Annotated in this window: 54 protein-coding genes and 1 tRNA gene; 24 read left to right on the top strand and 31 right to left on the bottom strand. The window is 67.4% G+C overall.

Annotation, left to right across the window (positions count from 1 at the left end):
• The 3 genes from JNL31_RS16505 to JNL31_RS16495 all read right to left on the bottom strand — a co-directional run.
• A partial coding sequence (locus tag JNL31_RS16505; protein ID WP_294975600.1) for a DNA topoisomerase IV subunit B occupies nucleotides 1–1,630 on the bottom strand: 1,630 nt, incomplete at its 3' end.
• A gap of 134 nt (nucleotides 1,631–1,764) precedes the next feature.
• Complete coding sequence (locus JNL31_RS16500; RefSeq protein ID WP_294975597.1) at nucleotides 1,765–2,784, bottom strand: LLM class flavin-dependent oxidoreductase; 1,020 nt, start codon at nucleotides 2,782–2,784, stop codon at nucleotides 1,765–1,767.
• 105 nt (nucleotides 2,785–2,889) lie between these two features.
• Nucleotides 2,890–3,549 (bottom strand): glutathione S-transferase family protein, encoded by a 660-nt coding sequence (locus JNL31_RS16495; protein WP_294975594.1) that lies wholly within the window; start codon nucleotides 3,547–3,549, stop codon nucleotides 2,890–2,892.
• A 145-nt stretch (nucleotides 3,550–3,694) separates the two neighbouring features.
• On the opposite strand from JNL31_RS16495, the gene ppk2 reads away from it, so the two are divergent.
• Nucleotides 3,695–4,618, top strand: coding sequence for a polyphosphate kinase 2 (ppk2, locus tag JNL31_RS16490; RefSeq protein ID WP_294975592.1), 924 nt, complete (start codon nucleotides 3,695–3,697; stop codon nucleotides 4,616–4,618).
• Nucleotides 4,619–4,682: 64 nt separating this feature from the next.
• Complete coding sequence (locus tag JNL31_RS16485) at nucleotides 4,683–6,029, top strand: MATE family efflux transporter (RefSeq protein WP_294975589.1); 1,347 nt, start codon at nucleotides 4,683–4,685, stop codon at nucleotides 6,027–6,029.
• Here JNL31_RS16485 and JNL31_RS16480 read toward each other — a convergent pair.
• From JNL31_RS16480 to JNL31_RS16470, 3 genes are all read right to left on the bottom strand, one after another.
• Nucleotides 6,026–8,047 carry a capsular polysaccharide biosynthesis protein gene (locus tag JNL31_RS16480; RefSeq protein ID WP_294975586.1) on the bottom strand — a complete coding sequence of 674 codons (2,022 nt, stop codon included), beginning with the start codon at nucleotides 8,045–8,047 and terminating at the stop codon, nucleotides 6,026–6,028. The two genes, JNL31_RS16485 and JNL31_RS16480, sit on opposite strands and share 4 nt — an antisense overlap.
• Nucleotides 8,048–8,054: 7 nt before the next feature.
• Nucleotides 8,055–9,197: a polysaccharide biosynthesis/export family protein gene (locus JNL31_RS16475; protein ID WP_294975583.1), complete on the bottom strand. Its 1,143-nt coding sequence runs from the start codon at nucleotides 9,195–9,197 to the stop codon at nucleotides 8,055–8,057.
• An 86-nt stretch (nucleotides 9,198–9,283) separates the two neighbouring features.
• Complete coding sequence (locus JNL31_RS16470; RefSeq protein ID WP_294975580.1) at nucleotides 9,284–10,564, bottom strand: capsular biosynthesis protein; 1,281 nt, start codon at nucleotides 10,562–10,564, stop codon at nucleotides 9,284–9,286.
• 128 nt (nucleotides 10,565–10,692) lie between these two features.
• Here JNL31_RS16470 and JNL31_RS16465 point away from each other — a divergent pair, with 128 nt between their 5' ends.
• From JNL31_RS16465 to JNL31_RS16450, 4 genes are all read left to right on the top strand, one after another.
• Nucleotides 10,693–11,283 (top strand): riboflavin synthase, encoded by a 591-nt coding sequence (locus tag JNL31_RS16465; protein WP_294975577.1) that lies wholly within the window; start codon nucleotides 10,693–10,695, stop codon nucleotides 11,281–11,283.
• Between the two features lie 105 nt (nucleotides 11,284–11,388).
• The gene (locus JNL31_RS16460; RefSeq protein WP_294975575.1) at nucleotides 11,389–11,937 is read left to right on the top strand and encodes a hypothetical protein; all 549 of its coding nucleotides are present in this window, start codon (nucleotides 11,389–11,391) and stop codon (nucleotides 11,935–11,937) included.
• Nucleotides 11,934–12,353: a GNAT family N-acetyltransferase gene (locus JNL31_RS16455; protein ID WP_294975573.1), complete on the top strand. Its 420-nt coding sequence runs from the start codon at nucleotides 11,934–11,936 to the stop codon at nucleotides 12,351–12,353. Before JNL31_RS16460 ends, JNL31_RS16455 begins: the two co-directional genes overlap by 4 nt.
• A 27-nt stretch (nucleotides 12,354–12,380) precedes the next feature.
• Nucleotides 12,381–12,644 (top strand): hypothetical protein, encoded by a 264-nt coding sequence (locus JNL31_RS16450; protein ID WP_294975570.1) that lies wholly within the window; start codon nucleotides 12,381–12,383, stop codon nucleotides 12,642–12,644.
• A gap of 54 nt (nucleotides 12,645–12,698) precedes the next feature.
• Here the strand turns inward: JNL31_RS16450 and JNL31_RS16445 are convergent, their stop codons facing one another.
• From JNL31_RS16445 to JNL31_RS16425, 5 genes are all read right to left on the bottom strand, one after another.
• Complete coding sequence (locus JNL31_RS16445; RefSeq protein ID WP_294975568.1) at nucleotides 12,699–13,208, bottom strand: CarD family transcriptional regulator; 510 nt, start codon at nucleotides 13,206–13,208, stop codon at nucleotides 12,699–12,701.
• Between the two features lie 291 nt (nucleotides 13,209–13,499).
• Nucleotides 13,500–13,838, bottom strand: a complete 339-nt coding sequence (gene fdxA, locus JNL31_RS16440) for a ferredoxin FdxA (protein ID WP_294975565.1) — start codon at nucleotides 13,836–13,838, stop codon at nucleotides 13,500–13,502.
• 52 nt (nucleotides 13,839–13,890) lie between these two features.
• Nucleotides 13,891–14,211 (bottom strand): RNA-binding S4 domain-containing protein, encoded by a 321-nt coding sequence (locus tag JNL31_RS16435; RefSeq protein WP_294975563.1) that lies wholly within the window; start codon nucleotides 14,209–14,211, stop codon nucleotides 13,891–13,893.
• A complete protein-coding gene (locus JNL31_RS16430) occupies nucleotides 14,212–17,058 on the bottom strand; it encodes a helicase-related protein (RefSeq protein ID WP_294975561.1) in 2,847 nt (948 codons plus the stop codon).
• 3 nt (nucleotides 17,059–17,061) lie between these two features.
• Complete coding sequence (locus JNL31_RS16425) at nucleotides 17,062–17,625, bottom strand: tetratricopeptide repeat protein (protein WP_294975558.1); 564 nt, start codon at nucleotides 17,623–17,625, stop codon at nucleotides 17,062–17,064.
• 67 nt (nucleotides 17,626–17,692) lie between these two features.
• On the opposite strand from JNL31_RS16425, the gene JNL31_RS16420 reads away from it, so the two are divergent.
• Nucleotides 17,693–17,980: an SCP2 sterol-binding domain-containing protein gene (locus JNL31_RS16420; RefSeq protein WP_294975555.1), complete on the top strand. Its 288-nt coding sequence runs from the start codon at nucleotides 17,693–17,695 to the stop codon at nucleotides 17,978–17,980.
• Nucleotides 17,977–18,921 (top strand): alpha/beta hydrolase, encoded by a 945-nt coding sequence (locus JNL31_RS16415; protein WP_294975553.1) that lies wholly within the window; start codon nucleotides 17,977–17,979, stop codon nucleotides 18,919–18,921. The genes JNL31_RS16420 and JNL31_RS16415 overlap by 4 nt, the downstream gene beginning before the upstream one ends.
• 91 nt (nucleotides 18,922–19,012) lie before the next feature.
• On the opposite strand, the gene JNL31_RS16410 is transcribed toward JNL31_RS16415, so the two are convergent.
• The 5 genes from JNL31_RS16410 to cobS all read right to left on the bottom strand — a co-directional run bounded on the left by JNL31_RS16410 (nucleotide 19,013) and on the right by cobS (nucleotide 22,538).
• The gene (locus JNL31_RS16410; RefSeq protein WP_294975550.1) at nucleotides 19,013–19,432 is read right to left on the bottom strand and encodes an META domain-containing protein; all 420 of its coding nucleotides are present in this window, start codon (nucleotides 19,430–19,432) and stop codon (nucleotides 19,013–19,015) included.
• 42 nt (nucleotides 19,433–19,474) lie between these two features.
• Entirely contained in the window at nucleotides 19,475–19,942 is a 468-nt protein-coding gene (gene nusB / locus JNL31_RS16405; protein ID WP_294975547.1) for a transcription antitermination factor NusB, read from the bottom strand.
• Entirely contained in the window at nucleotides 19,939–20,439 is a 501-nt protein-coding gene (locus tag JNL31_RS16400) for a 6,7-dimethyl-8-ribityllumazine synthase (RefSeq protein ID WP_294975544.1), read from the bottom strand. The genes nusB and JNL31_RS16400 overlap by 4 nt, the downstream gene beginning before the upstream one ends.
• Before the next feature lie 3 nt (nucleotides 20,440–20,442).
• Nucleotides 20,443–21,525, bottom strand: coding sequence for a 3,4-dihydroxy-2-butanone-4-phosphate synthase (gene ribB / locus JNL31_RS16395; protein ID WP_294975541.1), 1,083 nt, complete (start codon nucleotides 21,523–21,525; stop codon nucleotides 20,443–20,445).
• Between the two features lie 140 nt (nucleotides 21,526–21,665).
• Nucleotides 21,666–22,538: an adenosylcobinamide-GDP ribazoletransferase gene (gene cobS / locus JNL31_RS16390; protein WP_366928954.1), complete on the bottom strand. Its 873-nt coding sequence runs from the start codon at nucleotides 22,536–22,538 to the stop codon at nucleotides 21,666–21,668.
• Between cobS and cobT the strand changes: the two genes are divergently transcribed.
• Entirely contained in the window at nucleotides 22,504–23,508 is a 1,005-nt protein-coding gene (gene cobT / locus JNL31_RS16385) for a nicotinate-nucleotide--dimethylbenzimidazole phosphoribosyltransferase (protein WP_294975538.1), read from the top strand. The genes cobS and cobT overlap by 35 nt on opposite strands.
• Nucleotides 23,509–23,669: 161 nt before the next feature.
• Here the strand turns inward: cobT and JNL31_RS16380 are convergent, their stop codons facing one another.
• The gene (locus tag JNL31_RS16380) at nucleotides 23,670–26,561 is read right to left on the bottom strand and encodes a hypothetical protein (RefSeq protein WP_294975536.1); all 2,892 of its coding nucleotides are present in this window, start codon (nucleotides 26,559–26,561) and stop codon (nucleotides 23,670–23,672) included.
• 161 nt (nucleotides 26,562–26,722) lie between these two features.
• Between JNL31_RS16380 and JNL31_RS16375 the strand changes: the two genes are divergently transcribed.
• The 3 genes from JNL31_RS16375 (at nucleotide 26,723) to JNL31_RS16365 (ending at nucleotide 29,475) form a co-directional block, all read left to right on the top strand.
• A complete protein-coding gene (locus JNL31_RS16375; protein ID WP_294975534.1) occupies nucleotides 26,723–27,418 on the top strand; it encodes an SIMPL domain-containing protein in 696 nt (231 codons plus the stop codon).
• A gap of 120 nt (nucleotides 27,419–27,538) precedes the next feature.
• Entirely contained in the window at nucleotides 27,539–28,684 is a 1,146-nt protein-coding gene (locus JNL31_RS16370) for a hypothetical protein (RefSeq protein WP_294975531.1), read from the top strand.
• A complete protein-coding gene (locus tag JNL31_RS16365; protein ID WP_294975528.1) occupies nucleotides 28,684–29,475 on the top strand; it encodes a hypothetical protein in 792 nt (263 codons plus the stop codon). Before JNL31_RS16370 ends, JNL31_RS16365 begins: the two co-directional genes overlap by 1 nt.
• Nucleotides 29,476–29,491: 16 nt before the next feature.
• Here JNL31_RS16365 and JNL31_RS16360 read toward each other — a convergent pair whose 3' ends face one another.
• Nucleotides 29,492–30,781 carry an O-acetylhomoserine aminocarboxypropyltransferase/cysteine synthase family protein gene (locus JNL31_RS16360; protein ID WP_294975525.1) on the bottom strand — a complete coding sequence of 430 codons (1,290 nt, stop codon included), beginning with the start codon at nucleotides 30,779–30,781 and terminating at the stop codon, nucleotides 29,492–29,494.
• Nucleotides 30,782–31,005: 224 nt separating this feature from the next.
• Between JNL31_RS16360 and JNL31_RS16355 the strand changes: the two genes are divergently transcribed.
• Complete coding sequence (locus JNL31_RS16355) at nucleotides 31,006–31,419, top strand: VOC family protein (RefSeq protein WP_294975522.1); 414 nt, start codon at nucleotides 31,006–31,008, stop codon at nucleotides 31,417–31,419.
• 39 nt (nucleotides 31,420–31,458) lie between these two features.
• Here JNL31_RS16355 and JNL31_RS16350 read toward each other — a convergent pair whose 3' ends face one another.
• A complete protein-coding gene (locus JNL31_RS16350; protein WP_294975519.1) occupies nucleotides 31,459–32,400 on the bottom strand; it encodes a DMT family transporter in 942 nt (313 codons plus the stop codon).
• Between the two features lie 108 nt (nucleotides 32,401–32,508).
• On the opposite strand from JNL31_RS16350, the gene JNL31_RS16345 reads away from it, so the two are divergent.
• Together JNL31_RS16345 and JNL31_RS16340 are read left to right on the top strand one after the other, a co-directional pair.
• On the top strand, nucleotides 32,509–33,381 hold the full coding sequence (locus JNL31_RS16345) for a LysR substrate-binding domain-containing protein (RefSeq protein ID WP_294975517.1): 873 nt from the start codon (nucleotides 32,509–32,511) through the stop codon (nucleotides 33,379–33,381).
• A 124-nt stretch (nucleotides 33,382–33,505) separates the two neighbouring features.
• Entirely contained in the window at nucleotides 33,506–35,269 is a 1,764-nt protein-coding gene (locus JNL31_RS16340; RefSeq protein ID WP_294975515.1) for a monovalent cation:proton antiporter-2 (CPA2) family protein, read from the top strand.
• On the opposite strand, the gene JNL31_RS16335 is transcribed toward JNL31_RS16340, so the two are convergent.
• The 3 genes from JNL31_RS16335 to JNL31_RS16325 are packed head-to-tail and all read right to left on the bottom strand — an operon-like array spanning nucleotide 35,266 to nucleotide 37,262.
• The gene (locus tag JNL31_RS16335; protein WP_294975513.1) at nucleotides 35,266–36,279 is read right to left on the bottom strand and encodes a GlxA family transcriptional regulator; all 1,014 of its coding nucleotides are present in this window, start codon (nucleotides 36,277–36,279) and stop codon (nucleotides 35,266–35,268) included. The genes JNL31_RS16340 and JNL31_RS16335 overlap by 4 nt on opposite strands.
• The gene (locus tag JNL31_RS16330; RefSeq protein WP_294975511.1) at nucleotides 36,276–36,728 is read right to left on the bottom strand and encodes a thioesterase family protein; all 453 of its coding nucleotides are present in this window, start codon (nucleotides 36,726–36,728) and stop codon (nucleotides 36,276–36,278) included. Before JNL31_RS16330 ends, JNL31_RS16335 begins: the two co-directional genes overlap by 4 nt.
• A 54-nt stretch (nucleotides 36,729–36,782) precedes the next feature.
• Entirely contained in the window at nucleotides 36,783–37,262 is a 480-nt protein-coding gene (locus JNL31_RS16325) for an Lrp/AsnC family transcriptional regulator (RefSeq protein WP_294975508.1), read from the bottom strand.
• 93 nt (nucleotides 37,263–37,355) lie between these two features.
• On the opposite strand from JNL31_RS16325, the gene phhA reads away from it, so the two are divergent.
• Both phhA and JNL31_RS16315 read left to right on the top strand, forming a co-directional pair.
• A complete protein-coding gene (gene phhA, locus JNL31_RS16320) occupies nucleotides 37,356–38,177 on the top strand; it encodes a phenylalanine 4-monooxygenase (protein ID WP_294975506.1) in 822 nt (273 codons plus the stop codon).
• Entirely contained in the window at nucleotides 38,177–38,467 is a 291-nt protein-coding gene (locus JNL31_RS16315) for a 4a-hydroxytetrahydrobiopterin dehydratase (RefSeq protein ID WP_294975504.1), read from the top strand. The genes phhA and JNL31_RS16315 overlap by 1 nt, the downstream gene beginning before the upstream one ends.
• On the opposite strand, the gene JNL31_RS16310 is transcribed toward JNL31_RS16315, so the two are convergent.
• Complete coding sequence (locus JNL31_RS16310) at nucleotides 38,464–38,916, bottom strand: Lrp/AsnC family transcriptional regulator (protein ID WP_294975502.1); 453 nt, start codon at nucleotides 38,914–38,916, stop codon at nucleotides 38,464–38,466. The genes JNL31_RS16315 and JNL31_RS16310 overlap by 4 nt on opposite strands.
• 73 nt (nucleotides 38,917–38,989) lie before the next feature.
• On the opposite strand from JNL31_RS16310, the gene JNL31_RS16305 reads away from it, so the two are divergent.
• Nucleotides 38,990–39,589, top strand: coding sequence for a LysE family translocator (locus JNL31_RS16305; RefSeq protein ID WP_294975499.1), 600 nt, complete (start codon nucleotides 38,990–38,992; stop codon nucleotides 39,587–39,589).
• 84 nt (nucleotides 39,590–39,673) lie between these two features.
• Nucleotides 39,674–40,249 (top strand): tyrosine-protein phosphatase, encoded by a 576-nt coding sequence (locus JNL31_RS16300; protein ID WP_294975497.1) that lies wholly within the window; start codon nucleotides 39,674–39,676, stop codon nucleotides 40,247–40,249.
• A gap of 3 nt (nucleotides 40,250–40,252) precedes the next feature.
• On the opposite strand, the gene JNL31_RS16295 is transcribed toward JNL31_RS16300, so the two are convergent.
• The 4 genes from JNL31_RS16295 to JNL31_RS16280 form a co-directional block, all read right to left on the bottom strand.
• Nucleotides 40,253–41,227 (bottom strand): hypothetical protein, encoded by a 975-nt coding sequence (locus JNL31_RS16295; protein WP_294975494.1) that lies wholly within the window; start codon nucleotides 41,225–41,227, stop codon nucleotides 40,253–40,255.
• Nucleotides 41,224–42,015 (bottom strand): dimethylarginine dimethylaminohydrolase family protein, encoded by a 792-nt coding sequence (locus JNL31_RS16290; protein WP_294975491.1) that lies wholly within the window; start codon nucleotides 42,013–42,015, stop codon nucleotides 41,224–41,226. Before JNL31_RS16290 ends, JNL31_RS16295 begins: the two co-directional genes overlap by 4 nt.
• Nucleotides 42,016–42,078: 63 nt before the next feature.
• Nucleotides 42,079–42,417 (bottom strand): cupin domain-containing protein, encoded by a 339-nt coding sequence (locus JNL31_RS16285; protein ID WP_294975489.1) that lies wholly within the window; start codon nucleotides 42,415–42,417, stop codon nucleotides 42,079–42,081.
• Nucleotides 42,418–42,588: 171 nt separating this feature from the next.
• A tRNA-Tyr gene (locus tag JNL31_RS16280) sits at nucleotides 42,589–42,672 on the bottom strand.
• 120 nt (nucleotides 42,673–42,792) lie between these two features.
• On the opposite strand from JNL31_RS16280, the gene rlmB reads away from it, so the two are divergent.
• Nucleotides 42,793–43,590 (top strand): 23S rRNA (guanosine(2251)-2'-O)-methyltransferase RlmB, encoded by a 798-nt coding sequence (rlmB, locus tag JNL31_RS16275; protein WP_294975487.1) that lies wholly within the window; start codon nucleotides 42,793–42,795, stop codon nucleotides 43,588–43,590.
• A gap of 154 nt (nucleotides 43,591–43,744) precedes the next feature.
• Nucleotides 43,745–44,152 carry a CoA-binding protein gene (locus JNL31_RS16270; RefSeq protein ID WP_294975485.1) on the top strand — a complete coding sequence of 136 codons (408 nt, stop codon included), beginning with the start codon at nucleotides 43,745–43,747 and terminating at the stop codon, nucleotides 44,150–44,152.
• Nucleotides 44,153–44,222: 70 nt separating this feature from the next.
• On the opposite strand, the gene JNL31_RS16265 is transcribed toward JNL31_RS16270, so the two are convergent.
• From JNL31_RS16265 to JNL31_RS16255, 3 genes are all read right to left on the bottom strand, one after another.
• Nucleotides 44,223–44,528, bottom strand: coding sequence for a phosphoribosyl-ATP diphosphatase (locus JNL31_RS16265; RefSeq protein WP_294975482.1), 306 nt, complete (start codon nucleotides 44,526–44,528; stop codon nucleotides 44,223–44,225).
• Between the two features lie 7 nt (nucleotides 44,529–44,535).
• Entirely contained in the window at nucleotides 44,536–45,297 is a 762-nt protein-coding gene (gene hisF / locus JNL31_RS16260) for an imidazole glycerol phosphate synthase subunit HisF (RefSeq protein ID WP_294975479.1), read from the bottom strand.
• Nucleotides 45,298–45,419: 122 nt separating this feature from the next.
• On the bottom strand, nucleotides 45,420–45,869 hold the full coding sequence (locus JNL31_RS16255) for a DUF2867 domain-containing protein (RefSeq protein ID WP_294975476.1): 450 nt from the start codon (nucleotides 45,867–45,869) through the stop codon (nucleotides 45,420–45,422).
• Nucleotides 45,870–46,085: 216 nt separating this feature from the next.
• Here JNL31_RS16255 and JNL31_RS16250 point away from each other — a divergent pair, with 216 nt between their 5' ends.
• Nucleotides 46,086–46,976 (top strand): hypothetical protein, encoded by an 891-nt coding sequence (locus tag JNL31_RS16250; RefSeq protein WP_294975475.1) that lies wholly within the window; start codon nucleotides 46,086–46,088, stop codon nucleotides 46,974–46,976.
• Nucleotides 46,977–47,039: 63 nt separating this feature from the next.
• On the opposite strand, the gene hisA is transcribed toward JNL31_RS16250, so the two are convergent.
• Complete coding sequence (gene hisA, locus JNL31_RS16245) at nucleotides 47,040–47,759, bottom strand: 1-(5-phosphoribosyl)-5-[(5-phosphoribosylamino)methylideneamino]imidazole-4-carboxamide isomerase (protein ID WP_294975474.1); 720 nt, start codon at nucleotides 47,757–47,759, stop codon at nucleotides 47,040–47,042.
• Nucleotides 47,760–47,899: 140 nt separating this feature from the next.
• On the opposite strand from hisA, the gene JNL31_RS16240 reads away from it, so the two are divergent.
• The gene (locus JNL31_RS16240; RefSeq protein WP_294975472.1) at nucleotides 47,900–48,292 is read left to right on the top strand and encodes a DUF2147 domain-containing protein; all 393 of its coding nucleotides are present in this window, start codon (nucleotides 47,900–47,902) and stop codon (nucleotides 48,290–48,292) included.
• Nucleotides 48,293–48,357: 65 nt separating this feature from the next.
• A partial coding sequence (locus tag JNL31_RS16235; RefSeq protein WP_294975470.1) for an EamA family transporter occupies nucleotides 48,358–48,629 on the top strand: 272 nt, incomplete at its 3' end.

The following is a 48,629-nucleotide window of genomic DNA, read 5'->3' as shown; positions in this document are numbered from 1 at the left end:
AGGCGAGGTAGAGGTGGCCCTTGTCGATCAGCGGGCGCATCTGGGTGAAGAAGAAGGTCATCAGGAGGCTGGCGATATGCGCGCCGTCGACGTCGGCGTCGGTCATGATGATGATCTTCTCGTAGCGCAGGTCGTCGAGGCAGAAGCGGCTGCCCATGCCGGTGCCAAGCGCCTCACACAGGTCGCGGATTTCGGCGTTCTCGTTCAGCTTGGCCGAGGCCGCGCCGAGGACGTTCAGGATCTTGCCCTTGAGGGGGAGAAGGGCCTGCGTCTCGCGGCTGCGGGCGCCTTTGGCGGAGCCGCCAGCAGAGTCGCCTTCGACGATGAACAGTTCCGTCCCCTCGCGGTTCTTGGCGGAGCAGTCGGTGAGTTTGCCCGGCAGGCGCAGCTTCTTGGTGGCGGTCTTGCGGGCGGTTTCCTTTTCCTCGCGGCGTCTCAGGCGTTCCTCGGCGCGCAGGACCAGGAAATCGAGGATGGCGCCCGCGGACTTGGGATCGGCGGCAAGCCAGGTGTCGAAATGGTCGCGGACGGCGTTTTCGACCCAGCGCGCGGCTTCCTCGGTCGAGAGGCGGTCCTTGGTCTGGCCGACGAAGCTCGGCTCGCGGATGAAGATCGACAATAGCGCGCAGCCGCCGGTCAGAAGGTCGTCGCGGGTGATCTGGTCGGCCTTGCGGTTCTTCACGCGTTCCCCGTAGGCGCGGATGCCCTTGAGGATCGCGGCCCAGAAGCCTGCCTCATGCGTGCCGCCCTCGGGCGTGGGGACGGTGTTGCAGTAGCTGTGCAGGTAGCCGTCCTGCGCGGGCGTCCAGTTGATCGCCCATTCGACCGAGCCGGGGATCTGGTATTTTTCCTCGAAGCTGACGCGACCGGCGAAGGGGCGTTCGGCGTAGGTGGAGAGTTTCTTCAGCGAGTCGTTCAGGAAGTCGGCGAGGCCGCCGGGGAAGTGGAAGGTGGCCTCCTGCGGGGTTTCGCCATCGGCGACGGCGGATTTCCAGCGGATTTCCACGCCGGAGAAGAGATAGGCCTTGGACCGCGTCATCTTGAACAGGCGCGCGGGTTTCAGGGTCTGGTGGCCGAAGATCTCCGGGTCGGGGTGGAACGTCACCCAGGTGCCCCGGCGGTTCTGGATCGGGCCGAGTTTCTGGATCGGGCCAAGCGGGATGCCGCGCGAGAAGCTTTGTTCGTACAACTCCTTGTTGAGGGCGACCTGCACGGTCATCGCGTCGGAGAGCGCGTTGACCACCGAGGAGCCGACGCCGTTGAGGCCGCCGCTTGTCGAGTAGGCCTTGTTGGAGAATTTCCCCCCGGCGTGGAGGGTGCAGAGGATCACCTCCAGCGCGGATTTGCCGGGGAATTTCGGGTGCGGATCGACCGGGATGCCGCGGCCGTTGTCGCGCACGGTGACGGAGTTGTCGGCGTGGAGTTCGACCTCGATCCGGTTGGCGTGGCCCGCGACGGCCTCGTCCATCGCGTTGTCGAGGATTTCGGCGACCATGTGGTGCAGCGCGCGCTCATCCGTGCCGCCGATATACATGCCGGGGCGCTTGCGGACGGGCTCCAGACCTTCGAGCACCTCGATCGAGGAGGCGTCATAGGTGGAGGCGGCCGGGGAGAGGAGGTCGTTCGGCATGGTCTGCTGATCCTTTGGGGCGCAGGCATTAGACCACTCCCAAGGGGCGATGCGCAAGATGTGGGGTGCCGGGCGGCGGGGGGAAGGGCCTGTCCCGGCCCTTCATCTTTGCCGAAATATCCCCGCCGGAGGCATCACCGCCAGCCGAGGGCGGGGGCGACGTGCTTCAGGATGTTCTCGATCACATGGGCGTTGTAGTCGACGCCCAGCGTGTTCGGCACGGTCAGGAGAAGCGTGTCGGCCTCGGCGATAGCGGTGTCCTTGCGCAACTCCTCGATCAGCTGGTCGGGTTCACCGGCATAGCTGCGGCCAAAGACGGCGCGGGTGTTGTCGATGACGCCGATCTGGTCCTGTTCCGGGCGGCCCTGGCCGAAATACATCCGGTCGAGGTCATTGGTGATGGCGAAGATCGAGCGGCTGACCGAGGCGCGGGGGGTGCCCTGGTGTCCGGCGGCCTTCCAGGCCTCGCGGAACTTGCGGATTTGCGTCGCCTGCTGGATGTGCAGGGGTTCGCCCGATTCATCCCATTTCAGCGTGGAGCTTTGCAGGTGCATCCCGACCGTCCCCGCCCATTCGGCGGTCGCGTCAGAGGCCGCGCCCCACCAGATGCGGTCCCGGAGGCCCGGCGAATGCGGTTCCAGCCGGAGGAGGCCTGGCGGGTTGGGGAACATGGGCCGGGGGTTGGGCTTGGCGAAACCCTTGCCGTCGAGAAGCCGCAGGAAGGTCAGCGCGTGGTCGCGGGCCATGTCCTGATCGGTCTCGCCCTCTTTCGGCGCGTAGCCGAAATGCCGCCAGCCCTCGATCACCTGCTCAGGCGAGCCGCGCGAGATGCCGAGTTGCAGGCGACCGCCCGAGATCAGGTCGGCGGACCCGGCATCCTCGGCCATGTAGAACGGGTTTTCATAGCGCATGTCGATGACGCCGGTGCCGATCTCGATCCGCTTCGTGCGGGCACCGACAGCGGCCAGCAGCGGGAAGGGCGAGCCGAGCTGGCGGGCGAAGTGGTGGACGCGGAAATAGGCGCCGTCGGCGCCTAGCGCTTCGGCGGCTTCGGCGAGTTCGATGGATTGGGTCAGCACATCGGCGGCGGAGCGGACGGCTGAGCCGCGCTCGTCCGACCAGTGGCCGAAGGACAGGAAACCGATCTTCTTCATGGCGGGACACTCCCCGAAAGCATTGCGTTGACGCAAAGGTAGGTGCGGCACGCCCCGGCTGCGAGGGAGCGGGCGTCGGCTGCCCCGCACAATATCTGTGCCGATTTACGCCGGTTCGGCCATCCGCGCCGCCCACATCCGCTGGAATGCGGGGCGCGACTGGCAGGTTTCCAGCCATGTCTTCACCGCCGGGAATTCGGCCAGCAGCGAGGGATGCCCCTGGGCATAGCGCAGGCATTCGGCGAGGTTCAGGTCGGCCACGGTGAAGCGGTCGGCGACCAGATGGCTGTGACCGGCCAGATGCGCCTCCAGCCGCTTCAGCGGGCGGCGGAGCTTCTCGGCATTGATCGCGATGGCGCCTTGCCCCTCGGGGGTCTTGTCGCCCCCGGCGCCTTGCACGTTCAGGATCTCCAGTGCCGGGGTTTCCACCGCCGTCACCGCCAGCAGGGTCCACTGGTCGATCAGCGCCTGTTCGGCGGGGGTCTGCGCGGCAAGGTCGCCGCCGCGGGTGCGGGCGATGTGGTTGGTGATGGCCAGCGACTCGGTCAGGGTCAGGTCGCCCTCGACCCAGGCCGGGATCTGGCCCTGCGGGTTCACCTTCAGGAAATCCGCCGAGGTGGTGTTGAACGGCGCGTCCGGGGCGCTGGCCTGCGGCAGGCGGTAGGCCTGGATCACCGGGACATGGGTGAACTCTTCGCCCAGCTCGTAAAGCAGCCAGATCGGGCGCGAGGCGCGGGAGCGGAAGACGCCGTAGAGCGTGGCCATGGGAGACTCCTTCGAATGACGGCGCAGCCTAGTCCGGCCGCCGGGGAAGAAAAAGGCCCCGCGAACGGGAATTTCTTGACCCGGATCAAGGCGGAATTTGCCAATTCGTGCAGGGTTCCGCAGGTCAGTCACAGGAGGGGAATGCATGGAAGACAGTCAGGCAATCGTGAAGGCACCCGAGGGCGCGGATGAAATCTCGCGCGGGCCGAAGACCTTTCCGGCGGCAAGCCCGCTGCATCAGGCTTTCGAGTCCGGCCGCTACCCCTATGCGCGCCTGATGGGCCGCGCCACCTATGAGGCCGAGAAAGCCAAGTTGCAGGCCGAGCTTCTGAAGGTGCAGATCTGGGCGCAGGACACCGGGCAGAAGTTCGTGATCCTGATGGAGGGGCGCGATGCGGCCGGCAAGGGCGGCACGATCAAGCGCTTCATGGAGCATCTGAACCCGCGCTATGCCCGGGTCTGCGCGCTGACCAAGCCTTCGGATGTGGAAAAGGGCCAGTGGTTCTTCCAGCGCTACATCGCGCATCTGCCGACCGCCGGGGAAATGGTGTTCTATGACCGCAGCTGGTACAACCGGGCAGGGGTGGAGCGGGTGATGGGCTTCTGCTCGCCCACCGAATACCTGGAATTCATGCGCCAGGCGCCGGAGTTCGAGCGGATGCTCGCCCGGTCCGGCATAAGGCTCTACAAATACTGGTTCAGCGTCACCCGCGAAGAGCAGCGGGCGCGGTTCCTGGCGCGCGAAACCGATCCCCTGAAGATGTGGAAACTGTCGCCCATCGACAAGGCAAGTCTTGACCGCTGGGACGATTATACCGAGGCGAAGGAGGCGATGTTCTTCTACACCGACACCGCCGACGCGCCCTGGGTCATCGTCAAGTCGAACGACAAGAAGCGGGCGCGGCTGAACTGCATGAAGCATTTCCTGTCGACGCTGGACTATCCGAATAAGGACCATGCGGTCGTCGGCACGCCGGACCCGCTGATCGTGGGGCGGGCGCAGCAGGTGCTGGGCATGGCGCCCGACATCTATGACGCGGCGACGCATCCGGCGATGCAGCGGGGCTGAGGTCGCCGCGCTGCGGCGGAAAGCATGGCTTGTGAAGCGGCAGGCCCAAGCGTAAGCCTGCCGCATGACTATACAACTGTCCAATTCCACCCACGCGCGGGAAACCCTCGCGCTGGGCCTGCCCCTGATCGGGTCGTCGCTGGCGCAGATGGCGTTGCATGTGGCCGATACGGTCATGGTCGGCTGGTATGGCGTGGTGCCCCTGGCGGCGGTCGTGCTGGGCGCCTCGTCCTTCTTCATCATCTATGTAGTGGGCTCGGGCTTCGCCAAGGCGGTGATGCCGATGGTTGCCACCGCGATGGGGCAGGGGGATGAAGTCCAGGTCCGCCGCGACACGCGGATGGGGCTGTGGCTGTCCATCGCCTACGGGATCGCGGTGCTGCCGGTCTTCTGGTGGTCGGGGCCGATCCTTTTGGCGCTGGGCCAGAAGCCCGAGGTCGCGGCCATCGCGCAGGATTACCTGCGGATCGCGGGCTTCGGGCTGGTGCCCGCGCTCTGCGTTACCGTCCTGCAAAGCTACCTTGCCGCGCTGCACCGGACGCAGGTGGTCCTCTGGGTGACGCTGGTCGCGGTGGCGGTTAACGTCGCGATCAACTGGGCGCTGATCTTCGGCAACTGGGGTTTCCCCGAGATGGGCGCCCGTGGTTCGGCCGTCGCCACGCTGACGGTGCAGATCCTGTCGCTGCTGATCCTGTCGCTCTATGCCGGGCTTCTGCCTGACCTGCGCCGGTTCCGCCTGTTCCAGCGCTTCTGGCGGCCGGACTGGCATGCCATGCGCCAGGTCTGGCATCTGGGGGTGCCGATCGGGCTGACCGGGCTGGCGGAGGGCGGGCTCTTCCAGGCCTCGGCGCTGATGATGGGCTGGATCGGTACCGTGCAGCTTGCGGCGCATGGCATCGCGCTCGAAGTCGCGGCACTGACCTTCATGATGCATGTCGGCCTGTCCAGCAGCGCCACGATCCGCGTCGCGCGGTTTGACGGCGCCGGCGAGCGGCTGGCGCTGCGGCAGGCGGCGAAGATGGCGGTGCTGATGTCGCTGGCGGTCGCGGCCTTCTCGGTCGTCCTGTTCCTGACGCTGGGACGCCCCATCGTTTCGCTGTTCCTTGACATGCGGAAGCCGGAAAGTGCGGCGATCCTGGACTACGGGGTGGTCCTGCTGGGCCTGGCGGCGCTGTTCCAGCTGGCGGACGGGATGCAGGTGATGGCGCTGGGGCTTCTGCGCGGGGTGAAGGATACCCGCGTACCGATGGGGCTGGCGGCGGTGAGCTACTGGCTGATCGGCATCCCGTGCAGCTATGTGCTGGCTTTCCCCCTGGGCTTCGGCGGGGTCGGGCTGTGGTTGGGGCTGGTGGTGGGGCTGGCCTGCGCCTCTGCCAGCCTGATGTGGCGGTTCTGGCGGCTGGCGCACTAGCGCCAGAGATGCGCAAGGCTCGCGAAGCGGCCCTGCAACTTGGACAGCGCGCGGTTCAGGCCACCGGGATGGGGGATGTCGCCGCTGGCCAGCCGGTCAAGGGCGACCTCGACCGGGCAGGGGCGGCGGCTGACCGGGTCCCAGTAGCGCGGGTAGGCGATCAGGGCGGCATGGGCGAGTTGTGCCAGATCGGGCCGCGCAATGCGGCGGTCGGGAACCTGCCCGAGGTCTCGGGTCAGCCCCCAGCCCGCATAGAACGGCGCGCCGAGGCAGGTGACGGGGACGCCACGGACCAGTGCCTCGAAGCCGAGAGCCGAGGTCATGGTCCAGACCTCCTGCACATGATCCAGCAGCGCCGCCGGATCGGTGCCTGACAGCACCATGTCGGCGAGGCCGGTGGCATCGACGGCGCCGGGGCGCAGTCCCGCCTCCACATCCGGGTGCGGCTTGTACAGGATCACCGCGCCGGGATTGGCCGCCCGGGCCGCTTGCAGGAGGCCAAGGTTCGTCCGCACCTCGCCTGCACCGAGGCGGATCGAGGCGTCGTCCTCCACCTGGCCCGGCACCAGGATGCGGTGGCCGGGCGGCAAGGGGGGCACTGCGCCACCGAGGTTGTATTTCGACAGCCCCTCTTTCTTGAGCCGGGCGATCACGGCCTCGGCCCGGCGGCGCTGGGCTTCGGTCAGGGGCGTCGCGATCAATGTCTCCAGCCGCGATGGCCGCGTGGGGTCGTAGTAGATGCCCAGGCCGTCCGTCACCAGGGACAGTGGCGGCACCAGTTCGGCGCCAAGCCCGCGCGAGCGGAGAAAGCCGTCCTCGACGCGCAGGCAGGGCGCCTGGGGCGTGAAGCCCGCGGGTTCCTTCCCCGCCCAGATCAGCAGGCCCCGCCCCGAACCCGCCGCCAGCCGGTCCGCCGCGACCGGATCGTCGCGGAAGCGCAGCGGCATCCCGCCCCCGAACACGGCCTGCAACCGCCCCCGCTTCCAGAGCCGCATTCCGGCGGCGACATGGCCCGCACGGTCCTCGCGGAAGGCGCGCACCTCGGCCTCCAGCTGGCGGATCGCGTCTTCCAGCCCGCACAGCCGGTCGCGGCAGGGGTCGTACCACAAGGGCGCAAGGATCATCGCCCCGGCGAACAGTTCCTCGCGGGTCAGCCGCCGGGTGCGGCGCGGCACCGGGGCCTCATCCTCGGTCAGCCCCCAGCCCGCATAGAACGGCTGACCGAAGACGCGCGGGCGGTGGCCGTGCAGGATCGCCTCGAAGCCCAGCTGCGACGACACGGTGTAGACCTCTGCCGCATTGGCCAGAAGCCCGTGCGGCGAGACGGGGGCTGTCAGCAGGCTGACCCGCCCGCCTGCATCGTCGGGGCCGAAATGGCCGGGGCGCAGGCCAAGCGCCGTTTCAGGATGGGTGCGGATGACGACCCGGGCTTCGGGGCGGTCACGCAGCGCCGTGGCAAGCATGACGCGAAACGTGTCCGCCGAAGCGCCGGAATGGCGGATCGAGGCGTCCCCGGCGGTCTGATCGACGATCAGGACAAAGCCGGGGTCGGGTGAGGGGAAAGATTGATCATGGTTATTGTATTTGGACAAATCAGCATGAAACAACCAATGCATTAGCATCGAAATTTCATGCAGAATGTTCGAATTTTGAAAATCTGTATCCTGAAGGATCTGCTCGATCCGTGAGGGCCTGCTGCTGTCGAAATGCACTCCGACCGGATCGAAGATCAGGCCGATGGGGGCCTCGGTCCCTGCGCGACCCGGATGGACGGACCGCAGGAAGGCATCCTCGACCCGCACCAGCGGGACACCGCGCCGGGCGGCCAGCGCCTCGCCGCGCCAGGCGGTCGGGCTTGCCCCCCACACCAGCACGCCATCGCCCGGACCGGGCAGGCCAAAGCGCAGCTCGTGTCCGGCAAGCTCCAGTATCCGGTGCAGACGCCGGTTGCGCAGGAAGGACAGGTTCTGGTGGCATAACCGCCGAGGCACTCCGGCCAGGCTGTCCCCGCTCGCCACAGCGCGATCAGTTGCCCGCGTTCGCGGTGTTGGCCAGGTTCGTCGCCGCGTTGGTCGATCCGGTGATCGCGCCAAGCGTCTTCTGCCACTGAACGAACGGGGCCTCGGTCACATACAGGGTGTCCCCGTCGCGAATCTGGAAATCGCGCGCTTCGAACAGGCCGGTAGGCTCGGTCAGGTTCAGCACATAGATGATGCGCTGGTCGCCGATCAGGTCGGGCCGACCCAGCACGTTGCGGGCGATCTCTTCGGATTCGTCGCGCAGAATGAAGACTCCCTTCGGATCGGCCGCCATGGTCGACAGTCCGCCCACCGTCGCTATCGCTTCCAGCGCCGACATGGTCGGTGAAACGAAGGGCACCGTGCTTTGCGTGCCCGTGGCCCCCAGCGCGATGAACTTGCGGCTGTCTTCCTCGATCATGATCTTGTCGCCTGGACGCAGCGCGATATCCAGAGACGGGTTCTGGTAAAGGTCCTTCAGCCAGATCTTGCCGGTATGCCCGCCGCGCGTGACCCGCACGATCGCGGTCGCCGGGTCGATGGTCACGCCGCCCGACTTGGCCAGCATGGTGGCCAGCGTCCGGGTAGAGGCGTCGATCGGATAGACGCCATTCGCGCCCGCCTGGCCCGAGATTGACACGGTCGAGCCGACGCCCGGCGCGGTCACCACGCTGACCTGCGGGTCCGGCGTCTGGTCTTCCAGCTTGCGGGTGATCGCCTGGCGAAGACCTTCGCTGGTCTGGCCCGCCGCCTTGATCCGGCCGGCGTAGGGAATGAAGATGTAGCCCTGCCCGTCGACCTGGACGGTGGACAGGCTCGACACGCGTTGCCCCGTGTTGCCCAGAAGCGGGTCGTCCTTCACGTTCTCATAGACCGTGATGCTGATCTCGTCGCCGGACGAGATCATGTCTGCCGCCACGACCCCGGCATTGCGGAAGCTCTCGCTGAAACCGAAGACGGGTTGCACGTTGGTGAGGCGCGAAACCTCGGGGGTGACGGTCACGACATGGGCGTCGCCTTTTGCATCGACAGAGCCGGACAGGACCTCGCGCTTGTTCGGACCCGAGCGCGGCAGGCCACATCCGGCCACCAGCGCAACCGACGTGAATAGGACGATCGCCCTGACGGCGAAAGACGTTCTGAAGGTCACTGCTCGGGTTCCCGCGTTTTGTCTTGGGTTATTGTGCGGGAATTCTAGCGAAACACCCATGGGTTGACCAGCGCGACAAGCGCCAATCAGCGCACGAGTCGCAACTGTTGCCGTGGTGCCGCTTTTCCAAGAGCCAGCGCCTGATAGGGATCTTCCGGCGAAAGCATCAGGTCCACAACCTGTCGCAGCAATGCGCGCCGCCCGTGCGAGGAGTAGAATCCGCCCACGACCTGCGAGGTCTCCAGCAGGAAATGCCGGTAGTCGCGGTAGGCGCGGGTATCCGGCCGCTCGGGGGCGGCGAAGAATTCCGCGAGCGGCTGCGAGGAGACGAATTCGGGCTTGGCATAGACCGCCGCGCCGAAGGTGCGCAGCGGCAATCCGCGCCAGAGCGCCTGTTGTCCGGCTGTCGAATTCACCGTCACCGCCGAGCGGGCGTCGTTCAGAAGCCCCGCGAGCTTGCCGCCGCGCACGAAATGGACGCGGTCGGCAATCCCGTGGTCGCGCGCAAGGCCGCGGATCGTCGGCAGGATCGGGGCGCGGCCGTCTTCCAGCGGATGCGCCTTGAAGACCAGGTGGTGATGCGGCGGGGCGCCCTTGGCGAAGCCCCGGATCACCAGGGCGAGGAAGTCGGTCATGCTGGCAAAAGGCGAATGGTCGCGGAAGCTCGCGTCATGTTCCAGTTGCAGGATCGCCAGGTGGTAGGGAAAGCCCCCGCGCCGGATGCGCCGGGTGGCAAGGCGGCGTTCCCAGCGGTGCAGCGGCATCAGCAGGAAGCGCTTGAGGTATAGCTGGAACTCCTGCCCGACCGTCAGCGCCCGGTGCGGGCGGAAATTGCGGTAGGCCCTGAAGCCCATGGCGACGAATCCGTGGTAGAGCGCGCCCCAGAACATGTGCTGGCGCATGTCGCCCCAGGTGGCCGGGACATCGGGCAGGTCAAGATCCACCCGCTCCAGCGCGGCCTGCATCTCGGGCACGGTCAAGTCCATCAGCCGGGAATGCCCGTTCGCCCCGCCACGTTCATAGCTCACCCAGTAGGGCCGCAGGTAGCCCTCCTCGAACACATGCACGGTGATCCCCCGGGCCCGGGCCAAGACCACCGCCTCGACGTGGATCGGTCGCGTATCGCCGTAGAGAACGAGGTCGGTGATGCGCTGCCGGTCAAGTATCGCGGCGCAGGTCGCTGGCCAGTCGTCGTGGGGGCCTTCGAAGGCGATGTAGCCCGGCCCGGGCCAGAACACCCGGTCGCCCAGGTTGAAGCCCACGCGCCAGACCTCGGCCCCCGCCGTGCGCAGGAGGCGTCCGAGCCGGTGGAACCAGGGGCCATGCGGCCCTTGCAGGAACAGGAAGCGGCGGGTCGTATCGGTCACGGGTGGCCTTGCGTGAGATTTGCGCAGTCTGTGCGGAAACGCAGGGCAGGATCAAGGCTGTTGGCGGTGCGGGCTTGCAAGCCCGGTTCCGGCCCTTTACCTCGGATCGAAGGATGAGGAGCCCGCCCATGTTCACCGGAATTGTCACCGATGTCGGCCGGATCGTCGAAACGAAGGTCACGGGCGATCTTCGCGCCCGGATCGCGACGCGCTACGACGTGGACGGCATCGACATCGGCGCTTCCATCGCCTGCGACGGCGTCTGCCTGACGGTGGTGGCACTTGGCCCCGAGGGCTGGTTCGACGTGGAGATTTCGGCCGAGACGGTGTCGAAGACCAATCTCGGCGGCTGGGGGGCGGGCAAGCGGGTGAACCTGGAGCGCGCTCTGAAGGTGGGGGACGAGCTTGGGGGCCATATCGTCTCGGGCCATGTCGACGGGCTGGCCGAAGTGGTTTCGGTCCGGCACGAGGGCGGTTCGGTCCGCGTGACCTTCCGGGCGCCCGAGGCCCTGGCGCGATTTATCGCCCCGAAAGGCTCGGTCGCGCTGAACGGCACCTCGCTGACGGTGAACGAGGTGTCGGGGCCGGAATTCGGGGTGAACCTGATCCCGCATACGCAGGAGGTGACGACCTGGGGCGAGGTGGCCGTGGGGGATTTCGTCAATCTGGAGGTCGACACGATGGCCCGCTATGTGGCGCGGCTGCGGGAGTATGACTGAGGTCGCGCCTCTGGCTGGCCCCCGGGGGTTTCACACCCCCGGACCCCCGTGGGATATTTGGGCAAATGTGAAAGACAATTTGAATCAAATGCCGCGGAGTTTGTGATGGGCGAGATCGGGCATAACGGCGGGCCGTCGCTGGCGGGCGGGGTCAGCTGGCGGAGGCATTGCTGGTCGGCTGCGCGGGAGGCGTTGCTGCCGACGCTCCCCATCGAGGTGGTGCGGCTGCGGGTGAAGCGGGCCAAAGCGCTCGGGCTCGACTACAAGACCTATGCCGGGTTGCGGGCGGCCACCGGGCATGACGTGGTGGCCTTCCTGTTTTCCTCCAACGCCTTGCGGGTTTCGGCGCTGCGGCCCGCAATGCCCGAGGCGCGGGCGCTGAAGCTCGCCGAGGTGCACTGCGGGCGGTTGGCGCTGGCGGTGGCGCCCTTGGCGCCGGGAATGGTGGAGGCGGCGAATCCGGTGCTGGATGGGGTGCATCCGGCGCCCTATGCGCTGGCGGGCTTCGGCGAGATGCGGGCGGTGCTTCGCGCGGCCCTGGGCAAGTTGCCCGGCGATCAGGTGATCCTGGTGGGCGACCTGGCGCTGGAGCGCGACTGGTGCGCGGCGGGGCGGCTGGCCGGCTATCTGCCGGCGGAGCGGTATTTCGGGTGATCGACCTTCGGCGGGCAGGGCCGCAGGACGTTGACGCGCTGATCCGCATTCGCGGCGCGGTGCGGGAGAACCGGCTGCGCGACCCGGCCTCGGTCACGCGGGCGGACTACCACTGGTTTGTCGCAGAGAACCGCATCTGGCTTGGGGAAATCGACGGTCGGGTGGCGGGGTTCGCGGCGGGCGATCCGCGCGACGGGACGATCTGGGCGCTGTTCGTCGATCCCGCGCATGAGGGGAGGGGGCTGGGGGCGAAGCTGCTGGAAAAGGCCTGCGAGGATCTGAAAGCGGATGGTTTGAGCAAGATCACCCTCTCGACCGATCCGGGGACCAAAGCCGCGCAGTTGTATCGTAATCTGGGATGGCAGGAAGAGGGATTGCTGGAGAATGGCGAGGTGCGGTTTGGCCTCATTCTGTGAAATCCGTCGAGGATCGCGGGGCGCTTCGTGAAACGGGCGGCAGACGCTTTGTTACTGGTGCTGCAATGGGCGCTCGTCCTGTTCGGCGTCTATCTTCTGGTCATTGCAGCGCATCTTTACTCCATGGGGTTTCTGGACGATGGCGACGCGCTTACGATCAAGGCAGGCGATACCTATGTTGTTCCGATCTACCAAAGATTGGCGCAGGCGATATCAAGTGGGCTGCTCGCGCTAGGCGTTGGCGGCATTCTCTTCTACCTCCGTCGCCTCTATCTGGCGCGCCGCCCATGAAAAACGGCGGTCCCTTTCGGACCGCCGTTCTGCTTTTCCCAAAACCCGAAAAGATCAGGCCGCGCGGCCGACCAGGACCTGATCGACCTGCTTCGCCGCACCCGCCTCGTCCACGCCGGACACGGCTGCGACTTCGCGGGTCAGGCGTTCCAGCGCAGCTTCGTAAAGCTGACGCTCGGAATAGGACTGCTCGCGCTGGTCGTCGGTGCGGTGCAGGTCGCGGACCACTTCGGCGATCGACAACAGGTCGCCCGAGTTGATCTTCTGTTCATATTCCTGGGCGCGGCGCGACCACATCGCGCGCTTGACCTTGGCCTTGCCCTTCAGGGTGTCCAGGGCCTTCGTCACCACATCGGGGGCCGACAGGGCGCGCATGCCGATGTCGATGGCCTTGTGGGTGGGAACCCGCAGCGTCATCTTGTCCTTCTCGAAGGAGATGACGAAAAGCTCCAGCTGAATCCCGGCGATCTGCTGTTCCTCGATCGAGATGATCTTGCCCACGCCATGCGCGGGATAGACCACGAAATCGTTCGGGCGGAATTCAGGCTTCTTAGATTTGGTCATTCACGGTTCCCCAGTAAGGACGCCCCCTCCGCGACAAACACCCCGCGCGCGCTGAACCCCTCGTTCAGGCGTGTGGAGCTTGGATTGTCACAAAAAGAAAAGGCCCAGGCGGTGCGCTCTAAGCCGATGTCAGGCTTCCATGCTTGCTTTGTAGGCGAACAATAACACAAAAACGCACTGATTCCAACTGCCGCGAAACCGCGCAGTTCAGATGCAACACTTTGAAATTGCAAAACTTATCCGGATGTAACCGATTCGTGGCCTTGCTTCTGCCCGAATCGGGTGCGCGGCTCAGCCCCCGGGACCGGCAGCTTCCGAGAAGTACTTGTCGCGTTTCCCGGTCTCGCCGTCGCGTTCTTCATAGCCGGGCAGCGGGTCTTTCTTGGTCACGATCACCGGCCATTGCACCGCGTACTTGCGGTTGAAGCTGACCCATTCCTCCATGTCCGGCTCTGTGTCGGGCCGGATCGCATCGGCGGGGCATTCCGGTTCGCAGACGCCGCAGTCGATGCATTCATCCGGGTGGATGACCAGCATGTTCTCGCCTTCGTAGAAACAGTCGACCGGGCAGACCTCGACGCAGTCGGTGTATTTGCAGGCGATGCAGTTGTCGATGACGACATAGGTCATGGGCGTGGCCTTGGTGCGGATCGTTTGGGCTTAGCTAGAGCAGGCGGGCGGATCATTCAAGCGGGTCCGGTGCGGCAGAAGCGTCCAGATCAAGATAGAGCGTCTGGGCCTCGGGTGCCGGACCCCGTCTCAGACCCAGCGCCAGGATGCGCACCACACGGATGCGCGCGCCCTGCGGGAAGGTCAGCGTGTCGCCTTCGCCGATGTCGCGGCCGGGGCGGGTGACGCGGGTGCCGTTCACCCGGACATGGCCCGCCTCGATCACTTCGGCGGCAAGCCCGCGCGACTTGAAGAAGCGGGCCTGCCAGAGCCATTTGTCCAGCCGCAGTCTGGCGGCGGCATTGGGGTCAGCCTTGCCGGACGGCCCGGCCAATCAGACCTTGCCCTTGAGCGCAAGGAGCGCGGCGAAGGGGTTGTCCGGGTCGATCGGCTTTTCCGGGCGGGGCGGGCGGGCCTCGAAGCTCTTCTGCCGCTCCTCGCGTTGCGGCTTGCCGCCCTTGTAATCGCCCTTGGGACGGTCGCCCTTCGGCCGGTCGCCGCGCGGTCGGTCGCCCTTCGGACGATCCCCCTGCGGACGCTCGCCCTGGGGCCGGTCGCCGCGCGGGGCACGGGCCTCGCCCTCTTTCCGTTCGGGGCGGGGGCTGCGTTCCGGGCGGGGACGGGGCTTCGGCGCCCAGGTGAAGGTGTAGAAGGCCTCCATCTCCGGCGCGGCCTCGGGTTCCGGCTCGGCGACGGGGGCCAGGATCGAGACTTCCTCGGGGATCGGCACACCAGCAGCAATGGCGGCGGCGGCTTCCTCGGAGATTTCGGGGGCCTTCGGCGCCTCGGCCTTGACCTTCACCCGCTCGGCCTTTTCGCCCTTGTAACCAAGGCCCGCCATCAGGTCGGCGAACTGGTCCAGCGTCATGCCGGTGATCGACAGCATGTCGGGCGTGGCCTCGAACCCCGCGCGGCTGTCCTTCTGGCGCAGGATGTCGGCCAGGCGTTCCAGCATGTCGATGCGGATCGCCCGCGCGCCTGCCGGATGATAGCCCGCCAGCGTGTAATGCATCTTCGGCACTTCCGCGACGTTCGGGATCGTCACCAGACCCGGGGGTGGCGATTCCGGGAACTCCTGCAAGCCGTTCCACAAGGACCACAGCACCAGCCGCAGCCGGGTCGGCGCGGGTTTCAGGAGTGCGGGGAGGAAGATGGTGAATTGGCCGAAGCGGACGCCATGCTTGCGCAAGGCCCCCCGCGCCTCCTGGTCCAGCTCCTTCACCTCGGCCGCCACCGCCTCACGCGGCAGGACGCCCATCGCTTCCGAAAGGCGGAAGGCGAAGCCGCGGGCAAGGCCGGTCAGCGTCTCGTCCCGGGCCATGTTCAGAAGCGGCTCGAACTGGGCGGCAACCTTGCGGTCGATGAAATGCTGCAAGCGGCGGCGGACCTTCTCGGCCACTTCCGGCCCGGCTTCCTCGTCGACGAAGGCCTCGACGGCGGGCTTGGCGGCTTCGGAGCCCTTCACCAGCTTGCCGACCGCGTTGGTGCCCCACATCAGGCCGCCTTGTTCGGTGAAGTCCAGCTCCGTGTCCGGCGCGTTGTAGAAGCGGTCGGCGCGGAGGTGAAACTCCGGCTTCAGCGCCTGCAAGGCCGCCTGCGCCAGCGTGCGCGCGGCATCCGGGGTCGCCGAAGCATCCTGCCGGAAGCGGAACCCCTCCAGTCGCCCGGCGAACTCGCCCTCGACCGTAACTTCGCCCTTGTCGTTCACTTCGGCCACGAGAGCCTCCTTCTGCTTCAACCGGCGGAGGAGAACGCTCGTCCGCCGGTCAACAAATCGTTGAGTCAAGGCGGCGTGAAGCGCGTCTGACAGGCGGTCTTCTACAGCGCGGGTTTCGTCGCGCCAATGGCTTTCGTCTTCCACCCAGTTTTTCCGCTGGCTGACATAGGTCCAGGTGCGGATATGCGCCAGCCTGCGCGATAAAGCGTCAATGTCGCCCTCGGTCTTGTCGATCCGCTTGATCGCATGCGCCAACCAGTCCGACGGGATGCGCCCGCCGCCCAACCCCCGACCCACAAGGAACTCGAAGATGCGGGTCAGAAGCGTGGTGTGTTCCGGCCCGGTGGAAGACCGGAAATCGGGGATGCGGCAGACATCCCAGAGTAGCTGCACCCGTTTTGCATCGGTCAGCCGGTCCCGCACCTCGGGCAGGGCGGCCAGCGCCTTCAGCGACAGAAGATCATCCGCCTCCCGCGCGCGGGTCAGCCAGTCGTTCGAGGTCGGCTCCTCCAGGCTGCGGATCAGCCGGTCGGCGGTGCCGAAATCCAGCGCCTCGTTGCGCCAGTGCAGCTTGCGCACAGGGGCGAAGCGGTGGGTCTCGATCGCCTCGACCACGTCCTCGTCGAAGGGCCGCGCCTCGCCCGTCACCCCGAAAGTGCCGTCCTCGGTATGCCGCCCGGCCCGGCCCGCAATCTGTGCCAGTTCCTGCGGGTAGAGGCCCCGCATCCGGCGCCCGTCGAACTTGGCCGTCGCCGAAAACGCCACATGCTTGATGTCGAGGTTCAGCCCCATGCCGATGGCATCGGTCGCGACCAGGTAATCCACATCTCCGTTCTGGTACAAGGCCACCTGCGCGTTCCGGGTGCGGGGCGACAACGCCCCCATCACCACCGCGCAGCCGCCCTTCTGCCGCCGGATCAGCTCGGCAATCGCATAGACATTCTCGACCGAGAACCCCACGATCGCCGACCGCGCCGGCATCCGGCTGATCTTCTTCGACCCGGCATATTTCAGCGTCGACATCCGCTCGCGGCGCAGGAAGGTCACATGCGGCACCAGCCCGGCAATCGCCCCCCGCATTGTGTCGGACCCCAGGAACAGCGTCTCGTTGAGGCCCCGCGCCCGCAGCAGCCGGTCGGTGAACACATGGCCCCGGTCGGCATCGGCGCAAAGCTGGATCTCGTCCACCGCGACGAAATCCGCGCCGATCTCCAAGGGCATCGCTTCGGTGGTGCAGACCCAGTACTGCGTCCGCTCCGGCACGATCCGTTCCTCGCCCGTGACCAGCGCCACGACCGAAGGGCCGACCCGGGCGACGATCCGGTCATAGACCTCGCGCGCGAGGAGGCGCAGCGGCAGGCCGATGACGCCGGTCCGGTGCGCCAGCATCCGGTCGATCGCATGATGGGTCTTGCCGGTGTTCGTCGGCCCAAGGACCGCCGTCACCCGCCTCGTCGCATCCATCGGTTAAAGCTCCTGCCCCTCGGCCTCGGTCTCCAGCCGCTCGACGGCTTCGGCCGCGCCCTTCAGATGGGGGTGGATGGCAAGCGCCGCCTTGTAGACCTCCAGCGCCTTTTCCGGCTTGCCGCTTTCCTCCAGAATCATGGCGAGCCCGGAGAGCGCCCCGAAATGCCGGGGATTCAGCGTCAGGACATGGCCGATGTCGGCGACCGAAGGCCCGAACTCGCCCGACATGTAATAGGCGGTGGCGCGGGCATTCCAGGCCTCGGCAAAGTCCGGGTCGTGGTCGATGATCGCGGTGAAATGCTCGATGGCCGCCGGATAGTCGCCAAGGTCCATCGCATCGGTGCCACGCTGCAACAGCAGGTCCTCGGCCGGCGAGCCCGACTTCGACCATTCGATCCAGATTTCCCGCTCGATCCGCCCCGCCTCGGCCTCGTCGGCCACCTTCAGCCGCTCGAACAGCCCGTCCAGTTTCGCGGTGTCTTCCGCAAAAGCCCCGGCGCAAGTCAGGAAAAGCGGCAGAAGTGCCGCAACGATACGATTGAGAATGGCGGCGCGGAGACCCATAACATGAAAGTAACCGATCCGCGCCGGATTGCCAGAGGCGCCCGGGTCACGAAGGGGAGACTTCGAGATGAGCGAAATGATTGATGCGGCGGTCAAGGCCCTGTCGGCCAAGCTGTCGGGCGGGTTCGACGGTATTGCGAAATTCGTGATCCCGGGCGAAGGGGCGATCATGCTGGACGGGCAGGGCGTCCGGGCCGGGGATGAAGAGGCCGACGTGACCCTGACCGCCGATGCCGACGTGTTCCGCGCGATTCTCGATGGCGACATGAACGCGACCATGGCCTTCATGACCGGCAAGCTTGCGGTCGATGGCAGCATGGGTCTCGCCATGAAGCTCGGCTCGGTGCTGGGGTGAAGCACGACACCGCCCTTCCGGCACCGTTCCATGCCGCGCTCGCCGACGGGCCGCCGGGTGCGACCTGCGTCTGGTTGCAGGCCGGGTCGGCACGCATCCGCGTGGCCTGGTGGAAGGCGGGGGACAAGGGGACGGTGCTCCTGTTGCCCGGCCGGACGGAGTGCGTTGAAAAATACGGCCGCGCGGCGGGCGATCTGGTCGCGCGGGGCTACTCCGTCATCACGATTGACTGGCGCGGGCAGGGGCTGGCCGACCGGGCACTTGCCGACCGGCGCGAGGGCCATGTCGGCGATTTCGCCGAATACCAGCAGGACCTTGACGCCATGCTGGCCGAGGCGGGCCGCGCGGGCCTGCCGCAGCCCTTCTACATGATTGCGCATTCCATGGGCGGCTGCATCGGCCTGCGCGGGCTGATGCGCGGCCTGCCGGTCAGGGCGGCGGCCTTTTCGGCCCCGATGTGGGGGATCGCCATGGCCGCCTGGCTGCGTCCGGTGGCCTCGGTCGTGTCGGCGCTTGCCGGGCCGTTGGGTCTGATGGCGCGCTATGCGCCCTCGACCAGCGCCGAGACCTATCTCTTGCAGGCGCCCTTTGCCGGCAACGTCCTCACCACCGACCGCGAAATGTGGGACTACATGCGCCGCCAGGTGGCCGAGGTGCCGGACCTCGCACTGGGTGGCCCCTCTATCGGCTGGCTGAAGGCGGCCTTGCGCGAATGTGCGGCGCTGGCCGTGATGCCCGCGCCCAAGGTGCCGGCGATCTGCGCGCTGGGGACGGTTGAAAAGGTGGTGGACGTGCCGCCGGTGCATCTGCGGATGGCGGGCTGGGCCAACGGCCAGCTTGACCTCTATCCGGGGGCCGAGCACGAGATCATGATGGAGGGCCCGGCGGTGCGGCAGCGCTTCTTCGACCGCGCGGCGGCGCTGTTCGAGGCGAACCGCTGACGTTCAACCGGTTGGTGGGTTAGCACCCACCCTACGCCGGGGGCTTTCGTAGGGCGGGTGCCAACCCACCTTCCCGAAGACGAACTGCGCCCTACTCGCGCGCCAGGCAGGACAGGCAGGGCTCCTCCGGGTCCTTCGCAAACTCGACAACCCGCCCCTCCGGTCCCGTCAGGAACAGGTGGTCCTGGTCCAGTTCCGCCTTCTGCATCGCTTGCAGGGCCTCGAAGAAGACGCTTTCGGCGGCAAGGTCCGGGCAGGCCATCTTCGTCGCCCCAATCGCTGCGATTGCGACATCCGGGAAGGTTGCGGCGTTGGTCCCGAACCAGCGGTTGCAGGGCGCCTTGCCCGAAACCTTGTCGCCATCGAAGCGCAGCGAGGCCGTCCAGTCGACCTTCTGCCCCTCGATCCCGACCAGATGCCAGTCGACCCCGGCAATTTCCTCGTCGGACAGGGCGGGGGTGACGCAGGCGGTCAGGGACAGGGCCGCGCAGAGGAACAGGGGAAGACGCATGGGACAGGCTCCTTCAAAGATGTCAGATATCCCTGTGACGCGTCAGAAAGCCTCGGGCTTGGCCTCGCGCGCCATGTGGTCGAGAACGGCATTGACGAATTTCGGCTCCTTCCCGTCCGGGAAGAAAGCCTTGGCCACGTCGACATATTCGGTGATCGCCACCTTGGGCGGCGTCGCCATGTCCACCAACTCGGCCCCCGCCGCGCGGAAGAGCGCCCGCAGCACCGGGTCGATCCGGTCGATCGGCCAGGCCGCGACCAGCGCCCTGTCGGTCAGCTGGTCGATCTTCGCCTGCCAGTTCACCGCCGCCCCCACCACGGCGCGGAAATGCTCCACGTCGCCTTCCGCGAACGCGCCTTCCTCGTAGACGGCCCCAAAGCGATGCGTCTCGAATTCCCGCGTCACGGCTTCCACCGTCTGGCCCGAGACCTCCATCTGGAACAGCGCCTGCACGGCGTAAAGCCGCGACGCCGATTTCATCTGGCGCTTTTCGTCACGTTTGGCCGTCATGCCCGGAAACCGATCCCCTTGGTCTTCCCGGCCCATTTGCGCGACAAGGCCACCAGATGCAAGGCCGCCGCTGCGGCACCGCCGCCCTTGTTCTGCCCCTTGGGGTCGGCCCGCACCTCGGCCTGCGCCCGGTTCTCGACCGTCAGGATGCCATTGCCGATGCAGGCGCCCTGCAACCCGAGCAGGCTCAGCGCCCGCGAGGAATCATTGCAGACCGTGTCGTAATGCGTCGTCTCGCCCCGGATCACGCAGCCAAGGGCGACATAGCCGTCATATTCCGCCAGCCGCTCGGCCATGGCGATGGCCGTCGGCACCTCCAGCGCCCCCGGCACCTCGATCAGGTCAACCTCGGCCCCGCAGGCCTCGCCAACCGCCCGAGCCCCCGCCACCAGGTTGTCGGCGATGTCCTTGTAATAGGGCGCGACCACGACCATCAGCTTCACCGGCTTGTCGAAGACCGGCAGCGGCAGCGTGTAATGCGTTTCGGACCCGGCCATGACCTACTCCTTGATCGCGCGGGTGCCCGCGATGGTCAGGTCATAGCCCTCGATCCCCACCATCTTCGGTGCGGCGGAATTCGTCACCAGCGTGACCTTCGACAGCCCAAGCGCCGCCAGGATCTCGGCGCCAAGCCCGTACTGGCGCAGGGTCTGCGGCGAATGCTCGCCATCCTCGACCATCTTCATCGTCGTGTCGCGGAGCAGGATCACCGCCCCCCGCCCCTCGGCCGCGATGATCCGCATCGCCGCGGGAAGGTCGCTGCCCGCACCAAGGCCCAGCACATCCTCCAGCGGGTTCAGCGCATGGACCCGCACCAGCACCGGCTCGGGCGTGGTCAGGTCGCCCTTGGTCAGCACGACCTGGTCGGCGCCCTGCAACTCGTCGGTATAGACCCGCATCAGCCATTCGCCGCCATGGACTGACGTGACCGCCTTGACGGACCGTTCGCGGACCAGGCTGTCATGCTTGCGGCGATAGGCGATCAGGTCGGAGATCGTGCCGATCTTGATCCCGTGCTTCTGGCCGAACTTGATCAGGTCCGGCAGCCGCGCCATCGTGCCGTCGTCGTTCATCACCTCGCAGATGACGCCCGAGGGGTTCAGCCCGGCCAGACGCGACACGTCCACCGCCGCCTCGGTATGCCCCGCGCGGACCAGCACGCCACCATCGCGGGCGCGCAGCGGGAAGATATGCCCCGGCGACGCGATGTCCGCCGCGGTCGAGGTCGGATCGGTCGCCACCGCAACCGTCCGTGCCCGGTCCGCCGCCGAGATGCCGGTGGAAATCCCCTCCACCGCCTCGATCGACAGCGTGAAGGCCGAGGAATGGCGGCTGGAGTTCTTCCGCTCCATCAGTTGCAAGCCCAGATGGTCGACCCGGTCCGCCGTCAGCGCCAGGCAGATCAGCCCCCGGCCATGCGAGGCCATGAAGGTGATCGCGTTCGGCGTGCACATCTGCGCCGGGATCACCAGGTCGCCTTCGTTCTCGCGGTCTTCATGGTCGACCAGGATGAACATGCGCCCGTTGCGGGCGTCTTCGATGATTTCCTCGGTAGAGGAAATGGCGTCGGAATATTCGGACATGGGCCTCAGCCTCGCAAGCTCTCTCGCGCCCATGTATCGCGGGCCGGACCCAAAGGCCAGAGCTTCGGCAGTGCGGCCACGCAGAGGTTCAGCGCGGACCCGTAGGTCGGGCGTAGGTCGGGCTTCAGCCCGACTCTCCCTCACAACCGTGCCGACAACACCGCCAGACAGGCCGCCTCGGCCAGCTGTTGCGAGGCCCCCAGCACGTCGCCGGTCTGCCCGCCGATCCGCCGCAGGGCGACGACCGACAAGAGGACCCCCATGCCCAGGGCCGCCGCGAGCATCGGCAGCGCCGCCCAGCCGGTCAGAAGCGCCGCGATCCCGACAGCCAGCCCCAGCGCTACCAAGGCCGTCATCTGCCCCGGGCGCCCGGTCGCATGACTCAACCCCTCACCCCGCGCGTTCGGCAGCAAGGCCATCATCAGCACCATCGGCACGCGTGACAGCGCCCCGGTCGCCACCAGCGCGGCCCAGTGTCCGCCGAAGACCAAGAGCGCCGTCAGCGCCGACCAGCGCGCCAGCGTTACCAGAACCAGCGCCAGCACACCGTAACTTCCGACCCGGCTGTCCTTCATGATCTCCAGCCGCCGCTCGCGGGTCCAGCCGCCATAAAGCCCGTCTGCCGTGTCGGACAATCCGTCCTCGTGAAGCCCCCCGGTCAGGATTGCCCCGAGCGCCAGCACCAGCACCGCCGTCACCCCCGGTGTCAGCCCCAGCCACAGGGCCGCACTCGCGAGCGCCGCCCCAAGGGCCCCCAGCACGGCGCCGACCAGGGGCCAGGCCCAGGCAGACGCCGCCCCCGTGCCCTGATGGTTCGGCAGCGGCAGCCGCGACAGAAGCGCGAAGGCCGACAGAAGGTCGGCAGGCAGCCGCAAGGCGATGTCGCGGAATGGGGTCAAAGCGGCAGTTCCCGGCTGGCGTTGGCACTGGCCATGGGGTAGCCCCGGATGCGAAAAGGTGCAATCCGGGAAGACAACCATGCCGTTCCACAGCCTCGCCGATGTCCGCGCCATGTTGGCAAAGCTTCCCTCGCCCGATCAGGCCGCCATTGCTGCGGCCGAGGCGCGGAACGGCCAGTTGACCAAGCCGCCGGGGGCACTCGGTCGGCTGGAGAAGCTGGCGATCTGGATGGGTGGCTGGCAGGGCACCGACAAGCCCCGCGCCGCCAAGCCGCAGATCGTGATCTTCGCAGGAAATCATGGCGTTACCGCCAAGGGAGTTTCGGCCTTCCCGGCGGAAGTCACCGTGCAGATGGTGGCGAACTTCGCCCATGGCGGGGCGGCGATCAACCAGCTGGCCAAGGCCTTCGGCGCGAAGCTTGATGTCCATGCGCTCGACCTCGACCGCCCGACCGTCGATTTCACCGAAGGCCCGGCGATGACCGAAGCTGAGGTCGTGGCCGCCCTGCAAAAGGGCTTCGATGCCGTCGACCCGCAGGCCGATCTTTTCGTGGCCGGCGAAATGGGCATCGGCAACACCACCGCCGCCGCCGCCATCGCCACCGCGCTATATGGCGGGGTCGGCTGGGCCGGGCGGGGGACCGGCGTGGACGATGAGGGGCTCCGCCGCAAGGAAGCCGCCGTTGCGGCGGGGGTGGAACGGCACAAGGCGCTCCTTTCCGACCCGCTGCAGGTGCTGCGCTGCCTTGGCGGGCGCGAGATTGCCGCGATGGCCGGGGCGATCCTCGGCGCACGGATGGCGCGGGTGCCGGTGATCCTGGACGGCTTCATCGCGACCGCAGCGGCGGCAGTGCTGGAGAAAGCCGCACCTGGCGCGCTCGACCACTGCGTCGCAGGCCACCAAAGCGCGGAAGGGGCCCATGCCCGCCTGCTGGAGAAGCTGGGCAAGGAGCCGCTCCTGTCGCTGGGCCTGCGGCTGGGCGAAGGCTCGGGCGCGGCGCTGGCCATTGGCGTCGTGCAGGGCGCGGTCGCCTGCCATTCCGGCATGGCCACCTTTGCCGAAGCCGGGGTGGCGGCAGGCTGAGCGGCTCCTCGTTCAGCTTCGTCTCATCGCCGCGCGAGGCCCCCCGCGAGGTGGGACGAAGTCAGCGACGAGCCACCCCGCAAGATGTTACCGGATGGTAAATGTCCGCGCGCAAGCTATTGATTTCAAAGGGGCCGATTTTCTGTCCACCGTGGACAGGGTCAGACCTTCGGCATCTTCAGGCTGACCAGCCGCCCGCCCTTCTGGTACCGGACCTCGGTGTCGGTGATCGCCTTCACCGTGCCTCCGTCGATCCGGTCGCCGACCTTGACCTTCTTGTACTTCCCGTTCGCCTGCCGGATCAGCGCATACCGGCGCGACTCGGTACCGTAGGTTCCGATCAGGTTGATCTTCGACAGGTTGATCGCGTTCGCATAGGTCGCCTGCTTCGCCACGCTCGCCTTGGTCGGGATCGAGGGGGCAACCTTGGTCGGCTCGGGCTCGTCCAGATCGGCGGTTTCCTCCGGCTTCGCCGCGGGCGCGGCGGCGGCAACCTCGACCGGCGCGGCTTCCTCGACCGGGGCGGGCTCGCGCACCGCGGCGGCAACGGCGGCCTCGACCGCGCCGGAGAAATCGTTCGGGCGGGCGGCCGGGCGCATCGAGATCGCCACGATCGAGGGGTTCTGCGCCTCAAGGGCGGCGGCTTCGGCCAGCTTCGCTTCGGCCTGCGCGGTCAGCGAGGCGCCCTGGGCCCCAAGCTCAGGGGCGGGCGCCGCAGCGGCAGCCGCGGCAGCAACACTGGCCGGGCGCGGCAGCGGGCGGAGGCCTGCGAATTCGGTGGCCTCCTCCGAGGACAGCGCCGCGTCATCATCGGCGCTGGCCGGTGCCAGCCCGTCCGGTCGCGCCTTGGGCCGGAAGCCCGCCATCGCCGGATCGGCGGGGGGCAGGGCGGTCTCGGCAACGGGGGCCTCGGTCCCGGCGGTCACAAGCGAGGCATCGGCGGGCGAGGCGGCCTGCCCCTCGGGTGCCGGGGGTGGAACGGCGGCGGCCGCCAGTGCGGCGGCCGTTGCAACGTCACTGCGGGAGGGTGGCAGCAGGGGCGGTTTCCCGGCGATCAGGAACACCCCGTCCGGACTGACGATTCCTTCGGGCGTCGGCTTCAACAGCCCCTTGGCATCGAACTGGTAGACCGTCCCCGGCGCGGGGGGCGGCATCACCGGGTCAGGCAGCGCATCCGTCACATCGGCAAGCGCGGGCAGCGCCAGGGCATCCAGCGCCGGTGGAGGCGCATCCATGGCCGACAGGAAGATCTCGTCCTGATCCTCGACCGGGGCAGAGCCGGCGGCAACGTCGGTGGCGACAACAGTGGCCGGCGCGGGCTCGGGGGCGGCCGCCGGTGTTTCCGTCGCAGTCTCGGCGGCCGCAACGTCGGGGACGGCATCGGTTGCGGGGTCGGCGGCGGGCTCGACCGCCGGGTCCGCAGCGGCGACCTCGGTTGCCGTCTCCTCGCCGCCCATGTTCACGGGAAGGCTCTCGGTCGCAACGTCTCCGGCATCGGCTTCGGCGAGCGGGGCAACCTCGGCCTCGGGGATCGGATCGGTCATCCCCTCCGGGTCCTGCATGTCGGCGAGCATCTCGTCGTCGACGCCGGGCACGGTTTCCGTCGCCGCAGCCTCATCGACCGTCGTGGAATTGCCCCCCATGAAATACGAGGCCCAGGCCGCCACCAGCGCCAGGAACAGCAGGAGAAGCCCGACCATCACCATGAAGACCGTGCCGGTCCGCTTCTTCGCAGGGGTCACGGTGCCGAAGGTTCCCCCGGGGCGGGCAGGCGATTTGACCGTCGTGGGAGCTGCCGTCGCGGGACGCGGAATCTCGCCGCCCTTCAGCTTGGGCTTGGCACGGGTGCCCGGGATCGAGGGCGCGGTGACCATGCCGGGGAAGCCCTTGGCTGTCGCCGGGCGCGGCACCGAGCCGGGCCTTGCCACCGGTGCGGCGGAGGGACGGGTCACGCCCGTGACTGGCCGGGAGATGGCGTCGGTGGCGGCATTCCGGCGACTGGCGAAGGCAACCATCGCCGCAGAGGGCGGAGCGGGCGGAATGTCGTCGTCCAGATCATCGACCACCAGCTTGCGTGCCGATGGAGCGGGTGGATTATCATCCTCCGGCTCGGGAAAGGCCGAGGTGTCGGTGACATGGGCGAAGGGCGCCTCGTCCGGTTCGGCAGCGGGCGTCGCCGCGGGCGGCTCGGCGACGGGATCGGCCACGGCAGGCATCTCGGCCCTGGTCTCTGCCTCGACAGCGGCGAGGGTGGCCTCGAAGTCGCTCAGCGCCGGGTCGTCGAGGGCGCCATCGGCTGCCTCGGCCACCGGTTCTTCACTTGCCGACGGCACGCTGTCCGGCACGGCCTCTTCGACCGGCTCTTCGGCGTTCAGTGCCTCTTCCAGGCCCGGCAGCGGGTCATCCTCGACCGGGTTCTCCGGCGGTGCAGGTTCCGGCGCGGGCGCCGTTTCCGCCACCGGCTCCGGCTCGATCACCGGGGCGACGGGCTCTGCTTTCGGCAATTCGCGGCGCAGGATCGTCACCGGGTCGCGGTCGCGTTCAACCGTCTCGTCCTCGGCCAGGAGCCCGGCGGCGGCGGCGGTCGGGCCGAACCAGGGTTCGCCGACGAATGTGCCGTCCTCGGGGATCGCGACGAAGGACACCGGGTTCAGCCGGTGCTCGACGGCGAAGCTCTCGGCCTGGTCGAGCGTTTCCCGGGCGATCACCGCCACCTTGACCGTCGCACCCTTGCCCGACCAGTCGAAGACCAGGTCGTCCACGGCATAGGGCGTGCGGCCTTCGAGCGCGGCGGCGATCTGGCGGCGCTTTTCTTCGCGGCTCGGTCCGGGGGCGTGGACTTCGGTATAGAGGATTTGGCCGTTCGGCAGGATCAGCTTGGTTGCCACGCCCATCGGCGACAGCCCCAGCGCGGTCTTGCGCAGATAGTCCAGCGCTTCGGTCAGATCGGGGGCGTCGAAGGCCACGTCGCCGATCGACAGCCAGCCTTTCGGCGTCCGGTGCAGGAGCCCGATGGTCTCGCTGGTCAGGTCAAGTGCAAATGTCGGTTTCATGTCGCGGGTCTAGCACGGATCATTGAAGCGCTGGAACGTGCCCCAGCCGGTTGCCGCTTTACTAAAGCAGCTTTTCGCCGAAGAAAAGAAAAACGGCCAAGGAAGCCATTGCGGCCTGCGTCATAGTCACGAAATGTCGCGCCAGTTGAAGGAGACCTCCCATGCGTGTGCTTTCTGCCCTGATCCTGTCCACCGCGCTGGCCCTGCCGCTGGCCGCCCCCGTGCTTGCCGAGGATGACATGACCCGCACCATCAGCGTAACCGGCACCGGTACCGTCGAGGCCGCGCCCGACATGGCGACGCTGATGATCGGCGTGACCACCCAGGGACCGACCGCCGCCGAGGCGCTGGCCGCGAATTCCAAGGCGACCGATGCCGTGATCGCCCGGCTGACCACCTCGGGGATCGAGGGGCGGGACATGCAGACCTCGAACCTGTCGATCAATCCGAACTGGACCGGCTACGACAGCTCGACACCCACGATCTCGGGCTATGTCGCGTCGAACATGCTGACGGTGCGGGTGCGCAAGCTGGATACGACCGGCGCCGTGCTGGACGCGGCGGTCGCCGACGGCGCCAACACGCTGAACGGCATGACCTTTGGCCTCGCCGATCCCGAGCCCGCCTACAACGAGGCCCGCAAGGAGGCGGTCGCCGACGCGCGCGTCAAGGCCGAGCTTCTGGCCACGGCGGCGGGAGTGAAGCTGGGGTCGGTCCTGGCGATCTCCGATGCGGGCGCGATGACCGATCCGGCGCCGATGTATCGCGATGCGGTGGCAGCCTCGCCCGTGCCGGTGGTGGGGGGGGAGCTTGGCCTCGTGGCCAATGTCTCCGTCACCTGGGAAATTGCCGACTGAGACGCCGCATGAGATGCGACAAGCGGCGGGATTCGCACGGATCCCGCCGGTTTCCGTCATGATTTGGCCCAAGTCGCGCGGCACTGTCTGTGCAAGAGAAGAAGGCAGGAGCAGTTCCCCATGATCCGCGGACCGATCACCCTGTTGATCGTCGGTGCCATCATGCTTGCGGGCTTCGCCCTGGTTGCGCTGGGGCCGCAGGCCTTTGAACGCTATTTGCCGGAACGGGTCGTCGCGATGCTGGATGGCGGATTGGCCGGCACTTTCAACGGTGTCCGGCGTTCGGGTGACAGCCCGGCGGATTTTCTGGATGACGGCGTGGATGGGCTGGAAGCCCGTGGCCCGATTGCCGCGCTCGCCGGAAACCGGCCCGTCTTCATCGGCGACGTGATAGACGGCTATTCCACGCGCGTCGGATCCGGCATCCCGGCGGAGATCACCATGATCCGGCCGATTTCCGGCTGTCGCCCGACCCCGCCCCTGCAAGGGACCACGGTCGGCCATGTTACCTCGGGCGTGACCGGGCTGGACCTGCCGCTCCTGACCTATGAGGACAGCGATCTTGCACTCGCGGTGCAGGATTTCGTGAACGCCTACCGATCCGGCGGGTTGACCAGGATCAATCCACCCGCGGGCCTGGCATATGAGGTTTACGACGTCGCCGTTACCGAGACCCGGGTGCCGGTATATCTGGTTCTGGAAAGCACCGGCCGCAACCGGATCTGGAACATCCACCTTGCGCCGGGCGCGAAGGTGGAGCGGGTGATCCTGCTGGGTGGCATGCATTCCGGGGTGGCCAACCTGGACCCGGTGGTTCCGGTCGAAGTGCTGCCGGGCGCCGCGCTGGCCGCCTGCGGCATCGAGCCTGCCTATCCGCTGAACCCTGGCCACCGCTTCTTTGACGTACTGAAAAACGGGCCTGGAACCTACAAGACCGACGCCGAGGCCACCTATCTGGTGATGCAGGACCGGATCGCTGCCTACAACACCTGGTTCCGCGACACGTTCGGGGTCAAGGCCGACGAAACCCGCGCGGGCTTTGACGAGGGCACGCTGTCCGTCGTCGGGCCGCAACCCGGCGCGGCAGAACCGAAGGCGGTCTACGCCCCGGTCAATGGCGCGCGCATCCGGATGACACAGGACGACTACTTCGAGATCGAGGGTCAGGTCCCCGAGGGCGAGGATTTCGCCGGTCGGGTCAAGGCCATCGCGACCAGCTTCGCCTTTGGCGACCTGTCGACCCTGCGCCAGGGGGTGAACTTCTGATGCTGCGGGTCCTGATCGGCACGGGACTTCTGCTGATGGCCGTGGGCTTCGGCGCTGCAGGCTGGCAGTATTGGCAAACGCTGCCGGCGGCCGAACCGGCTGCCGCCGCCGAAACCCCGCTTGTCGCGCCGGAAAAGGCCCCGCTGCGGCAAAGCTGGCTGATTTCGCCCACGGGGGGGCTGATCACGCAGGACGACGTGCAGGCCTATCTTGCACAGGATCGGTTCGTGCCGGGGCGCAGCCTCCGCGTCCTGCGTCAAGCCAACCTTGCCGACCTTCTGGTCGAGGGCGAGAAACTGCCCGACGTCCCGTTCCTGCAGGTGCTCGCCGATATCCGGGCCCCGCGCGTCGCCGAGGGGCTGTGCCCGGTGCTGCTTGACGGCATCGCCCAGGACTGCGCGGTGAATGCGGCCCATGTGGTCGAAGGCAGTGTCGACGCGGTGGCTGGGACCGCGATGTTCCAACTCGACCTTGTCTATCGCCTGAAGGACGACGGGGCCGAACTGCCCGACCTGGCCGCGCATGTCTTGCAGAGAGAAGCGGTCCGGCTGGACCTTGACGCGGGAGCCGAGGGTGCGGCCAGCCCCGCTGCCGCGCTTGGCGCGCTGCTGGCCTCGGTTGCCGCCGCCTGCACCGCTGAGGGCGTGGGCGAGGCTTGTCGTCCGATCCGGCTGGACCTGGACTGGGTTCCGGGCCGGCCCGTATCGGCCTCGGCCGGGATCGCCTGGCTTGATCCGCTGCCGAAGGGAATGTTCGTGGCCCCGCCGCTCGACCCCGCCACCGGGGGCTGACCGGCAGGGCTTGTTGTCAGGCGGTCGCCTTGGCCAGCGCCTGGTCAAGGTCGGCGATGATGTCGCGGACATCCTCGATCCCGATCGAGACGCGCACCTGGTCCGGCGCCGCCCCAGCCTTGATCTGCGCTTCCTCGGAAAGCTGCCGGTGGGTGGTCGAGGCCGAGTGGATGATCAGGCTGCGGGTATCGCCAAGGTTTGCGACGTGGCTAAACAGCTTCACGTTGTCGATCAGCTTGACGCAGGCCTCGTAGCCGCCCTTGACCTGGAAGGTGAAAAGCGCCCCCGGGCCGTTCGGGGTGATCATCTTTCCGAGATGATAGTAGGGCGAGGACTTCAGCCCGGGGTAGGTGACTTTGCCGATCCGCGGGTCTTGCTCCAGCCATTCGGCCACGATCTGCGCGTTCTCGACATGGCGCTGCATCCTCAGGGACAGCGTCTCGATCCCCATCAGGGTGTAGTGGGCTCCCTGCGGGTTCATCGTCATGCCAAGGTCGCGGAGCCCGATGGCGATGGAGTGGAAGGTGTAGGCCATGTTGCCGAGGGTCGGGTGGAAGACGAGGCCGTGGTAGGCGGGCTCGGGCTGGGAGAGCGAGGGGAACTTGTCGTCGGCGGACCAGTTGAACTTGCCTGAATCGACGACGATCCCGCCAGTGACCGTGCCGTTGCCGGTCAGGTATTTGGTGGCCGAATGAACGACGATGGTCGCGCCGTGTTCGATCGGGCGGCAGAGGTAGGGGCTGGCGGTGGTGTTGTCGACGATCAGCGGGATGCCGGCCTGATCCGCCACGCGGGCGATGGCGTCGAGATCGGACAGCGCGCCGCCGGGATTGCAGATCGTCTCGCAGAAGAGGGCGCGGGTGTCGGCGTCGATGGCTTTCTCGATCTCTTTCGGATCATCGAAGTCGACGAATTTCGCCGACCAGCCGAACTTGCGGATCGTGTTGGAAAACTGCTGGATCGTGCCGCCGTAAAGCCGGGTCGAGGCCACGACGTTCCGCCCCGGCTGCATCAGCGGGAAAAGCGCCATGATCTGCGCTGCGTGGCCGGAGGAGCAGGCGATGCCGCCCGCCCCGCCTTCGAGCGCGACAACCCGGTTGGCGAGAGCGGACACGGTGGGGTTGGTCAGGCGGGAGTAGATGTAGCCCACCTCTTGCAGGTTGAAGAGTTTGGCGGCGTGGTCGGCGTCGCGGAAGACGTAGGCGGTGGTCTGGTAGATCGGGACCTGGCGGGCGCCGGTGGCCGGGTCGGGCGCGGTTCCGGCGTGGATGGCGAGGGTGTCGAAGCCGAGGGGTCGGTCGGTCATGGGGTCCTCCTGTGGATTGGGAGCGAGGGTAGGGGGGATCGGGGCGACTGGCAACGGGAAGCTGTCCACGCAGGACAGGCTTGGCCGATCTTGGGAAATCAATGGCTTGGCTGTGGGCGTTTACGGAATCTTCATCTCTGGCCGCAGGGTAGTGGAGAAGGATCGTTGCGATCTCTGCGGGTTCCATGCTTGGAGTGGGTTTCGTCATTCCGGAGCCCCGCACGATGCTGACCCCGTTCCATCTGGCCTACCATGTCACCAGCCTTGACGCGGCCCGCGCCTTCTACGGCGGGGTGCTGGGGTGCCGCGAGGGTCGCAGCACCGAAACCTGGGTCGATTTCGACTTCTTCGGCCACCAGATCAGCCTGCATCTGGGCACACCATTTGCCACGACGAACACTGGCAAGGTCGGCGACCATATGGTGCCGATGCCGCATCTCGGGCTGGTCCTGCTGTTGCCGGACTGGCAGGTGCTGGCGGATCGGCTGACGGCGGCGGGGGCCGACTTCGTACTGCCGCCACAGGTCCGGTTTCAGGGCCAGCCGGGGGAGCAATGGACGATGTTCTTCCGCGATCCGAGCGGCAACCCGATCGAGGTGAAGGGGTTCCGAAGCATGGACGAGGCCTTCGCGTCTTGAGGTGCGGTTTCCCGCCTTGGAGGTGCCTCTGCCGGAGAGCTAGCGGACGGGATTGGCCTGTGCCGGTTCGGGCCAGGCTGGGGTGGCGGCTACGGTCCTTGCGAGCAGTTGATGTCGTGATCCGAGCTGGATCAGCGCCACGCCGCCAAGGATCAGGACCAGCGCGGCGATTTCCAGGGGAGTGATCCTTTCCCCCACGCTGGCACCGATCAGCAGGGCCACGACGGCGGGCAGGTAGGTCGCGCCCGAGGCACCGACCGCGCCAAGCTGCTGCACCATGTAATAGTAGATCAGGTAGGCGAGCCCGGTGCCGAGGACGCCAAGCCCAAGGACCAGCGCCGCAAGGGCGCGGGGCTGGTCAAGGATGACGGACATGCCGGTCGTGTCGGTCAGCGTGGCAAGGGTCAGCAGCGCAAGGCCGGTCTGCCAGGTGGCAAGCGCCAGCGGCTTGAGGCCCAGGGGCGCGAGGAACCGCCGCGCATAGACGAAGGACACGCCGACGCTGGCGACACCGGCCAGCACCCAGAGGACGCCGGTGGTCGAGATCGTGGCGCCGTTCTCCCAGGGTCGCGCGGTGAGGAGGATGCCGACGAAGCCCAGGGCGACCCCGGCACCCATCAGCCGGTTGGGCCGTTCGGAGCGCAGGAAGAGGAGCGAGGTCAGGAAGGTGACGATGGGAATAGCACCGCCCAGAAGACCCGCAACGCTGGAGGGCAGAAGCGCGGTGCCCGCGACGAAACCGTAGTAGTAGAACGAGGTTGCCAGCACCGACATGACGGCGAAATGCGGCAGGTGGCGCAGTTGGGTGTGGCTGATCGCGCCGGTTGCCCAGGCGGCGAGGAGAAGCGGCAGGAAGCCCGCGGCGACCCGCAAAAGCACGATCTGCATCGGCGGCAGCACCCCGGAGGCGATCTTGATGAAGATGTAGTTCGATCCCCAGACTAGCCCGACAAGCACAAGGGCCAAATAGGCGCGGGTCATGGCGATGCCTCGTTCAGTTTCCTGCGGAGTTTCTAGCGCGATTCGCCGGGGCTTTCGCGCCAGAAGGAAAACTGTCAGGCTGTAGAAAATCTGCTGTCAGGCCGCCCCATGCTTCCCCGTCGCAAGCTTCCCCCGCTGAACGCGCTGCGCGCCTTCGAGACGGCGGGACGGCGGCTGAACTTCCGGGTGGCCGCGGATGAGCTTGGCGTCACGCAAGGCGCGGTGGCCCAGCAGGTGCGGGCGCTGGAGGATCATCTGGGGCAGGCGCTGTTCCGGCGGTTGTCGCGCGGGCTGGAGCTGACGCCGCAGGGCAGCGCCTTCCTGACCGAGGTAAGCCGCGCCTTCGACGTGCTGGGCGAGGCGGCGGAGCGGCTGGCAAGGCCCTCGGACCGGGTGACGATCAGCGTCACGCCGACAGTGGCGACGCGACTTCTGATCCCGCGCATCGCGGCCTTGCAGGAGGCGCTGCCGGGGGTCGAGTTGCGGACGATCGCCGATGAGGACATGCCGGATTTCGCCCGGGGCGAGGTGGATCTGGCCATCGGCCTGATGCGACCGCCGGTTCCGCCGGACGTGGAGGCGGTGCTGCTGGTGCCGCAGGAGATCGTCGCGGTGGCCAGCCCGGCGCTGGTCGGGGGCCGGGCACTGCCGCTGGACGATCACGCCCTGGAGGCTTTGCCGCTGGTGCATCACTGTTTCGACAACTGGCCCCGGTTCCTGAACACGGCCCTGGCCTTGCCGGGCCCGCGCTACAGCCTGACGACGCTGGCGATTGATGCGGCGCTGGCCGGTCAGGGGGCGGTCGTCGCAAGTCTGGGCTTTGTCGCCGGAGATCTGACATCGGGGCGCCTGGTGCGGATTTCCGAGCGGTCGTTGCGGGCGGGGCCGGACTATTACCTTGTGCGGAAGCGCTCCGCTGCAGCCAGATCGGCAGCCGATGCGGTCTGGCTCTGGTGCATCGACAATCTGCGTGCCGGATGATCTTTCCGGGCGGCTGACGATCCGGCGCGGCGCGGGCGTCCGGGATTGCCGGATGGTGGCCTGAAAAGCGGTTGCCATCGCCGCCTGCCCGGCCAACTCTGGCCTTTGGCAAAGGGAGAGGCACATGGCAGCGGAATCGGCAGGCGTTGATCTGGTCTCGGTGGTGACGCTGCTGGGCGCGGCGGTCGTCGCGGTGCCGGTGTTCAAGCGGATCGGGCTGGGGTCGGTGCTGGGCTACCTGGCCGCCGGGCTGGTGATCGGGCCATTCGGGCTGCGGCTCTTCTCGGACCCGATGGCGATCCTGCATGTCGCCGAGCTGGGCGTGGTGATGTTCCTGTTCGTCATCGGGTTGGAGATGGAGCCGTCGAAGCTTTGGGCGATGCGGCGGGACATCTTCGGCATCGGGCTGATGCAGGTGGTTCTGTGCATTGCCCTGCTGCCGTTGGTGGGCGTGGCGCTGGGCTATCCCTATGCGGGCTCGCTGATCGCCGGGGCCGGGTTCACCCTGACCTCTACCGCGATCGTGATGCAGATGTTGCAGGAGCGGGGCGACATTTCGGCGCCGAAGGGGCAGCGGATCGTGTCGATCCTGCTCTTGGAGGACCTGGCCATCGTGCCCCTGCTGGCGCTGGTGGCGTTCCTGGCGCCGGGGGGCGAGGATGTGACACTGGTCGACCGGGTGATCGGGATCGGGATCGGCCTCGGGGCGATTGCGGCGCTGGTGGTGGCGGGGATGTACCTCTTGAACCCGATGTTCCGGCTGCTCGCGGCCTCGCGGGCGCGGGAGGTGATGACGGCGGCGGCGCTGCTTGTGGTCCTGGGTTCTGCGCTCTGGTTGCAACTGGGCGGGCTGTCGACGGCGATGGGGGCGTTCCTGGCCGGGGTGCTTCTGTCGGAATCGAGCTTCCGGCACCAGCTGGAGGCGGATGTGGAGCCGTTCCGCGGCATCCTTCTGGGCCTGTTCTTCGTGGCGGTCGGCATGGCGCTGGACCTGAAGGTCATCGCCGGAAACTGGCAGCTGGTCGCGGTCAGCGTGGTGGCGCTGATGGTGCTGAAGGCGGCGATCATCTATGTCGTGGCGCGCTGGAAATCGAAGGTGGGCCGGGCCGAGGCGCTGGAGCGGACGGTGCTGATGGCGCAGGGCGGCGAGTTCGCGTTTGTGCTCTATTCCTCGGCGCTGACCTTCGGGCTGCTCGGGCCGCGCGAGACTGCGCTTCTGAACGCCATCGTCATCATCTCGATGGCGCTGACGCCGCTCATGCTGATTTTGCATGACCGGCTGAAGCCCGCCGCCCTGGTATCGACGGAAGGGGTCGAGGCGCCGGACGGGCTGTCGGGGCAGGTGCTGATCATCGGCTTCGGACGGTTCGGGCAGATCGCCTGCCAGCCGCTTCTGGCGCGGAAATGCCAGATCAACATCATCGACGACGACCCCGAGATGATCCGCGCGGCGGAGACCTTCGGCTTCAAGGTCTGGTTCGGCGACGGGACGCGGCTGGACATCCTGAAGGCGGCCGGGGCGGAGACGGCGCGGGCGGTGCTTATCGCGACCGACAAGCAGGAGGTGACGACGCGGATCGCGAAGCTGGTGAAACACGAGTTTCCGAATGCGGTGGTGCTGGCCCGGGCCTGGGACCGGGCGCATGTGCTGGAGCTGATCAAGGAGGGCGTCGACCACCATATGCGCGAGGTGTTCCATTCGGCGCTGGCCTTGGGGGGCGAGGCGCTGGAAGTGCTGGGGGTGGACCCGGACGAGATCGAGGAGGTGGCCGAGGGCATCCGCAGGCGCGATGCCGAACGTCTGGCCCTGCAGACGGCGGGCGACATCTATTCCGGCCGCAGCCTGATCATCGGCAATGCGGAGCACACGGTGCAGACCGCAAGCTAGAGCCGGGCGAGCAACCGGCTCGGCGCGGTGCCGAAGCGCGCGGTGAAGGCTTTGGAGAAATGCGACCTTGTGGCGAAACCGCAGGCGGCAGAGACTTCCGACAGGCTGAGGTCGGTCCCGGACAGGAGGTTCCGGGCGTGGTCGAGCCGCATGTCGAGGTAGAACCGTGCCGGGGCCTGGCCAAGCGCCTTGCGGAAGATGCGTTCGACGTTGCGGCGGGAATAGCCGATGCGGGTGGAAAGCTCCTCCATCGACATGGGGTCTTCGATGTGGCGCTTCATCAGCTCGACCATCGCGGCAAGGCCCGGATTGCGCAGCTGCGCGACTGCGGAAAGCGACGAGCGCTGGCCGGGATCACGCCCGATGGCGACGCGCCTTAGGCACATGTCCAGCACCATGTTGGCAAAGGCCTCACCCTGGTCGCGGGCGATGATGTCGATCATCAGGTCGGTCGCCGCCGCCCCGCCGCCGCAAGTCATGACGCGGTCGTCGATCTCGAACTTGGTTTCCGAGGGGGTGAGGGTCGGGAACATCTCGCGGAAGGCGGGCTGGTTTTCCCAGTGGAGCGTGAAGCGGCGGTTGGTCAGGAGGCCCGCCTTGGCCAGGGCGAAGGGACCGGTGCACAGGCCGCAAATCCGGCCGCCGTGGCGGTGATGGCGCTGCACTGCGGCGACGATGTTGGGGGTGATGGCGATTTCGGGCTGGTTGCCGGCACAGACAACAAGGGTCGTGTCCCGCGACGGGGTGCCAAGGGGGCCGTCGACCTGCACGGTCAGGCCGCAGGAACTGGTGGCGGGCCGACCGTCAGCCGTGGCTGTGCGCCAGGCGTAAAGCGGGCGCTGCGACAGCTGGTTGGCGATGCGAAGCGGTTCCACCGCCGAGGCGAAGGCGAGAAGGGTGAAGGTCGGGCAGATCAGGAAGTCGAAGGCACGGGTGGGTGCATCGACGCGGGCGGGCCGGAAATAGGCCGCACCTGCGGGGATCAGGGGCTGTGTGCTGTCAGCACTCATTGCCGGGGGGCGCCGACGGCGCGACGGTCGGGTTCGGGGGGCGACATCAGGCTTTCGAGCTTGGCCTTGACCTCGTCGGGCCAGAGCATCGAGGTGTGCTTGTCCAGCCAGCTTGCCGCGAGCACCTGTTCCACCGACCAGCGGTGTTCCTCGCTGCAGTGGATGGTATGGCGCAGGCGGACCGAGGACTTGCCGACCTTGAGGATGGTCAGCCGGAAGGTCAGCGTGTCACCGAAGAACGAGGGTTTGGAAAAGTCGCAGGTCAGATGGACGGTGGGGGTGCCCCAGCGCTCGTTCCAGATGATCTCGTGCCAGGGCCAGCCGATATGGGCCCAGAACTCCTCGACCACGCCGTTCAGGATGTTGAGGTAGGCCGGGTAATAGGCGGTGCCCGAGATGTCGCAATCGCCGAAATGCAGCATCCGGTCGGTGGTGAAGCAGACGGTCATTCCCCGTATCCCCTTTTGCGACAGGTCTGCCGCGTTTTGGCATGGGTTGCCGCGTCAGTCCAGCGGGACGGCGGTGGTGTACTTGGTCTGGCGCAGGACAAAGTGCGTGGTGGAGGAGCGGACGACGCCTAGGGCGAGGAGGTCACGCATCAGGAAGCGCTCCAGATCCTCGGGGTCGCGGGCCATGACCTTGATCATGTAGTCGTCGGCTCCGGTGATGGTGGCGCATTCCACGATCCGGTCCTGCGCTCTGGTGAAGTCATCGAGCTTGCGGATCGTGGCTTCGGAATGGTCGATCAGCGAGAGGTGGATATAGGCGAGGACCGGCATGCCCAGCTTGCGGCGATCGAGGAGGGCGACCTCGGCCCGGATCACGCCCGCCTCGCGCAGGGCCCTGACGCGGCGCCAGCAGGGCGAGGGCGACATGCCCGCGATGTCGGCCAGCGCCTGAACCGAGAGCGTGCTGTCACGTTGCAAGGCCGACAGGATCCGGCGGTCGACGTCGTCGAGAGGATATTGGGAACTGGATTGCATGGATGTGCCAAAATTTGGAACTGCATGCCCCAATATTGGTAAACTCGGCCGAGAAAGAAATCAATTTCCCGAGGAATCGCGCAAACTGGAACCATGACCGCTCAGGAGGGCGCCGCCATGCCGACAAGCTATGCCGCAAAACTGCCGGACGCGGCGGGATATATCGACTATTCCGAGGACGAGGATGCCGTCTGGCGCGATCTGGTCGCCCGGCAATGGCCGATGGTGCAGCGTCACGCGGCTGCGCCCTACCTGCGGGGGCTGGATATGCTGGACATGCCGCGGACGCGCGTCCCGCAATGCCCGGACCTGTCGCGGAAGTTGCGGGCGCTGACCGGCTGGCAAGTGGTCCCGGTCCCGGCGCTGATTTCCTTCGGGCGGTTCTTCGCGATGTTGGCGGAGCGGTCGTTCCCGGCGGCCAGCTTCATCCGCAGCCGCAAGGATTTCGACTACATCGAGGAACCGGACATCTTTCACGAGATCTTCGGGCATACGCCGCTATTGACCGACCCGCGCTTTGCCGGGTTTTCGCAGGCCATCGGCCAGGCGGGGTTGCGCTGTTCCAAGGAAGACTATGCCTGGCTGATCCGCCTCTACTGGTTCTCCATCGAGTTCGGGTTGACCATCGAGGACGGGGTGACGAAGACGCTGGGGTCGGGCCTGGCGTCGTCGCCCTCGGAACTGCTGTGGTCGGTGGGGCTGGGTGATGGGCAGCCGGAACTGCGGCCCTTCGACGTGATCGACATCCTGCGCACGCCCTACCGGATCGACATCCACCAGCCGGTCTATTTCGTGATCGAGCGGCTGGATGACCTGTTTGCCGCCGCCGAGCGGGACCTGCTGGCCGATGTGGCGACCGCCCGGAAGCTGGGGCTGCATGCGCCGAAGTATCCGCCGAAGCTGGAGAGCGCGTGATGGAGCGGCTGGGTCCAGAGGCGTGCCGGGCGCGCATGGCGGGCCTGCACGGAGATTGGGCGCTGGGCGAGGGTGCGGGCAGCATCACCCGCAGTTTCGCCTTCAAGGGCTATGCCAAGCCGGTTCAACTTGCGAACCTTCTGGCCTGGTACGCCGAGAAGACCGGGCATCACCCCGACATCGCCTTTGGCTGGGGCTATTGCCGCGTGACTTGGACCACGCATGACGCCGGTGGGTTGACCGAGGCGGATTTCGCGGCGGCGGAGGGGTTCGACCGGCTGGTCGGTTAGGCGCGGTCGTCTTTCGGGCTGCCCATCACGACGAATGTGGTGATGGCGCGGACCTGTGGCAGGGTGCCCAGCACCTCGGTATGCCAGTGCTTGAAGGCGGCAAGGTCGGCGCATTCGATGCGCAGGAGATATTCCACCGTGCCGGTGATGTTGTGGCATTCCCGGACCTCGGGCGCGCGGGAGACGGCGCGTTCGAAGGCCTCTTGCGCGGCCTTGGTGTGGGAGCCGAGGCCGACCGTGACATAGGCCACGAAGCCTACCCCGAGTTTCGCCGGATCAAGGACGGCACGGTAGGACTTGATGACGCCCGCCTTTTCCAGCGCCTGCACCCGGCGCAGGCAGGCCGAGGGGGACAGGCCGACGCGGTCGGCCAGCGCAAGGTTCGGCTGGCGGGCGTCGCGGGTTAGCTCGCGCAATATCCGGTGGTCTATGTCGTCAAGATTGCCCATTTGTTGCGAAGATATTCAAGTTCGCCGCATCTTTGCAATCCTTCGCCTCTGCGGGCGCTGCAGAATTGTGGGCATGACACATGAACTGTTCCTCGCCCTTCTGGGCTTTGCCTTCGTCACCTCAGTCACGCCGGGGCCGAACAACATGATGCTCTTGGCGAGCGGGGTGAACTTCGGCTTTCGCCGGACGGTGCCGCATATGCTGGGGATCAGCCTTGGCCATGCGCTGATGGTGTTCCTGGTGGGGCTGGGTCTGGCCGGGGTGTTCAAGGCTTGGCCTCCGGCGCTTTTGACGCTGAAGGTGGCGTCGGTGGCTTATATGCTGTGGCTCGCCTGGAAGATTGCCAATTCCGGCGCTCCGGGTGAGGGCCGCGCCAAACCGGCACCGATGACCTTCCTGCAGGCCGCCGCCTTCCAGTGGGTGAACCCGAAGGCCTGGGCCATGGCGCTGGGCGCGGTCTCGGCCTACGTGGCGGAGCCTTCGCCTTTGGCCTATGCGGCGGTGGCAGGGGTCTTCGCGCTGGTCAACCTGCCCTCGGTGTCGGTCTGGGCCGGGGCGGGTCAGACCGTCCGGCGCTGGCTGGAGGGGCCGGGGCGGCTTCGCGCCTTCAATTGGGGGATGGCGGGGCTTCTGGTGCTGTCGCTCTGGCCGGTGGTCGTAATGGAAATCTAGGCCGAGAAGAGCCGCACGCTACAGCCGCTTATTGTCGGCTGCCCTGTCACAGTCCAGTTGGGAGCCCGTGGCAAGGGGATTCACATGGCTTGGGCAAAGCGATTCGTGCGGGGCGGGCTGGGTGTCGGCGGGGCGGCGGTGGCGGCTTTGATCGTCTACCTTGGCTATCTTCAGGTCAGCGGCAACTTCCATCAGGTCGTGGCGGATGAGGTCTACCGCTCGGCGCAGGTGTCGAAGGACGACATTGCGGCCTACCGGTCAGGCTATGGTATCCAGAGCATCCTGAACCTGCGTGGAGCCGCACCCGGCGAGGCCTGGTATGACGAGGAGCTTGCTGCCAGCGCGGCGTTGGGTCTGACCCATGCGGATTTCGCGATGAACGCTTCGCAGGAGTTAAGCGCCGCAGATGCCGCGCGTCTGATCGCGCTGATGCGTGCGATGCCGAAGCCCCTTCTGGTGCATTGTCGGCATGGGTCGGACCGGACGGGGCTGGCGATGTCGCTGTACCTGGCCGCGATCAGCGGGGCGGACGAGGAGACGGCAGAGGGGCAGCTGTCGCTGTGGTTCGGTCATTTTGCGGTGCCCGCGCTGTCGGATGCCTGGCCGATGGACCAAAGTTGGGAACAACTGGAGCCGGGGCTGGGATTCGTCGAAAGCTGAGGCCTAGCGCACCCACAAGCCTTCGCGTTTCAACGTATTGCGGAGCGCCTGTTCGCGGCGGGGCAGGTTTGCCCGGTCAAACAGCACCCGGGCCTTGGCGCCTTCGCCCTGAAGCACCATCCGCTTCCACGCGCCCCAGTGGCGCAACACCGAGCGCAGGGCGGCGTCGGCGGCGGTAGCCTCCAGCACCTCGACTGCCCGATCACCGTCACGGGCATAGAGGAGCGGCAAGGTGCGATAGTGGCAGGTCGCCGATCCGTCCAGTGGAGCGAGCTCCGGCCCGGGACGCCCGCCGCCAAAGGAATGGACCACGAGCGGCAGGGTGATCTGGTCGAGCCAGGGGTAAAGCTCCTGGCAGACCAGTTCGGCGGGCGGGTTGTCGCGGATGTCCTTCGCCCAGGCCAGGAAGCGGTTCCCGAAGGCGCGGGGGCTTTCGTGGAAGAACCAGCCCGCGTTGAAGTAAAGGAAGCGCTGCCAGTAGTCTTCGGGGTGGGCCAGGTCGAGCGAGCTTGCAAAGTCGAGATCGAAGCGATCATAGAGCGCTTTCCAGGTCTCGGTCGCCGTGGGGCCGTAAAGTTCGACTTTCGGCCAGGTGTTCTCGCGCCGCATCGAGGCGGAGGGGCGAAGGAAGTCGAAGGGGATGGCCGAGAGCGGGCCGGTGATCAGGGTATCGGTATCCAGAAACAGGAAGGGCGCGTCGGGCAGGGCAGCCAGCGCTTCGATCTTGTTGCCATGCGGGTAGTCCGATCCGAAGGCGCGGGTCTCGAAGGGCAGAAGGGTGACGCCGAGGCCGACGAGCGCCTTTCGTGCCCGGTCGGACATCCGGGGATCCTCGCGCCATTTCGGGCCGGGCTGCGGTTCGGCGATGAAGAGCCTTCCCGTGAAGCCGGGGTCGGAGAGACGCAGCGAGGCCGCGAGAAGGATCGCCTCATGCTCCAGCCGCCCGGCCTGCCCAATGGCGAGGAGGTTGAAGCTCATCTGGGCGTGAAGCGCAGGGACAGGCAGGACATGCCGCCGTCAAGCCTGGCGCATTCGGAATTGCCGATTTCGCGGACAGTGAAGCCAGCGGCGTCAATGGCGTCGAGGGTGCGGGAGAAGCCTGCGGGCATCAGGACAAGATCGTTGAAGCGGATGGTGTTGGCGGCGGCTTCCTCGCCGTCCGCCACGTCGATGACCTTGTAGCCTGCAAAGCAGCCCGAGGCGGAGAGGCGCTTCGTCGACAGAATGGTGTCAGCGTCGAGAAGCGAGCAGTCGGTCTTGAAATGCAGGACGCCGGGGGGTGTGTGAACCTCGCGCACGGCATGGCCCCAGGGCGTGACCAGGCGGGCCAGTTCGGCGATCCCGGCGGCATTGGTGCGGGCCGAGCGGCCGACAAGGATTTCGCGTTCGGTGACAAGGATGTCGCCACCCTCGATGAAGTTGTCCGCGCCGGCGATCGCGACCACATCGCGATACAGCGCGCGCAGGTGCGGCGCCATTTCCGCCGCCTCGCCGAGCCGGGAGGGCGCGCCCGGCCGCAGGATGACCGCACCTTGCGGCAGGCAGAGCGCGGTGTCCTCGACGAAGACCGAGTCCGGGTAGGCGTCAAGCGCCGGGAGCTCGACGACCGTGGCGCCGGTTTCGCGCAGGGTGGCGATGTAGGCGGCGTGATGGGCCTGCATCAGGCCGAGATCGGGGGTGCCGGTGTCGACGGCACGCAGGCCCCGGGTGATCGAGGATGCCGGGCGTCGGGTGATGGCATGGGTGAAATGGGTGGAGAAGGACATGGCGGACCCCGGAAGCTGGCGACTGTGTCGCACCCTCGGGGGGGATGGTGCAAGGGGGTGCGGTCAGCGGGGCTTCAGCCGGTAGCGATCGGGTTCCTCGAAGACGTCGATGGCGCGGGTTCCTGCCTTGATCTTCGCGCCATGTTCCACCCCCGCCGGGATCATGTAGCTGTCGCCGGGGCCGTAGGTCCGGGTCACGCCGCCAATGGTGAATTCGATCTCGCCTTCCAGGACCGAGCCCCACTGCGCTCCGTGCGAATGCATCGGCAGGATCATGTCCTTCTTGAACGAGAAGAAGGCGACGAGGCCCGCGTCGGAACGGATGGCGGAGGTGTGCACGACATCTTCCGGGAAGGGAACTTCGATGCCGGGAAAGCTCAGGATGAAATCGGGGAAGGGCATGGCTCACTCGCTGTCCAGGATGCAGTCGCGCCATCCTAGGGCAGAACCGGGGGCGAGTCCCGACATGCCTGCATCAGCCTGGGGGATGTTCGGCCACGAGCCGCAGGATGTGTCCCATCTTGGCGGCCCACCTGCGGGATTTGCAGCCCAAGTCATTCATCACCATGGAAATGGTGGGCGACCCTGGAATCGAACCAGGCGTGGGTCGCCCCGGGGGAGTTACAGTCCCCTGCCGCACCTTGCAGCTCGTCGCCCGCCGGGGGTTCGTCTACTCGCGGGGGCGGGGGGCGTCAAGGGTTGAACGCGGAAGATTTCGGCTTGCATCGGCAGGCCCGGCTGCCGCACTGTCCGGGCCGGATTTTCGGGGGTTTCCAGATGAGATCGGGCGGACAGAAGCCGGCCTGGGTGGTCGAGAAGGAACGCGGCGAGAAGCGCGATGCGCGCGAGACCGTCTGGCTTTTCGGCCTGCACGCGGTGCGCGATGCGCTGATGAACCCCCGGCGCGAGAAGCTGCGGCTGGTGGTGACGAAGAACGCGCTCGACAAGCTGGAGGCGGCGGTTGCGGCGTCGGGGATGGCGCCGGAGGTGGTGGAGCCGCGCCGCTTCGATGTGCCGATCGACGAAGGCTCGGTCCACCAGGGCGCGGCGGTCGAGGTGAAGCCCTTGAACTGGGGCCGGTTCGCCGATGTCTGTGCGGCGGGCGACGGGCTGCCCCTGGTCGTGCTCCTTGACCGGGTGACGGACCCGCACAACGTGGGGGCGATCCTGCGCTCGGCCGAGGTGTTCGGGGCGCGGGCGGTGATTGCGCCGAAGCATCATTCCGCGCCGGAGACAGGGGCTTTGGCGAAGACCGCCAGCGGTGCGCTGGAGCGGCAGCCCTATCTGAAGGTCACGAACCTGGCCGAGGCGATGGAAACCCTGAAAGACATGGGCTTCACCCTGATCGGCCTGGATGGCGAGGCGCCGGTCACGCTGGACGCAGCGGTGGCGGGGGTGGGCGGACGACCGATCGGGCTGGTCCTGGGCGCGGAAGGGCCGGGCCTGCGGGAGAAGACGCGGGAGACCTGCGATGTACTGGCGCGCATTCCCTTTGCCGGTGCCTTCGGCAGCCTCAACGTCTCGAACGCGGCGGCGGTGTCGCTTTATGCGGCCTCGGCGCAGGTCAAGGCGTGATCACATCTCTGCGACAGGGCTTTAACCGGGGCTTTGGCTTTCTAAATGACAAAGGGAGCACGGGACCGGAACCCCGTACTCTCTTCACTGTCCCTCGTTCCGCGACTGGGCGCCTGAGGATCACCTTGGGCGCCTTTTTCTTTCCGGAGTAGCCATGCCGACCGATACCGAGATCCGCGACATCCTGACATCTGTGAAAACCATTGCGCTGGTCGGCTGGTCGCCGAAGCCCGACCGCCCGAGCCACGGGGTCGCAGCTTTCCTGAAGCGCCGGGGGTATCGGGTGATCCCGGTGAACCCCGGACAGGCCGGGCAGGAGGCGCTGGGGGAGACGGTGGTGGCGAGCCTGGCCGAGGCGGGTCCGGTCGATATGGTCGATATTTTCCGCCGCAGTGAAGAGGCCGGGGCGGTGGTTGACCAGGCGATTGCCGTGGGCGCGAAGGTGGTCTGGATGCAGCTTGGCGTTGTCGACGAGGCGGCGGCCTTGCGGGCGCGGGCGGCGGGGGTGCAGGTGGTGATGAACCGCTGCCCGGCGATCGAAATCCCGCGGCTGGGGCTGTAGCGCGGACCTCTTGAAAGGTCCGGGTCGGAGCCTTTGAAGGCGCTGCCCCGATTTCTTTGAAGAAATCGGGTCAGCGCCCGGCTTTTTCGGCGATCCCCGACGTTCCTTCGCGCCGGTCAAGCTCTGCCAGCACGTCCGCCAGCGCCACATCCCGCGCGGCGAGCATGACGAGGAGATGGTAGAGCACGTCGGCGGCTTCAGACGTGAGGCGGGCACGGTCGCCCTTGACGGCCTCGATGATCGCCTCGACGGCCTCTTCCCCGAACTTTTCGGCGCATTTCTCCGGCCCCTTGGCCAGGAGCTTGGCAGTCCAGGACGTCTCCGGGTCGGCCCCCTTGCGGGCGGCGATGGTGGCGGCGAGTTTTTCCAGGCTCATGCCCACCTCACGTCAATCGAACGGGGATGCCGGCGGCGGCCATATGGGCCTTGGCCTGGCCGATGGTGAAGGTGCCGAAGTGGAAGATCGAGGCGGCGAGGACGGCGGAGGCATGGCCTTCGGTGATGCCTTCGACCAGGTGGTCGAGCGTGCCGACCCCGCCGGAAGCGATGACGGGGATGTCGACGGCATCGGCGATGGCGCGGGTCAGGGGCAGGTTGAACCCGGCGCGGGTGCCGTCGCGGTCCATCGAGGTCAGCAGGATTTCCCCGGCCCCCTTGGCGGCGACGGTGCGGGCGAAACCGACCGCGTCGATGCCTGTCGCGCGGCGGCCGCCATGGGTGAAGATCTCCCAGCGGCCCGGCTCTACCGTCTTCGCGTCGATGGCGACGACGATGCACTGGCTGCCGAAGCGGTCGGCGGCCTCGGCCACCACATCCGGGCGGGCCACGGCGGCGGAGTTGAAGCTGACCTTGTCGGCGCCCGCCAGAAGCAGTTTGCGGACATCCTCGGGCGTGCGGACCCCGCCGCCGACGGTCAGCGGCATGAAGCACTGTTCGGCGGTGCGGGTCACCAGATCGTACATCGTGGCGCGGTTGTCCTCGGTCGCCATGATGTCGAGGAAGCAGAGCTCGTCCGCCCCGGCGGCGTCGTAGGCTTTCGCGGCCTCCACCGGGTCGCCTGCGTCGATCAGGTCGACGAAGTTGACGCCCTTCACCACGCGACCGTCGGCCACGTCGAGGCAGGGGATGATGCGGGTTTTCAGCATGGCGGCAGAAATGGCCCGGGCGGGGCGGAAAAGCAAGCGGGTTCGAAAGGAGCGGTGTCCACGGTGGACAGAATTGTCGAGCTTTTGATTTCAATAGGTTGCCAGCGGACGTTAGGCGTTTCTTAACGTCTGGCCCTAGCGTCCGTCGCCATCCGCGCCACCGCCCCGCGCGAGATGAGGATGTGGAAGGGCATCACCAGCCGCAGATAGGCGCGGCCCCAGACATTGTGCGGATGAACCCAGGTCGACATGTAGAGACGCCCCCCGGCCCGGATCAATCCGATGCGGAAGTTCAGGTGCCGGTCGTCGGTGCCGAGGACCAATTCGTGTTCGGACTCGAGGCAGGTGGGGAAGATCGGCGTGTCCGGCGCGCCGGTCTTCAGGCCGAAGGGGCGGACAAGGGTGTTGCGGAGCGCGAGGAGGCCAGCGGCCCAGCGGGGCAGCGCCAACCCCTTTTCGGCGGCTTCGCGCGGGGAGAGGGTGGAGGCGACGGAATAGCAGTCGAGAAAGTCGCCGGGCCGGTGGAGGGTCCAGAGCGCGGAAGCGGGGGGCAAGGTGTCGGTGCGGATCATGCGGGAAGGGTGACGCAAAGTGCGGGGTATGGGAAGGGCGCGTTCGGTCGCGGGTTTTGGGTGGCGCAGCGGTGCCCTCTCCCCCATCCCCTCCCCACAGAGGGGGAAGGGAGGCGCTTGGCGGTGGCGGCGCGCCTCGGCGGGAAGGTATTGCCCTTCTGACGATTGCCATGCTTCGGGCTTGTCGCGCAGGATGACCGGAGATGGGGGGCCGCGATGCGAGAGACGATCCGCTTCCTGATGCAGGCGCTGGCCCTGGGCATGGCGGGATATTGGGCGTCGGAGGCGCTGTTCTGGGGGTTTCCGCCGGTGCCGGGCGATCCGGTGACGCTGGCGGTCACGGTGCTGGTCTATGCGACCGTCTTTGCGGCGGTGCTGGCGGCGGCGCAGGTGACAAGGGCCTCGGGGTTGCCGGGGCTCGTGCTTTGCGGCGCGCTTTTCGGATTCCTGATCGAAGGCGTGGTGGTCGACACGATGATGTGGGGGGTGCCGGTGACGCTGGTCTGGGTGCCGCTGGCCTGGCACATGCCGCTGACGGTGCTGGCGGCCATCGCGGCGCTGCGGCTGGGCGGGCGAGGGCTGTGGCTGGCGGTGCCCGCGCTGGTGGTCGCGGGGGCGGTGAACGCGGGGTATTTTCCCACGGTGCGGTCGGACTTGCCGGGACTGGGGGCGGTGCTGGCCTATCAGTTGCCGTTCCTTGGGGTCGCCATCGCGGGGCATCTCTGGCTTGACCGGCCGGGACCGCGCGCCGAGGCCCCGCGCTGGCTGGTCTGGGGGCTTGCGCTTGGTACGCTGGGATTGTGGGGGTTGAAGCTGGTCGCCGACCCGCAGCCGAAGCGGCTTTTGGTGCCGGTGATGATCGGGCTGACGCTGTGGGCGATGCGGCGGGGCGGGCGGGCGACGGCAGAGGCGGCGGGGTTCGGCCATGCCGGGGCGAGGGTCTGGTGGTTGGCCTTGCCGACCGTGACCACGGTGCTGGCCGGGCAACTGGTGCGGGGTGGTCCGGGCTTTCCCGGCAACGAATGGCTGGCGATGAGCTATGGGCCGGTCGGGCTGGGGCTGTGGGTCTGGGCGCTGTGGCGGGCGGTCAGGGACGCTCGTCGGTGACTTCGTCCCTCCTCGCGGGGGCGCTTTGCGACGAGAAGCCGAAGGCGAACGAGGAGCGTCCGGTCAGGCCTTGAGGGCGGTGAGCGCCTGCGTCAAGTCAATCGCCCCGTCATAGAGCGCGCGGCCGGAGATCGCGCCCGCGATGACGCCGGTGTCGCGCAGCGCGATGAGGTCTGCCATGCGGCTGACACCGCCGCTGGCGATGACCGGGATGGCGACGGCGCGGGCGAGGGCTTCGGTGGCCTCGATGTTCGGCCCCTGCATCGCGCCGTCGCGGTCGATGTCGGTGTAGATCAGGGCGGCGACTCCTGCGTCCTCGAAACTGCGGGCGAGGTCGGTGACCATCACGTCGGTCTCGGTCGCCCAGCCCTTTGTCGCGACGCGGCCCTTGCGGGCGTCGATGCCGACGGCGACCTTGCCGGGGAAGGCCTTTGCCGCCTCACGCACGAGGGCGGGGTTTTCCACGGCGACGGTGCCGAGGATGACGCGCGACAGGCCCTTTTCCAGCCACATCGCGATTGTGCCCATGTCGCGGATGCCCCCGCCGAGCTGGGCGGGAACATTCACCGCCTTGAGGATCGCTTCCACCGCCGCGCCGTTCACCGGCTGGCCCGCGAAGGCGCCGTTCAGGTCGACGAGATGGAGCCATTCGCAGCCTGCCACCTGGAACTTCAGCGCCTGCGCCGCCGGGTCGTCGCCGAAGACGGTGGCGGCCGCCATCTCGCCGCGGAGAAGCCGGACGCATTGGCCGTCCTTCAGGTCGATGGCGGGGTAGAGGATCATCAGGGCGCTCCGGCTCGGGTCGCCCGGGTCTTTGGCATGGGGCGCGCGGAATGAAAAGACCGGCGCGCGACCCGACGTCACGCTTGATCGGATTCGCGGCTGGGGCAAAGTCGGCCCGAGGAGACTTGCGAGGAGGACGCATGATGAAGGTTTTCGCTTTTGCCGTCGGGCTGGCGATGTTGGCGGGCGCGGCCTGGGCCGACCCGGTGGAGGGGGTCTGGCAGACGAAGAAGGACGACAACGGCAATTTCGGCTATGTGCAGATCAAGCCCTGCGGGCCTGCGTTCTGCGGGGTGCTGATCAAGGCCTTCGACAGCGCGGGCAAGGAAAAGGCCAGCGACAACATCGGCCGCCAGATCGTCTGGGACATGGTGGCCTATCCCGACGGGCTTTACGACGACGGGCAGATCTATTCGCCGGACCGCGACAAGACCTACAACGGCGACATGACGCTGTCGGGCGACAGCCTGAAGGTAAGGGGCTGCGTGCTGGGCATCTGCCGCGACGGCGGCACCTGGAAGCGGGTGAAGTAAGACGCAGATTCCGGGTCGCCTTTCGCCGTGCGCCGGGGCAGGGTCGCGCGGGCAGGAGGCGACCGATGCGCGGCAGTGACTGGCTATTGCTCTGGACCCTGTCCCTGCTCTGGGGCGGGTCGTTTCTGTTCAACGAACTGGCCCTCGCGGGCCTGCCGCCGCTGACGGTGGTCTGGGGCCGGGTCGGCCTTGCGGCGCTGATCCTGTGGGGCGTGGTGCGCGCGACGGGGGCGGCGCTGCCGCCTCGCAGAGTGTGGCCCGCGCTCCTGATGATGGGCTGTCTCAACAACGCGGTGCCCTTCACGCTGTTCGTGCTGGCGCAGGGGCAGATCACCGG

The organism is Tabrizicola sp. (assembly GCF_016792905.1).
GTDB lineage: Bacteria > Pseudomonadota > Alphaproteobacteria > Rhodobacterales > Rhodobacteraceae > Tabrizicola.
Note: the sequence above shows the minus strand (reverse complement) of the source record. Positions and strands in the feature narration are given on the sequence as shown.

Excerpts from the sequence above, each read along its gene's own strand:
- JNL31_RS16500 (WP_294975597.1), bottom strand. The coding sequence starts at position 2,784 with ATGAAGAAGATCGGTTTCCTGTCCTTCGGCCACTGGTCGGACGAGCGC.
- JNL31_RS16495 (WP_294975594.1), bottom strand. The coding sequence starts at position 3,549 with ATGGCCACGCTCTACGGCGTCTTCCGCTCCCGCGCCTCGCGCCCGATC.
- ppk2 (WP_294975592.1), top strand. The coding sequence starts at position 3,695 with ATGGAAGACAGTCAGGCAATCGTGAAGGCACCCGAGGGCGCGGATGAA.
- JNL31_RS16485 (WP_294975589.1), top strand. The coding sequence starts at position 4,683 with ATGACTATACAACTGTCCAATTCCACCCACGCGCGGGAAACCCTCGCG.
- JNL31_RS16465 (WP_294975577.1), top strand. The coding sequence starts at position 10,693 with ATGTTCACCGGAATTGTCACCGATGTCGGCCGGATCGTCGAAACGAAG.
- JNL31_RS16460 (WP_294975575.1), top strand. The coding sequence starts at position 11,389 with ATGGGCGAGATCGGGCATAACGGCGGGCCGTCGCTGGCGGGCGGGGTC.
- JNL31_RS16445 (WP_294975568.1), bottom strand. The coding sequence starts at position 13,208 with ATGACCAAATCTAAGAAGCCTGAATTCCGCCCGAACGATTTCGTGGTC.
- fdxA (WP_294975565.1), bottom strand. The coding sequence starts at position 13,838 with ATGACCTATGTCGTCATCGACAACTGCATCGCCTGCAAATACACCGAC.
- JNL31_RS16430 (WP_294975561.1), bottom strand. The coding sequence starts at position 17,058 with ATGGATGCGACGAGGCGGGTGACGGCGGTCCTTGGGCCGACGAACACC.
- JNL31_RS16425 (WP_294975558.1), bottom strand. The coding sequence starts at position 17,625 with ATGGGTCTCCGCGCCGCCATTCTCAATCGTATCGTTGCGGCACTTCTG.
- JNL31_RS16420 (WP_294975555.1), top strand. The coding sequence starts at position 17,693 with ATGAGCGAAATGATTGATGCGGCGGTCAAGGCCCTGTCGGCCAAGCTG.
- JNL31_RS16410 (WP_294975550.1), bottom strand. The coding sequence starts at position 19,432 with ATGCGTCTTCCCCTGTTCCTCTGCGCGGCCCTGTCCCTGACCGCCTGC.
- nusB (WP_294975547.1), bottom strand. The coding sequence starts at position 19,942 with ATGACGGCCAAACGTGACGAAAAGCGCCAGATGAAATCGGCGTCGCGG.
- JNL31_RS16400 (WP_294975544.1), bottom strand. The coding sequence starts at position 20,439 with ATGGCCGGGTCCGAAACGCATTACACGCTGCCGCTGCCGGTCTTCGAC.
- ribB (WP_294975541.1), bottom strand. The coding sequence starts at position 21,525 with ATGTCCGAATATTCCGACGCCATTTCCTCTACCGAGGAAATCATCGAA.
- cobT (WP_294975538.1), top strand. The coding sequence starts at position 22,504 with ATGCCGTTCCACAGCCTCGCCGATGTCCGCGCCATGTTGGCAAAGCTT.
- cobS (WP_366928954.1), bottom strand. The coding sequence starts at position 22,538 with ATGGCGCGGACATCGGCGAGGCTGTGGAACGGCATGGTTGTCTTCCCG.
- JNL31_RS16380 (WP_294975536.1), bottom strand. The coding sequence starts at position 26,561 with ATGAAACCGACATTTGCACTTGACCTGACCAGCGAGACCATCGGGCTC.
- JNL31_RS16375 (WP_294975534.1), top strand. The coding sequence starts at position 26,723 with ATGCGTGTGCTTTCTGCCCTGATCCTGTCCACCGCGCTGGCCCTGCCG.
- JNL31_RS16370 (WP_294975531.1), top strand. The coding sequence starts at position 27,539 with ATGATCCGCGGACCGATCACCCTGTTGATCGTCGGTGCCATCATGCTT.
- JNL31_RS16365 (WP_294975528.1), top strand. The coding sequence starts at position 28,684 with ATGCTGCGGGTCCTGATCGGCACGGGACTTCTGCTGATGGCCGTGGGC.
- JNL31_RS16360 (WP_294975525.1), bottom strand. The coding sequence starts at position 30,781 with ATGACCGACCGACCCCTCGGCTTCGACACCCTCGCCATCCACGCCGGA.
- JNL31_RS16355 (WP_294975522.1), top strand. The coding sequence starts at position 31,006 with ATGCTGACCCCGTTCCATCTGGCCTACCATGTCACCAGCCTTGACGCG.
- JNL31_RS16350 (WP_294975519.1), bottom strand. The coding sequence starts at position 32,400 with ATGACCCGCGCCTATTTGGCCCTTGTGCTTGTCGGGCTAGTCTGGGGA.
- JNL31_RS16345 (WP_294975517.1), top strand. The coding sequence starts at position 32,509 with ATGCTTCCCCGTCGCAAGCTTCCCCCGCTGAACGCGCTGCGCGCCTTC.
- JNL31_RS16340 (WP_294975515.1), top strand. The coding sequence starts at position 33,506 with ATGGCAGCGGAATCGGCAGGCGTTGATCTGGTCTCGGTGGTGACGCTG.
- JNL31_RS16335 (WP_294975513.1), bottom strand. The coding sequence starts at position 36,279 with ATGAGTGCTGACAGCACACAGCCCCTGATCCCCGCAGGTGCGGCCTAT.
- JNL31_RS16330 (WP_294975511.1), bottom strand. The coding sequence starts at position 36,728 with ATGACCGTCTGCTTCACCACCGACCGGATGCTGCATTTCGGCGATTGC.
- JNL31_RS16325 (WP_294975508.1), bottom strand. The coding sequence starts at position 37,262 with ATGCAATCCAGTTCCCAATATCCTCTCGACGACGTCGACCGCCGGATC.
- phhA (WP_294975506.1), top strand. The coding sequence starts at position 37,356 with ATGACCGCTCAGGAGGGCGCCGCCATGCCGACAAGCTATGCCGCAAAA.
- JNL31_RS16315 (WP_294975504.1), top strand. The coding sequence starts at position 38,177 with ATGGAGCGGCTGGGTCCAGAGGCGTGCCGGGCGCGCATGGCGGGCCTG.
- JNL31_RS16310 (WP_294975502.1), bottom strand. The coding sequence starts at position 38,916 with ATGGGCAATCTTGACGACATAGACCACCGGATATTGCGCGAGCTAACC.
- JNL31_RS16305 (WP_294975499.1), top strand. The coding sequence starts at position 38,990 with ATGACACATGAACTGTTCCTCGCCCTTCTGGGCTTTGCCTTCGTCACC.
- JNL31_RS16300 (WP_294975497.1), top strand. The coding sequence starts at position 39,674 with ATGGCTTGGGCAAAGCGATTCGTGCGGGGCGGGCTGGGTGTCGGCGGG.
- JNL31_RS16295 (WP_294975494.1), bottom strand. The coding sequence starts at position 41,227 with ATGAGCTTCAACCTCCTCGCCATTGGGCAGGCCGGGCGGCTGGAGCAT.
- JNL31_RS16290 (WP_294975491.1), bottom strand. The coding sequence starts at position 42,015 with ATGTCCTTCTCCACCCATTTCACCCATGCCATCACCCGACGCCCGGCA.
- JNL31_RS16285 (WP_294975489.1), bottom strand. The coding sequence starts at position 42,417 with ATGCCCTTCCCCGATTTCATCCTGAGCTTTCCCGGCATCGAAGTTCCC.
- rlmB (WP_294975487.1), top strand. The coding sequence starts at position 42,793 with ATGAGATCGGGCGGACAGAAGCCGGCCTGGGTGGTCGAGAAGGAACGC.
- JNL31_RS16270 (WP_294975485.1), top strand. The coding sequence starts at position 43,745 with ATGCCGACCGATACCGAGATCCGCGACATCCTGACATCTGTGAAAACC.
- JNL31_RS16265 (WP_294975482.1), bottom strand. The coding sequence starts at position 44,528 with ATGAGCCTGGAAAAACTCGCCGCCACCATCGCCGCCCGCAAGGGGGCC.
- hisF (WP_294975479.1), bottom strand. The coding sequence starts at position 45,297 with ATGCTGAAAACCCGCATCATCCCCTGCCTCGACGTGGCCGACGGTCGC.
- JNL31_RS16255 (WP_294975476.1), bottom strand. The coding sequence starts at position 45,869 with ATGATCCGCACCGACACCTTGCCCCCCGCTTCCGCGCTCTGGACCCTC.
- JNL31_RS16250 (WP_294975475.1), top strand. The coding sequence starts at position 46,086 with ATGCGAGAGACGATCCGCTTCCTGATGCAGGCGCTGGCCCTGGGCATG.
- hisA (WP_294975474.1), bottom strand. The coding sequence starts at position 47,759 with ATGATCCTCTACCCCGCCATCGACCTGAAGGACGGCCAATGCGTCCGG.
- JNL31_RS16240 (WP_294975472.1), top strand. The coding sequence starts at position 47,900 with ATGATGAAGGTTTTCGCTTTTGCCGTCGGGCTGGCGATGTTGGCGGGC.